Below are 55520 nucleotides of genomic sequence, written 5' to 3'. Positions count from 1 at the left end.
GGTTCCTACGGCGGCCAGCTGGCCTCGTTCGACTGGGTGTTTTCGCCGCGTGGCCAGGACGGCCAGCCCGAGCCGATGTTCGACCGCGACACCGGCGCCGTCGATCCCGCGGTGGTTGCCTATTGGCGTGATCACTACGACATCGCATACCGCCTGCAGCAGCAGTGGCCGCAGCTCAAGGCCGATCTGGATGGCAAGATCCACTTGTATGTAGGCACCGCCGATACGTTCTATCTGGACGGTGCCGCGCACAGGCTGCAGGCCGTGCTGGATGGCCTGCATGCGAAATCCGAGTTCCACTTCCTGCCCGATCGCACGCATTTCGATCTCTACGTGCAGGGCAAGGATCGCCAGGGCATGCTCAAGCAGATCAGCTGGGAGATGTACGCCATTGCGCGACCGGATTCGAAGTTGAAGGCACCAGCGATAGCGGCCCCCTGAGCGCTGGCAGGCGACTGTTTCGCAAATTCATGCGATATCGCCGTCTGACAAATAAACGCTGGATGCCGGTTCTGACTTGTCGTCACAATTTTGCGGCATAGTCTTGGAGCAGGCATCGCCGTTGCGGATGTCTGGGTGTCGTCGCAGGCAGTCGCATCCCGCTTCATGCGGAAGGCAACAGGCATGGGACCGACAAGACGGGAGGGGCGATTCATTACAAGCAGATCGTGATTGCCCGTTCCGTTATGCGAATTCACGTTGGAGGGAGTCCGAAGATGAAATCGTCAGCTTTGTTTGCCGTGGCACTGGCCTGCCTGTTTGCCGGTTCCGCCGTTTATGCCCAGCAGGCTTCCGCGCCCGCTGGTTCCACCGGCCAGTGCAAGGACGGCAGCTATTCCAGTCAGGCCAGCAAGAAAGGTGCGTGCAAGGGTCACAAGGGTGTGAAGGAGTGGTACGCCGCCGCCGGCGCAGCACCAGCCGCCGCTGCGGCTCCGGCCGCCGCAGCCGCCCCGGCTTCGAACACCGCGATGAAGTCGTCCCATGCGATGCCGGCGCCGGCAGCCACGCCTGCCGCGGGTGGTGGTCCGGGCCAGGTGTGGGTCAATACCGGTAGCAAGAGCAAGGCGTATCACTGCCAGGGCAGCAAGTGGTACGGCACCACCAAGGAGGGCAAGTACATGAGCGCCTCGGACGCGGCGGCAGCGGGTTATCACGCAGCCAAAGGTGAGAAGTGCTCGTAACCGAGGGCTTCGATCGCTAGATACCAGCAACGGGCCGGTTCACACCGGCCCGTTTTTTCTTCACGATGCATGCCATGGATCGTAGCTGCCGAAGGACCACAAGTGGCCCTCCGGATCGCGGCAGCTGTAGCCGGCGCCGCCATAATCCTTCTCGGCGTAGTCGTCGACGATCACCGCGCCGGCCTCTTTGGCCTGCAGATAGTGCGACTTGCAGTTGGCGACGACCACATAAGGACATTGCGTTTCGCGGCCACCGATTTCTTCGGGCTGCGCCATGCGCCGACCAAATTCATTGTCGCGCACGTCACCGAGCATGATCATGCCGCTGCCGTAAGAGAGTTGGGCGTGCTCGACGCTGCCCTGGTCGTTCTCGTATACGGCATGCCTTTCGAAACCGAAGGCCTTGCACAGCCAGTCGATCGCGGCGTGGGCGTTGCGGTAGCGCAGGCCGGGGATGATCGTGCTGCCAGTTGTTGCGGATGTGGGCATGACGGTGACTCCGGTGGCGGGAACCGGACATCAGGCTAGCGCCGTGGCAGGTTGCCGTCATGTGAAGCTGTCCGGTCAGTCACCGATCATCAGTCGCTACATCATCAATGCAAACCGCGCTCAATCCTTGTCGTCATTGCTCTCGGCAATCGGTGGCAGGTTGCGCACCACCATGCTCTGCGGGCTTGTCATCGGCAGCTTGGCGTCGCGCAGGCGTTCGAGTGTCTCGAACAGCAGGTCGCTTTTCACGCTGCTGACATCGCGTGGGCTGTTGACGTAGGCCGTACAGCTGAACAGCATCGAGCCCCCGTCAAGGTTGTCCAGCTGCACGCTCGGTGCCGGCATGCCGAGCGTGCCGGGGTGCGCGCGCAACACCTCCAGGATCAGTTCACGCGCCTTGCTGGCGTCGGTATCCAGCGGCATCGGCAACTTGATCTGCACGCGGCCCTGCGCATTGGCCAGGGTCACGTTGCGCACGTTCGAGGTGATGAACTGCGAGTTCGGCACGATCATGGTCGAGCGGTCGCTCATCTGGATCTCGGTGGCACGCACATTGATGCGGCGGATATCGCCCTCGACGCCGCCGATGCTGACCCAGTCACCCACTTTCACCGGGCGCTCGGCCAGCAGGATCAGGCCGGAGATGAAGTTCTGCACAATCGCCTGCAAGCCGAAGCCGATGCCGACCGACAGCGCGCTGGCCATCCACGCGATGCTTTGCAGGTCCACGCCGAGGCCGGCCAGCGCCAGCCCGAACACCAGCACGCCACCCACATAGCCGAGCAGGGTAACCATCGAGTTCTGCATGCCGGGATCGAGCGAGGTCTTCGGCAACAGTTGTTCGCTCAGCCAGCGCTTGATCACGCGCAGCACGATCATGCCGAGCGCGAACAGCAGTACGGCATCGAAGATGTCGCCGGGCACGATCTTGAGCTTGCCCAGCGAAGCACCCGACAGCAGGCTGCCCACGCGGCCGGCCAGTTCCTGCGGGCCGGCGCCGAAGGGTGCCAGCACAAACGCCACGGCCAGGATCAGCAGGATCGCGCGGGTGAGGCCGGACAACAGCGTGCCGGTCTGTTCCAGTGCACTGACGGGCAGCCCGAAACTGCTCTGCATGCGCTTGCCGGTGCGTCCCTTGGGCGCGAATACCGTGTCGAAGATGTCGTCGACCAGGTGCATCAGCAGGTACAGCGAGGTGAGGATCACGCCGACCCACAGCATCTGCCGGGCGATGAAGAACGCGAACGCGATGTAGCCCGTGGCTACGCCGAGCAGGGTGATGCCGACGCCGACAAAGGCTGCCGCCACGACCAGGCCCACCCATAGTGGCCGTCGCTCGGGCAATTCGCCGGAGGCCAATATGGCGCGGCGTGACTGGCCCAGGCGAATCAGCGCGCTGCCAACCAGCAACCCGATCAGTACGGTGAGCAGCCCGCGTGTCGTCACCGTGGTCGCGAGACTGGCGCCGATCGCGTTGTTGATGCTCTCGCTGACGCCAAGCAGGAGTGCCGCAGCACCCAGCAGCCAGGGAAACGAGCGCAATCGGTGCGCTGCTTCATCGGACAGGGCCGGAAGGCGCCAGGACGGGCGCTTGTTGGACAGCATGGCGCGGCCGAGGCCGGCCATGAAGGCAGCGAACGTGACGAGCCGCGCCATCTTGCGCGCCAGGTCGTCCAGATCTTCATCCAGCAGGTCGTTCCAGTTCAGCGCGAGATAGGCGAAGTGCGCAGCCAATCCGATCGCCAGCGTGGAGGCCAGCGTCACCGCCACCGCCAGCGCACTGCGCCGCAGCCGGCCTGCAGGCATGCGGTTCGTCGTCACGTTCACCACTGCACGTTCGATCAGCCAGCGCCCGACGCTGAGCAACAGCACAGCGATGATCAGACACAGCACGAACGGCACGCGGTTGGGCGGTTGCCAGGCCTGTCCAATGACTGCCATGACCTCGTTGCCCAGCCGCGTGACACGCGCTGCGTCATCGGGAAATGCCTTGATCGGGTCGATCCAGAATGCACGGCTGAAGGGTGTGGCCGTGCGTGAGGCAAGCTGGGCCTGGAACTGGTCCGCCCGCAATTCGGCGACGTGTGCGGCCAGCTGGGCGGCTTCGGTACTCAGCGAATTGGCCTGCTTGACCTGGCTGTCCAGATCATTCTTGGCCTTGCCCAATTGTCGGCGTTGCGCGCCGAGTTCGGCCGATTCGGGCGGCGCCCCCTTGGCCGGTGGTGGACCGAGCACGTCCAGTCGGGCCTGCAGACTGGCGGATTGTGGCGACAGGGTGGAGCCCAGTTGGTCTGCCTGCTGTTGCACGGCAAGCGCGCTGGCGCGCAGGTCGCTCAGCGGGACATCATGCTTCGCGGCATCCACCGTGGCCTTGATGCTGTCCAGCTGGGAGCGCAGCTGGGTCAGTGTTTGCGCCGGGGTGGGTGCCGGCGTCGTGGCGCTGGGTGCATCCTGCGCCGGCAGGTTGCTGCTGGACACCGCCAGCAGCAGGATCAGGAGGTAGCGGGACAAGGTAGGCATCCGTGGATGATCAAGGCCTGATCCGGACGGGTCAATCGAAATGACTGCCGAAGCGTTCAGGCTTTCGCATGATGTTCAGGCTGGACGGTGCCTCGCTCCAGGTCAGCGCGAAAGACTCAGCGTGGATGACGGGCCAGCAGGGCTTCACGCCGCGCAAGACTCGCTTCAGGCCAGTACAGGTTGCGGTCGTAGTACTCGTCCACGGCAGGCGTGCCCGGTGGAAGCACCACCCAGGGTTGCCGGGTCGACGTGAAGATGTGGATGTCCGGAGGCAGTTGGTCGTGTTCCCTCAAGGTGCCCACGCGCACGAACGCCACGGCCTTGCCCGCGCCCGCGTAGTGGCTCCACAACGCGACGTGACATTGCGGGCAGCGTGCGATCAGCTGTCCCTTGCCACTTTGGGATGGTGTATCCACCAGCATCGGTTCTCCCTGCAGCAGTTGCAACCGATCCGCTTCGATCATCGCGTTGAGCGCGAAAGAGGCTCCGGATTCACGCTGGCACCAGGTGCAATGGCAGCAATGCACGAACAGCGGTGCGCTGTTCAGGCGGAAGCGGATGGCACCGCAGGTGCAGGCGCCTTCGAACGTTTCGATCGACATGCTTGCATCCTGTCATGCGTGGCGCCATATGGTCACACCGGGCATGGTGCGCTTCAAGCACAATGCCCGTCCACGCCAAGCCGGACTGCCCATGATCTTCCGCTGGTTCGAATCCCTGATCGACCCGTTCAAGGAACCGGTCGACGACATGCCGCCCTCGTCAGTAGGGCGCTTCTACCTGTTTTACCTGCGCCAGGTATGGCCGGTGTTCGCCGCGACGATCGTGGTCGGCTTCGGCGTGGCGGTAGTGGAGGTGTCGCTGTTCGGTTTCATCGGGCGCATCGTCGACATGACGAAAGGCACGCCGGCGGACTTCTTCCAGCAGCATGGCCGCAGCCTGGTCTGGATGGCCGTAGTTGCGCTGGTGGCACGGCCCATCCTCGGCAGCCTGCATGATCTGCTGGTGAACCAGGCGATCATGCCAAGCCTGACCAACCGCATCCGCTGGCAGAACCATCGCTACGTGATTCGGCAGAGCCTGGGCTTTTTCCAGAACGACTACGCCGGGCGGATCGCCAACCGCATCATGCAGACCGGCGGTTCGCTGCGTGAATCGGCAGTGCAGATCGTGGATGCGCTGTGGTACGTGATCATCTACACCGGCAGCGCAGTCACGCTGTTCGCACAGGCTGACGTATGGCTGGCTGTACCGCTGGTTAGCTGGGTATTCGTCTACGTTGGCTTGCTCGCCTTCTTCATTCCACGGGTCAAGGAGCGCTCCTGGAAGGCATCGGAGGCGAAGTCGAAACTGATGGGCCGCATCGTCGATGGCTACAGCAATGTACTCACCCTGAAGCTTTTTGCGCACACGCGTCGCGAGGAAGCCTATGTGGCCGATGCGATGGCCGAGCAGACCGGCAAGCTGCGCCGGATGACGCGTACCACCACCTTGATGGATGCCAGCATCACCACGCTCAACGGCTTCCTGATCGTTGGCACCTCGGCACTGGCGATCTGGTTGTGGAGCCAGGGCAAGGTGACCGTGGGTGCGATTGCGCTGTCGACCGGCCTGGTGATCCGCATCAACAACATGTCGGGCTGGATCATGTGGGTGGTCAACGGCATCTTCGAGAACGTCGGTACCGTGCAGGACGGCATCACCACGATCTCGCAGCCGCGTATGGTGCAGGATCGCGAAGGCGCGATGCCGCTGGAGGTGACCAACGGCGGGGTGCGTTTCGAGGACATCCACTTCCACTATGGCAAACAGGGCGGAGTGATCGCCGGGCTCGACCTGACTGTGCGTTCCGGCGAAAAGATCGGCGTGGTCGGGCCATCAGGCGCCGGCAAGTCCACCCTGGTCAACGTGCTGCTCCGGTTGTACGACCTCGAAGGCGGTCGCATCCTGATCGACGGCCAGGACGTGGCGCAAGTCACGCAGGAAAGCCTGCGCTCGCAGATCGGGGTGGTCACCCAGGACACTTCGCTGCTGCATCGCTCGATCCGCGACAACCTGTTGTATGGGCGCCCGGACGCTGGCGAAGCGCAGATCCTCGACGCCGTGCGCAAGGCGCGCGCGGACGAATTCATCCCGCAACTGGTCGACGGCGAAGGCCGCATCGGTTACGAGGCGCTGGTGGGCGAGCGTGGCGTGAAACTCAGTGGCGGCCAGCGCCAGCGCATAGCCATCGCCCGTGTATTGCTGAAGGACGCACCGATCCTGGTGCTCGACGAAGCCACCTCGGCGCTCGATTCGGAAGCCGAGGCGGCGATCCAGGACAGCCTCGACATCCTGATGCAGGGCAAGACGGTGATCGCGATCGCCCACCGGCTGTCCACCATCGCGCGGATGGATCGGCTGGTGGTGCTGGACAAGGGGCAGGTCGTGGAAACCGGCACTCATGCGGAACTGATCGCGCACGAGGGACTGTATGCGCGGCTGTGGCGGCGGCAGACCGGTGGGTTTGTGGCGGCGGAGGATGCCGTGGCATGAACGTGCTGCATCATGACTCCGCTTGATGTATCGAATTGCTGCTATCCGCCAGCCAGGGGAATCAAGGGTATCCGCGTGAATCAGAAGATCGTGATACGGCCAGTGGAAAAAGGAGATTTTCCGGCCTGGAAGGTGCTCTGGGATGGCTACAACGCCTTTTATGGTCGGAGCGGACCGACCGCATTGCCGACCGAGATCACGCAGACGACGTGGTCGCGCTTCTTCGATGTCTACGAGCCCATGCACGCGCTGGTCGCCGAAAATGCAGGGGTGATGCTTGGCCTGGCGCACTTCCTTTATCACCGCAGCACGATCCAGCTGGGCCCGAGCTGCTACATGCAGGACCTGTTCACCATTGAGGCAGCCAGGGGCAAGGGAGTGGGCCGTGCGCTGATCGAAGATGTCTACCGGCGGGCCGGCGATGCGGGCTGCCAGCGCGTCTACTGGCAAACCCATGAGACGAATGCCGTTGCGATGCGGCTCTACGACCAGGTTGCCGAGAAGTCCGGCTTCATTGTCTACCGCAAGCTGCTGTAGATGGACGTAGAGGCATCACTCGCGTAAATGATAGGCTCGGCGTTTTGAGCGGGCGTGTGAGCATGGCGAAGGAGGCTGGTCGAAAGCACGCCGTACTGGTCGGGGCGGGCATCCTCTGCAGCCGAATCTTCGGCCTGGTACGCCAGCGGGTTTTCTCGCACTACTTCGGCCTGTCCGATGCCGCCGACATCTTCAGCTCGGCACTGCGCGTGCCCAACTTCCTGCAGAACCTGTTCGGCGAAGGCGTGCTCTCGGCATCCTTCATTCCGGTGTACGCCGGCCTGCTTGGCCAGGGCAAGCGCGAGGACGCCGGACGTCTGGCCGGGGCGATTGCTGCCATCCTGGCCCTGGTCATTTCCATCATCGTTGCCATTGGCGTCGTGGCGACGCCCTGGCTGCTGTGGCTGATCGCACCCGGTTACAGCGGCGAGAAGCGCGAGCTGACGATCCTGATCGTGCGGATCCTGTTTCCCGGCACCGGTGTCCTGGTCTGGTCGGCATGGTGCCTGGGCATCCTCAACAGCCACCATAAATTCTTCCTGTCCTACGTCGCGCCGGTGGTGTGGAACCTGTCGATGATCGTGACGTTGCTGGTCTTCAGGAACCTGCCGTCCGACAAGCTGATCGTCTATCTGGCCTGGGGCACGGTGCTGGGCTGTCTGCTGCAGTTTCTGGTTCAGTTGCCGTCGGTGCTGAAGCTGGTGCCCGACATGCGACTGCGCCTCGACCTGCGCAGCATTCATGTGCGGCAGGTCGTCGGCAGCTTCATGTCGGTGGCGGTGGGGCGCGGCGTGGTGCAGATCAGTGCCTTCGTGGATCAGGCGATCTCGACCCTGCTTGGCCGCGGCGCAATGGCGGCGATGACCACGGCGGCCTCGATCAACATGCTGCCGATCAGCCTGTTCGGCATGGCGGTATCGGCGGCGGAGCTGCCCACCCTGTCGCGGATGGCAGGGCAGGAGCTCGACGAAACCACGGCAGCGAGTCTTTCGGCGCGACTGGACAGCGGGCTGGAACGCATCGCGTTCTTCGTCGTGCCCTCGGCCGTGGCGTTCTTCGCCCTGGGCAACGTGATCGTGGCAGCGCTCTACCAGTCCGGCGAATTCACCAGCAAGGATTCCTACTACGTGTGGGCGATCCTTGCCGGTTCCGGCGTGGGCCTGCTCGCCTCGACATTCGGCCGCCTGTATTCGTCGAGCTATTACGCCATGCGGGACACGAAAACGCCGCTACGATTTGCGCTGGTGCGACTGGCCGTCACGGCGGTCCTTGGTCTCGCCAGTGCCTTGCTGCTGCCTTCGATGCTGGGGGTGCCGGCGCAGTGGGGTGCAGTGGGTCTTACCGCCTCGGCCGGCGTGGCCGGCTGGGTCGAGTTCTATTTGTTACGCCGGAAGATGAATATGAAGCTGGGACCAACCGGCGTGCCGGTGCAGATCATGTTCAAGCTCTGGTCCGCGGCGTGCCTGGCAGCTCTCGCGGCATGCGCAGTCGAGTATGTGGTGCCGAGCCATGGCCCGATACTGACGGCGGTTTATGTGCTTGGCATCTATGGTGTGGCTTATTTCGCAGTGACCTATCTGATGCGCATCAAGGAATGTGTGGAGCTGCTGGGCAAATTGCTACGTCGGGTGGGTAGCGGATAGCAGGTTTCGGTATGCGCTTTTCAGCGCAGGGCAGACTTGTCGGCACGAGACTGGATTGACGCCCATGGATGAATTGGCCCGGAGAAAACTCCGATGAGCTGCAAGATGTTTCTCTGGATTGGTCGTGGCGTCTTGCGACTTGTGCTCACTGTTCTGGGATGCGTATTGCTAGCCGCCATGGGTTATTTGATCATCACGGAAGTCATGTTGATGACTCCCTTTCATGCGCTTAATCCACATCCATAGCCGGCGGCTTTCATGCTGCAATGACCTGCAAGACGCTCATAACTTCAAGGGCTGAACCATGAGTACAAAAGCCACGGTCGATGGCGACCTCAACAAGAGCGTCAATTCCGAAGCCGCGACTGCACCGGCTGGTATGCATCGTCCGCCGCATTGCGTGCTGGATACCGAGGAAACAGCCTGTCTCGACGAAGTTCAGCATGAGGCTGCGCTGCGTGACTCAGTGCTGCGCGTACCTCGATAGGCTGTGGGCTGCCGTCTCTGACGGCTGCGCGTCATCCTGATCGCCGCGCGCCGCTAGCAGCGCACTCAGCATGGCTCTTGACTCTGGACCTGGATCATGGGTCTAGACTTGTGGCATGGACACACAAACCAGCTCACTCACCATCGGTGCCGTCGCCAAGCGCGTCGGTGTGGCGATCGACACGATCCGTTATTACGAGCGCGAGGGCCTGTTGCCCGAACCGGTGCGACGTGCCTCGGGCTATCGCAGTTATGGCGAGGGTACGATCGCGCAATTGCGCTTTATCCGCCGCGCCAAGGATCTCGGCTTCACGCTGGAGGAGATCCGCGAACTGCTGGCGCTGTCGGCGGATCGGCAACGTGGCGTGAAGGCGGTGAAGCAGCGGGCGCAGCAGCGGCTGGCTGCGATCGAGTTGCGGATTACCGAGCTGCAGCGCGTGCGCGACGGGCTGGCGCAGCTGGTCGAGTCGTGCCCCGGGCATGGCAAGCCGGAAGAGTGCCCGATCCTGCGCGCGCTGAGCGATGAGGCGGTGTCGTGATGGGCGAGCAAGTTTCCTGCTGCCACAGCGGCGAGCAACCCGTGAAGGTGATGGCAACCGACCCGGTCTGCTGCATGCGGGTGGATTCAGCCGCGTCGAAACATCAAGCCACGCATGAGGGGCAGGTGTTTCATTTCTGCTGCGCTGGCTGCAGGGCGAAGTTCGAAGCCTCGCCAGCGACGTATTCGGGCCTGCCCGACTCGAGGGTGGCAGCGACAAGTTGCTGCACTACGAAGCCTGCGGTGATCGAGGTCCATGATCACTCGCATGCAGATCATGACCAGGCCCAGCACAATGATGCTCATCACGGCCACGCGGACACGGTGAAGGATCCTGTCTGTGGCATGACGGTGGATCCGCACACCGCGAAGCACCACGCTGATCACGACGGCCATACATACCACTTCTGCGCCGCGCGTTGCCGCGAGAAGTTCGTGGCCGAGCCGCTCGCTTATCCGGAAGGCCGCGCAACCCCGCCACCGGCAGTGCCCGGCGCGGTCTACACCTGCCCGATGCATCCGGAAGTGCAGCAGGTAGGCCCTGGCGATTGCCCGAAGTGCGGTATGGCGCTGGAGCCCATGATGCCGAGCCTGGATGAGGACGATGATGGTGAACTGTCGAGGATGACGTGGCGTTTCTGGACACTGGTGGCGTTGACCTTGCCTGTGTTCCTGCTGGCGATGGGGCCGCATTTGTTCGGCTGGCAGTTGCCTGCGTCTTGGGCGCTCAGCACCGGTTGGGCCGAGGGCATGCTTGCCACCATCGTTGTGATCTGGGGCGGTATTCCGTTCTTCGTGCGCGCCTGGCGTTCGCTGCGACCGTGGTCGCCGAACATGTATACCCTGATCGGGCTGGGCACGGGCGTCACCTGGTTGTACAGCGCGGCGGCCTTTATCGCGCCACAGCTCTTCCCGCCCAGTTTCCGCGACATGCACGGCAACGTCGCGGTGTATTTCGAGTCGGCGGCTGTGATCGTCACCCTGGTCACGCTGGGTGATTTCCTGGAGCTGCGTGCACGTCGACGCACGGGCACAGCGCTCAAGGCACTTCTGGGTCTGGTGCCTAAGATCGCGCGGCAAATCGCTGACGACGGCAGCGAAAGCGAGGTGTCGCTGGATGAGGTGCAAGCCGGTGACGTGCTTCGCGTGCGTCCCGGCGAGAAAGTGCCGGTCGATGGCGTGGTGCTGGACGGCGGCAGCCATGTCGACGAATCGATGCTTACCGGTGAACCCATGCCAGTGGCCAAGGCGAAGGGCGATCCGCTCACCGGCGGCACGGTGAATCAGGATGGCGCTCTGACCATGCGCGCACTGAAGGTCGGCGGCGCAACGATGCTGGCGCAGATCGTGGCGCTGGTGACTCAAGCGCAGCGCAGCAAGGCGCCGCTGCAGCGCGTGGCCGATCGGGTGGCGGCGTGGTTCGTGCCGGCAGTAGTGATGGTCGCGCTGGTGGCGTTTGCACTATGGGTACTGCTGGGGCCCCCACCCCAATTCGCGCACGCACTGATCGCCGCCGTATCGGTGTTGATCATCGCCTGTCCGTGCGCGCTGGGCCTGGCCACCCCGATCTCGATCATGGTGGCCAGCGGCCGGGGCGCGCAGAACGGCGTGCTGTTCAAGGACGCCAGCGCGATCGAGGCCATGCGCGAAATCGATACGCTGGTGGTGGACAAGACCGGCACGTTGACCATGGGCAAGCCGGCCTTGACCGAACTGGTGAGCCTCGGTGGCCAACCTCGCGAGCGCCTGCTGGCATGGGCCGCGGCACTGGAGCGACCGAGCGAACATCCGCTGGCGCGGGCGATCGTGGGCGCTGCCCAGGCGGAGGGCGTGATGACGCTGACGGCGACGGACTTCCGTTCGCTGACCGGGCGTGGTGTCAGCGCGAACGTGGATGGCGGCGTCGTGGCACTGGGCAATGCGAAGTTGATGGCGGAGTTGCATATCGCGATTGCCGGCACCGCCAGCGCGCGCGCCGAACAACTGCGTGGGCAGGGCGCCACCGCGATGTTCCTTGCGGTCGATGGTGTACTCGTTGCCCTGCTGGCGGTAGCCGACCGGATCAAGCCGGGCACGCCGGCCGCACTCGAGGCATTGCACGCGGCTGGTCTGCGTATCGTGATGCTGACGGGCGATAACGCCACCACCGCAAAGGCGGTGGCGCGCGAGCTGGGCATCGACCGCGTGCATGCGGATGTCTCGCCAGCAGACAAGGCGGCGGTGGTGAATGCCTTGCGCGCCGAAGGTCGCCGCGTGGCAATGGCCGGTGACGGCATCAACGACGCGCCGGCGCTGGCCACTGCTGATATCGGCATCGCGATGGGCAGCGGCACCGATGTGGCGATGGAGAGCGCGCAGGTGACCTTGGTGAAAGGCGAGCTGGGCGCGATCGTGCGGGCGCGCACGCTGTCGCAGGCGACGGTGCGCAATATCCGGCAGAACCTGTTCTTCGCCTTCATCTACAACGCGGTCGGCGTGCCGCTGGCGGCTGGCGCGTTGTATCCGTGGTTCGGTATCACGCTGTCGCCGATGATCGCCGCACTGGCGATGAGCCTGTCGTCGGTCTCGGTGGTCAGCAATGCGTTGCGGCTGCGGCATGTGCCGTTGTGACGATTGTCACCAGCGACGATTGACGGCTGCCCCTGTGGCCGGTTCTGTCTCCGGACGATCATTCTCCTGCACCATGGGGGTGCGGGAGAGCACACATGAACGTCATCAACGACACCCGCAGCACGCTGGAAAAGCACATGCCGCTGTTGCTCGGCCTGCTGGTGGCCCTGCTGGCAGGCAAGGCGCTGAAGAAAATGTTCTGGACCCTGTTCGGCATGTACATGGCATTGCACTACAGCGGCATCCATCCGTTTGGCTGAGGCGATGCTTTAAACTTTGTGCCTGTTCGTCCGTGGCGGCGCGTTGCCGCTGGATGTCGCTCCAACCACAGCACAAAGCCACTGAATGACTCGCACTCTCGCCGAATGGCTGACGTATCAGGAACGCGTCAACGTGCACAGCATCGAGCTGGGGCTCGATCGCGTGCGCGAGGTTTGGCAGCAGATGGGTGCGCCAGCGCCGGCGCGGCGCGTGATCACGGTGGGCGGCACCAATGGCAAAGGCTCCACCGTGGCCCTGCTGGAGGCCATGTTGCGGGCGGCGGGCCTGCGGGTCGGCAGCTTCACCTCGCCGCATCTGACGGATTACAACGAGCGGATACGCATAAACGGCGCGAATGCGGATGACGCTACGCTGATCGCCTCGTTCGAACGGATCGAGGCGGCACGCGGCGCGGCCCGGGACGATGCCATTGCGTTGACCTATTTCGAATTCGGCACGCTGGCTGCGCTGGATCTGTTCGCCCGTGCCGACCTGGATGTGGCGGTACTGGAGGTGGGTCTGGGCGGTCGGCTGGATGCGGTGAACATCATCGACGCCGATATTGCGATCGTCACCACGGTGGATCTGGATCATATGGACTGGCTGGGGCCGGACCGCGACAGCATCGGCCGCGAGAAGGCCGGCATCGCGCGGGCGGGGCGTCCGGTCATCGTCGGCGAGCTTGCGCCGCCGGCAGGCCTGCTCGATGCACTGGTTGCCTGCGGTGCACGGATCGAGCGCGCGGGAGTCGATTTTCGCGCTGAACGCCACGCCGATGGCTGGCGCTGGCTGCATCGCGATGGCAGCGCCATGGAACTGCCCGAGCCTGCGCTGGCCGCGCCGGTGCAGTTTGCCAATGCAGCCGCGGCGATTGCCGCCCTGCATGCGCTTTGGGCCGATGACGTGGCGTTCGCGCCGAAGGATGTCTTTGCTGCAGTCAGCACCGGCCTGCACGAAGTACGGGTGCAGGCGCGGCTGCAGTCGCTTGGCGGCAATCCGGCCCTGATCGTGGACGTGGGACACAATCCGCAGGCCGCGCGTGCACTCGCCGAATGGCTGGATACGCAGCCGGCTGGACGCGTTCATGCGGTATATGGCGCGCTGGCAGACAAGGACGTGTCCGGGGTGATCGGCGCGCTCGGTTCACGCATCGACCACTGGCATCTGGCCGGTCTGGAGTATCTCAGCCCACGCGGGCTGGCGCCGGGGGCGCTCGCCGGGATACTTCGACAGACCCTGCCGCTGGCCGTATTCGACGTTCATGCCGATGTCGCGAGTGCACTGGCGGCAGCCCGCGCGGCGGCCCAGCCGGACGAGCGCATTCTCGCGTTCGGTTCGTTTTTCGTGGCCAGTGCAGTCATCGCCGAAGCAGCCGGCTGAACGTTCTGATGGCATCGAGCGGGAACCAGCCGTGACGTTCGGCGCGGGCAGGTATAATCACGCCGTTACATGCCATGTTTGCCGCTTTGGAGTGAAGTCTTGAAAACACGTCTGTTGGGAGCTGCTGTCCTGATCGCCTTGGCGGTGTTGTTCCTGCCCATGATCTTCAGCGGCAAGTCGCCGGCACCGAGCGGTGATCAGGCGGTGAGCCTGGCGATTCCACCGGCACCGGATCGCGACCTGCAGACCAAGACCATGAGCCTGAATCCGAGTGCACCTGTGGCCACGCCTGCTGCTGTGGCGACATCACCAGCCGCTTCATCGTCAGCACCGTCGGCTGCGGTCGCGCCGGGTGCGACGGGCCAGCTGGCCACGGTGAATATCGGTTCGAGCCGCCCGCGTGACGTGGAGACCGATCCGGAGGCTGGCAAGGCGCCCACGCCGACTACGGTAACCACCGGTTCGGGTACCTCCCCGAGCCAGCCGGTGATTCCGGCGCAGAACAGGCCGACGGCCAGCGTGCCGATGACCAAGCCACAACCAGCAGTTGCATCGACCCCGGTCCCGACCCAGCCGCAGACGGCGGCTCCCGCCGCGTCCGGGCGTGGCAGCTACACCTTGAACCTCAGCGCCTATGCCAGCGCGGCTGGTGCAACGAGCCTGCAGCATCGCGTGCGTGCGCTGGGCTATCCGGTCAGTGGTCGCAGCATTACGCAGGCTGGCCAGTCGCGCACCCTGGTGCTTGCCGGGCCGTTCGAGACACGTGCGGCTGCCGAGGCGGCACGCCTGAAGATCACCCAGTCGATTCCCGGCGTACCGGCGCGGCTGGAACAGCAGGACGCCAGCCATGACGACGCTGTCACAGCGCCCCCCTCGGGCTCCGTCTCGCACGCCACGGCCCGCGCGGGTGGCTGGGCGGTGCAACTGGCCGCGATGAGCAACCAGGCCGACGCGAATGCGTTGCGCGACAAGCTGCGCACAAACGGTTTTGATGGCTTCGTCGATACCGTGCAGTCGGGTGGCAAGCAACTGTGGCGGGTGCGCGCCGGGCCGCAGACGCAACGCGCCGATGCGCTGCGCCTGCGCGATCAGATCAAGGCCAAACTGGGCACCGACGGCAACGTGGTATCGGTGCCTTGAATGGTGCGCGTGACCATGGCGGTCGGTCCGGGCTGTCAACGAGCAGGCTGCCAACGAGGTTGATGAACGGATGAACTGGACCGATTGCATCATCCTCGGCGTACTGGCCCTGTCGGTCCTGATCGGGCTTTTCCGCGGATTGATTTCCGAAGTGCTGTCGCTGGTGATCTGGATTGTTGCGTTCTGGGCAGCGTGGGCGTTGGGTCCGGTGGTGTCGGCGCATCTGGAACACGCGATCACGATGCCCACCCTGCGTTACAGCGTCGGTTACGGCATCTGCTTTGTCGTCGTGCTGATCGTCGGGGCACTCCTGCGTTTCGCAGTAAGGCGGCTGATCTGGAGTGCCGGCCTGTCGGGCATCGATCGGCTGTTTGGAATGGTATTCGGCTTCGTGCGTGGCGTATTGATCGTGACCCTGCTGGTTTTTCTGGTCGGGCTTACGGCGTTGACGCGTGAACCGTGGTGGCAGCAATCCGTGCTGCTGCCACAGTTCCAGGAAGCAGCTGCGTGGGTGGGGCAGAATGTGCCCCCCGGCGTATCGGCCAGCGTGCGCGAGCACTTTCACCCGTCGAAAGTGCTCGATCAGATTCATTCTTCCGAGGTGCTCGAGCACATGTCCAGCTTGCCTGCCTCCCTGCGCGCCCCAATATCGGGCACGACGCCTGCACCTGCGATACCCCCACCTGCGACATTGGCGCCCCCGGCTTCTCCTGCGACATCAGGCAGCACCACCACCCATCCTCAGAATTTCTGAAGCAGGCAACACACCATGTGCGGAATCATCGGCATTGTCGGTACCACCGAAGTGGCATCGGCGCTTTATGACGGACTGACGGTATTGCAGCACCGTGGCCAGGACGCCGCCGGCATCGCCACGGTAGACGGTTCGCGACTGCGCCTGCACAAGGGCAACGGACTGGTGCGCGACGTGTTCGGCCAGGCTTCGATGAGCGGCCTGCGCGGGCGCATCGGCATCGGCCATTGCCGCTATCCCACGGCTGGCTCGGAAGGCTCGGCCGAGGCGCAGCCGTTCTACGTCAACTCGCCGTACGGCATCGCGTTCGCGCACAACGGGAACCTGGTCAACACCGACGTGTTGCGCCGTGAGATGTTCGAGGACGATCGCCGCCACATCAACACCGAGTCCGATTCCGAAGTGCTGCTCAACGTGCTGGCGCACGAGCTGCAGATCCAGGACCGGATGGAACTGACCCCGGACCACATCTTCAAGGCGGTTGCCGGCGTGCATGCACGCGCCAGTGGCGGTTACGCCTGCGTGGCACTCGTGCTCGGCTACGGCCTGGTCGCGTTCCGCGATCCGCATGGCATCCGTCCGCTGGTGCTGGGCGAACGGGTCACCGCGGAGGGCCGCGAATATGCAGTGGCTTCGGAGTCGGTAGCGTTCGACGTGCTTGGCTTCAAGCGCATCCGCGACATCATGCCGGGCGAGGCGGTGATCATCACCGACCAGGGCCAGCTGCACAGCCGTCGCTGCGCCGAGGGCGCGTCACACACGCCGTGCATCTTCGAATACGTCTATCTGGCGCGGCCCGACTCGATGATGGAGGACGTGTCGGTGTACAAGGCGCGCCTGCGCATGGGCGAGAAGCTGGCCGAGAAGATCCTGCGCGAGCGGCCCGACCATGGCATCGACGCGGTGATCCCGATTCCCGACACTGCGCGTACCGCGGCCAGCGCGCTTGCCGAGGCGCTGGGTGTGCCGTTCCGCGAGGGCTTCGTCAAGAACCGCTACATCGGCCGTACCTTCATCATGCCGGGGCAGGGCGAACGGGTGAAATCGGTGCGCCGCAAGCTCAATCCGGTCGAACTGGAGTTCCGCAAGAAGAACGTGCTGCTGGTCGACGACTCGATCGTGCGCGGCACCACCTCGAAGCAGATCATCCAGATGGCCCGCGATGCCGGCGCGAAGAATGTCTATTTCGCCTCCGCCGCGCCTCCCGTGCGCTACCCGAACGTCTACGGCATCGACATGCCGTCGGCCTCCGAACTGGTTGCCGCCGGCCACACCGAGCAGGAAGTGGAGACGATGCTCGGTGCCGACTGGTTGATCTACCAGGACCTCAAGGACCTTATCTGGGCCGTGCAGGACGGCAACGAGGAGTTGAGGCAGTTCGACACCTCGTGCTTCTCGGGCGAATACGTCACCGGCCTCGACCAGCGTTATCTGGAACAGATCCAGATGCTGCGCTCGGATGATGCCAAGGCTGCGCGACGAGTGGTCTGAGCGTCCCACTTTGCACGTGCAGGAGCGCACTCTGTGTGCTCCTGCGAGAACGCCATGACCGATCTCCACGCCGCTGCCAAACGTTGCCTCGACGCCACCGACCCGGCCGAGAAACTGCAGCTGACCCATGAAACCTGGCAGGCCTTTCTGGCCGGCGCGCTGCGTGCCGACTCCGCCTCGCCACCACCCGAGCCAATCGGCGCGCCAGGTCGCCCGGTGAGGCCGCGACTGGTCAACGCGCGTCAGGTGCCGCAGCGCGAACTCGGCAGTGCGGAAGGTCGCGCTGCGCTGGTGCACGCGGTCGCGCATATCGAATTCAATGCGATCAACCTGGCATGGGATGCGGTCTACCGCTACCGCGACAAGCCGGAGGCGTACTACCGTGACTGGGCCAGTTGCGCCAACGACGAGGCACGTCATTTCGCGATGCTGTCCGCCCGACTGGCCGAACTCGGTCACGCCTACGGCGACTTCGACGCGCACGACGGCCTGTGGGCGATGGCCGAGAAAACCGCTGAGCACGATACCGCGCGCATGGCGCTGGTGCCGCGGGTGCTGGAGGCACGCGGACTGGATGTCACCCCCGGCATGATCGAACGACTACGTCATCTCGGCGACACTGCCACGGCGGCAATCCTCGAAGTGATCCTGCGCGAGGAAGTCGCCCATGTCGCCGCCGGTACCCGGTGGTACCAGCACTGCTGCGAGCGCGACGGGGTCGAGCCGGTCGACACATTCTTCGCATTGCTGCGCGAGTACATGGGTGTCAGCCTGCGCGGGCCGTTTAACCGTCCGGCGCGGCTCGAGGCGGGTTTTGTCGAGGCCGAGCTTGATCGACTCGCCGGACTTGCGCTGGAGAGCTGACTTCGGAAACAAGAAAGCCGGCGCAAGGCCGGCTTCTTCATCGAATTTGGTCGGGGTGACAGGATTCGAACCTGCGACTTCTACGTCCCGAACGCGATTTTCTGACCTTTACGATCAGTGACTTACGATGTAAGTGATTGATTAGTATAGTGGCGAAACTTCGCGATGCGTCGCGATATACTTCGGTTTCCGGTTACGAGTCGGTTACGGAGGTTTTCAGTGCTCGCCAGACGGTTACTCAAGAAGATGTCGCCGCTCATCGTTGAGGCGGCCAAACCGGAGGCTAAACCCTACCGGGTGTGGGACGCCGTCGTTCCGCAACTCTACCTCCGTGTTCAGCCCTCAGGGGTGAAGGCTTGGTACGTACGATGGAAGGCAGACGCCGACAAGTCGCTCGGCAAGTGGCCCGGCGTCACCGTCGAATCGGCTCGCGTGAAGGCAAAGGGACTACTTGTAGAGACGGACTTGCACGGCGCACCGCTGGCCGTGATCGAAGCGCGCAAGCCGCCCGGAGCGAAGCCGACGACTTTCGGGGAGTTCATCAGCGACCACTATGGGCCATGGGCTGTGGCTCATCAAAAGGCGGGGCAGGCGACGGTTGACGCGATTGCTGCCACGTTCGGCGAGCTGTACCAGAAGCCCTTGAACGGCGTCAGTGCGCGCGATGTTGAAGATATCAAGGCAGCGCGGCTGAAGTTAGGGAGGATGCCAGCGACGGTGAACCGGGACTTAGACCGTATACGTGGAGCACTGTCCCGTGCGGTTGATTGGGGGATGGTTGCGGAACATCCGCTGCGCACTGTTAAGCGGGCTAAAGGTGCCGACAACAGTCGAGTTCGCTACTTGACCAAAGCCGAGGAAAAGCGGCTACGTGAAGCGCTACAAAAGCGCGAGGAACAGCGCCGCAAGCGTCGAATGAGCGGCAATGCTTGGTCTGCCGAACGGGGTGGCGACGGACGTCCGATGTGGCCGGCGACCAGCTATACCGATCATCTAATGCCCTTAGTCCTGCTCGCGTTGAACACTGGGCTCCGCCGGGGTGAGTTGTTCAGCCTGGACTGGGGCAGTGTGAACATCCCCGGCAAGATGCTCACGGTCACTGTTGGCAACGCGAAGTCGAGGAAAGCGCGGCACATTCCTTTGAACACAGAGGCGCTGGCAGTTTTGAAGCGCTGGAAGAAGCAGGGCAGCGGCGAAGGGTTGGTGTTTCCGGGGGCGAGCGGCGAGCGCTTGGGCAATATCAACAAGTCTTGGGACGGGCTGGTGACAGCAGCGAAGCTTCCCGATTTTCGCTTTCACGATCTGCGCCACGACTTCGCGAGCAAGCTGGTGATGGCGGGTGTGGACTTGAATACGGTACGCGAATTGCTGGGCCATGCGGACATTGCGATGACGCTGCGCTATGCACACCTTGCGCCTCAGAAGTTGGCGGCTGCGGTGGCGATGCTTGGGGGCGGGAAATGAGCGCTGCGCGGAAATCAAAGAAGGTAGCGCGCACGCCCATCGCGCAGCAGATCACGCGTGTCTATCGCATGAGTGACGGTCAGGATGCGGTGGTGTCCCCGGTTGATGAGCTGATCCAGCTAATCCAGCAGTGGGCAGCCCTGGCGACGGGCAATGACCCGATAGTAAAAGAGTCTGCGCGGCAGCACCTTCGCGAAGTTGCAGAGGCTGCGATTGCTTCGCGTGTTCGCCCGGTTGGGGCTGCGCGTGGTGGCGCGAAGTCGGCGGCAACGAAAGCGAATGAAGCTGCTGACAGGAAGGATTCGCTCACCAAGAAGTTCAAGACCTTGATCGCCACCGGCGACCGCGATGCGAGCGAGGCCATTGACGAGATGGTCAAGAAGAAGCTTGCTAGTCGCGCAACGCTCTATCGTGTGCTTCAGCAAGAGTTGGAACGCTTGGGGCGAACTCGAAAAACAAGTAAAGCCCTAAATGCGAAGAAAATTCGCAAGCCAGCCAAGTAGATAGACGCGCTCCTGTCTCGCGTACAAAGTTCGCGAGAAAGCCGCCGGGACGCTTACCTCACCGCCGCGATTCGTCGCGGCTTTAAGTAGAGGTAAGCGAGATGGTGACGAAGCTGAAAATGTCTCTTGCGGACATCGCAGAGGCGACGGGCGAGGCAATGCCCCTGATCCGTGCTGCGATCAACGCCGGTGACCTCAAAACCTTCATTGTTGGTCGGCGTCGGTTCGCCCGCCCGGCGGACGTGGAAGCATGGGTGGACTTCCTTGAGCATGAGAGCGATGCAGGGCGCCCGGTGAAGTATCAGGCGCGTCCGCAGGTCGAAGCATGAGTCCCAAGGTTAAGGGCAAGCGTGCGTCGTATGAGCGCGTTGCGCAAACACCATCGCAGCCAACCGATGGTGAATCAGTACGCGAGGAAGCGCGTCGACTGCTCCGAGCCGAACAAGAGCAGATCGAGGATGCGGATGCACGCAACCCTGTTCTGCCGTCGCTGCGTACCAATCCGTTTGGCGCGGCAACCATCGTGCTGGTTCGCTACTTCACGATGGATGGGGTTCGGCTGCTGGTCTATTACCGGGAAGACTGGTACCAGTACAAGCGCAAGCGCTGGGTGCTGGTGTCCAAAAAAGATGTCGAAAGCATCTTGTACAAGCGACTGCTGCTTTGCCGGCAGGTCGATGCAGAAGGCGAAGTCCACGACTTTGTGACGTCGCAGCACAACGTCAACACCATCTATTACCAGATCGAGAACAACGAAACGATCCCGTCAGACCTGACGGTGCCTTGTGTGCGTGAACCGGACGGAAGCTGGCGCGAAGTCGATGCGCAGGGACAGATGGTTTGTCTTGGCGAAATCGTGGACATGCTGACAGGGAAGTCGAAGCCGACCTTGCACACGTTTGTGCCGAACGGTGCGGACTGGCGTTACGACAAGAATGCACCGGAACCGAAGCGGTGGATCGCTTTCCTTGAGGAGCTGTTCGGCGACAAGGCCGACGAAATAGCCCTGCTGCAAGAGTGGTTCGGCTATGTGTTGTCCGGTGACCGTTGGGCGCAGAAGGCGTTGATGCTGATCGGCCCGAAGCGCGCCGGCAAGGGCACCATCGGCGAAGTGCTGCGTAGGCTGCTTGGCAAGTCGATGGTGTCCAGCCCGGCGATCAATGCCATTGGCGAGCGGTTCGGGCTTCAAGACTCTATCAACAAGCGGTTGCTCCTTGTGAGCGATGCGCGCCTGTCGAGTAAGAAAGACACGATGGCAGTTGTTGAGAACTTACTTCGCATTGTGGGCAATGATCCGGTCATGGTAGATCGTAAGGGAAAGGAACCGATTACCGATCAGCTTGGCGTCCGGGTCATGATGCTGTCGAACGAGATGCCGCAGCTTGCGGATAGCTCGGATGCTGTCAGTTCGCGTTTCCTGATCCTCAAGTTGAGCAGGTCGTTCTTTGACCATGAAGAACATGATCTGCTCGACAAGCTGATTGATGAGCTACCGGGCATTGCGCTGTGGGCGATGGAAGGCTATCAGCGACTGCGTGGTTGGGGTCGATTCGATGAGCCGGAAAGCTCCAAGCAGGCGCGCCAGGATTGGTATGAGACAGGGACGCCTCTTGCTGAGTTTGTGGCGGACTATTGCGTGCTGGAGCCTGATAAGAAGGTTGCCCCGACCTACTTCACCGAGAAGTACAACGTGTGGCGGCAGCAACGGAAAATGCCCGTCATCACCTCCAACAAGTTGAGCGCTGAACTGTCGGGCATGTACGGTGAAAGTGTTCAACGTGGTTGGGACGGGAAAAAACGGCGCTGGTGTGGGATAGACCTCAATGATGCTGGGAAGGCTTTGGTTGATATTTGATGCCTGCCGTGAGGGGCACCTATCGTCGGTTCTATCGTCGGCATGCCGACGATCATCACCCCTTCGGCCTGCCGGGCGAGCGCAACGGTGTTGCCGGCGGGTAGTTCGATGGGCGCTACCGACGATAGAACCGACGATCAACCGACGATACTGCCGGCGGCTCTAAGCATTGGTATTACTGGGTGCCGACGATACCGACGTTTACTTTCTATTTGTCCGGAAGAAAACAAAGAAAAGGAGGGATAGAGAGATAAGGGGTAAGGAGTATGTCTTTATCGTCGGTATCGTCGGCACCCACGATTTGATACATCGCCCCAGCAACGTTGCGACCGACTCGCCCCGGCAGGCACGAAACCACGTAGGCATGTGCACGCGCACGTCGCGCGGCTCGCCGGTAGCCGAGGCTGCGGAGAAAGCCCGGCACAGCGTAGACACAGAGGAAAGCATGACCATTCACATATGTCCGAATTGCCAATACAAGTTCCGCGATTCCGCCGACCTAGAACAGCGGGTTGCTGAACTAGTCGCAGAGTGGGAGCAGCGTTGCGCACAGCGCGGTCACATGATGCCCAGCGGTCGTGTATCCGAATCGGTCGCGGCTGAGCTCTTGGGTCAACGCAAGCTCTGGATCGCCAACCTGCGCAAAGCGGACAAAGGCCCACGCATCATCTATGCGCCGGCAGGCCGCGGACACTTCAGTTACAACATGCGCGATTTGGCGGAGTGGTGGTTACGTCGAAACAGTGATGAGTGCGAGTCGTAGAACACCGGATGTACATGTTTGATCACCGTTGATCATGTTTGATCAAGACGCTAGCGCAATCTCGACGTGTATCCGATCCATTCATCGAGGCAAAAACGTCATGTCCATTTCCGCTGTTCAAAAAGGCCGCTCCTATATCAGGTTGAAACTTGCTCAGTGGGGCGGCAGTGGTTCGCCTGAACTCACGAACACTTTTGCGGCGGCACGATGGCCTGACGGCTTCGCTATCTCCAAAGCCGCTGTCGCAGCAATCACGACCGGTGACCTCGGCCCGGAAATGGTGGAGTATCTCAACGCAGTGCGCGAAAAATCCGTGCTAGGCGGCTTGGTCACTCGCCCAGCCGCCTTCAACAAGCGGATGTTGGCACGCACGAATGGTGTTATCGGCTGGTGGGTCGCAGAGTCCTCCCCAGCGCCGATGCTCAAAGCTGTACTTGCTGGCAGCACTCTCACTGCTAAAAAGGTCGTGGCGCTGATCGCGGTCACAGATGAAGCATTGCGTGCAGAATCGCCCGCTGTGGAAGCTGGCCTCCAATTCGATTTGGAGACAGGCTGCGCAGGTGCCATTGATCAAGCACTTCTCGATCCAGCCAATGCCGGTTCAGACACCATCCCTGCATCGGTCACGCACGGCGCACCGACAATTGCCGCGACCAGCGACGCGGCTGCCGACTTGAAAGCGTTGGTATCTGCTTTTGCAGGCGACATGTCCACCAGTTACTTGATTACAGATCCCGACACGGCTACCGGACTGGCAATGGTGCGTGGTGCCAACGGCAGCTTCCTTTTTCAAGACGCATCGCCGAGAGGTGGCTCAATCCTTGGTATCCCCCTGCTGGTGAGCCGCTATTCCCCGCACGATACGGCAGGCGGTCAAATTGCTCTCGTGGACTCGAGCGGCATCGCGGTTGCGATGGACGCCATCGAGCTGAGTCAGTCCGACCAAACTTCTCTCGCGATGAGTGATGAACCGGGTTCGCCAGCCACCATGGTGTCGATGTTCCAGACGAACACCGTGGCGCTGAAGGCGGTCATCCGTGCGAACTGGGAGAACCAGCGCATCGGCGGTGTCGCGGTCATCACTGGAGCTGACTACTGATGAACCGCTTCGACAAGATGTATGCCGAGATGACCAACGCTGAACGCAACACGCCAGCAACACGCGGCGACCTTACGCAGTTCATCGCGCTCGTGCTGCGGCATGTCAAGGAACTCAACCAGCGCATCAAGGAACTGGAAAAAGGAGAACACGCATGAACCTGAGCTTCAACGCCGCACAGCGCGACTATCCCCATACATGGAGCGAGATCAAGGCGCAGGTCGCTGAGATCAAACACGCCAGCGATGCCGACATCATTCCACTGGACGTCCACATCATCGAGGTCAATGGCGTCAAGATGCTTGAGGTTGTTTGCCTCACTGACTTGGTGATGGACGACACCGAGCAGCCAGCATCCGGCATGCGCATTCGCGCTCCGATCAACGAAGTGCCCGCGTCGCAGCGGATTCATTGAACGACACCGACCGGGGGGAGTGGCGCATGACCTGCGCTGTTGCGCTGGAAAACGCTCAGTCCATTTTTTAATCATGTAATCAAGGTTGCCTTTCAAAAAATCTATCCATGACCAAAGCCCGAACCGCATCGCAAACCCCGCCGAAAGAGCTGTCGAAGGAAGCGGGATCATGGTGGAAACGTCTGGTGTCCGAATATTCGATTGAGGACGACGCCGGCTTGTTGTTGTTGCAAACCGGGCTTGAAGCGTTCGACCGGATGCGCCTTGCGCAGTCCGCCATCAAGCGCGATGGCGTGACAGTTCTAGACCGCTTCGGTCAGCGCAAGGCGCATCCACTTTTGCCCGCCGAACGCGATGCCCGTTCGCAAATGCTGGCGGCATTGAAGGCGCTGAATCTGGACGTGGAGCCGCTCCATGATCGGCCCGGTCGCCCGGCAGGAAGTTGAACCATGCCTACCAATCGACGCTTCCGCACTCGCGCCCGCCGTGAAGGTATCGACCCGACGCGCTGGGCCATGCTCAACGACATGCTTCCGCCCGACGATGCGAACCGCTTTGTATGGTTGGATCGCGAGCACTACAACGCGTTGCTTCCGTACTGGCAAGAACATCGCAAGACGATCCTTGCAGATTGGATGAAGACCAAGCCTGGCACCCGCCCGTCGATGTGGTGGCGGTATGACGCGCCACGCCTCGCGCCGGAAGACTTGGGGCGCTGGTCGCGCACCGTTATGGCTTCGCGCTTGATCGAACTACGCCGACTGCTATGCGGCGAAGGCCAGCCGCTGCACGAAGTGCTGAACTATGCGCCGGCACACCACTACGGAATCCCAGCTTGGTTCGGCGATCCTGACAACCCGCCCGAGTTCGAAACGCAACGCGCTTACCTCAAACGTCACAAGCTGTTGCTGCCGGCAGAGAAGCGCGTCATTGCCGAGCCAGAACCTCACCCTTTGCGGATTGAGCCTGCCGAAAAGTGGCAGTGGATGCGGAATATGAGCAAGGCTGGATAGCCTTGCACAGCTCATGTCGAGCCATTCCAGCGTCCTATACCTAGTCGAATCGAACTCGTGGGGACGAAATCTACTCCTGACCTGGAACCTTTCGCGGCTTCTGGTCGATCTTCAACGAGCCGTCTTTGACGGTGACCGAGTAGGTTTTGACCTTCACGGGTGAAGAGGTAGTCGAACCCTTAGTTGCCACCGCGCCGCTGCGCTCCGAGGCACGAGGAGAGCGCACAACTCCGCCCGCAAAGGTGGCTTTGCCCGAATTCAGATACTGATTAGAATTCATCTGCATACCCCGTATGTTTGTGCTGGAGCTTGGGTTCGTTCAGCATCTCAAAGCGCTCGCCGCGCTTGAGTACTCCGATGTGCGTACGACCACCGACGACAGGAATGCCACGTGCGAAGCGTTGCATGCCGGATTGAATGTTGACAAGTAGCTCCACGAAGTCTATCGCGTATTGTGTAGACAGGTTCCCATAGTCAACGTCAGCAGTGACTGAATCCCACGGAAGGGTGGGAAGTTGTTCTTCACGAACCTGAACATCTAGCCCGCTCGGCAACACTACACCTGCAGCTGTTATGGCTTCGGAAAGGTCGTTGATTGTACTTTCGCGCTGTTGCTTCATTGCCTTCACAAGCTCTCGATTGACTTTGTACTGCAACAATCCATCTGAACCTCGTAATAGACGCTCCGCGTAATCTGCAGTCCCACCCCAGCAAACTCCGGTGTGGTCGTCTTCAGTAAATTGCTCCACCAAAGAATTGTCTGAGCAATTTATGCGAAAAACTCTCCCATACACATCATCCCGCCCGTAGCCAGCGACAATGAATTGGACTGTACTGAAATACTGAATATCGGGTATCCCAGACTTTTTATAGTCTTCATGCCAGAGCTCATACATGAAGTCCTTGAACTCATTGGCTACGTCTTCAACCTTGTTGAAGGTCCTTTTATCGGCACTCACTTTTCGCCGAAATCGCTTTGCTTGCTCAGCGATTGTGACGCCTCCAACAATGGCTAACCCCGCGGTTACAGCTGCAACTGTCGTGTCCTCATCTTGGTAAAGACAAAACATCTTGCTAACGCCGCCAAACACTGTGGTTGCCATCTGTCTGGTGTCGTTAATGTTGAATTTGAGTAGTAGATTTCCATCCTCATCAGCTACCGGGTTTCCTTCTTTATCCAGTACAAATGAAGTATTCCCATTGCGGTAGGGCAAAAATGCAGTCTCCGTTATGCTTGAAAGGCTGTCGCAGCCAAGCACTATGCCGTCATACGTACAAAGCGCAATGTTAATTGTCATGTTCCCTCCTTGGTTTCTAGATGAAGGTACAAGAGCGAGATTCTTGATTTATTGCCGCGCGCTTGTTTCAGTTGTGAACTTGATCGCTTCTCCCTCAACAACAACATGCCGGTCGTTGTTGCTTCGATCACTGCGAACGATCACCGCGTCAGCGCCGATCTGCGCGCCGGCAGCTTGTAACTGGGGGATCGCGTCGCTGACCGTGGGGTCAGTCCAGCCGGGCTTGTAGCGGTTCGCTGAAACGATGCCGATGGAAGTGTATGTGCGCTGCGGCGGCGAGTAGAGAATCTGAATTTGACTGGCGTTCGTCGGCGCGTAAGGCGTCGGCAGGTTACTGTGCGCTTGGTACGTGCTACATCCGGCGAGCGCACACGCGAGCGCGATGCCGACAAGAACCTTCATGATTGTTCCCCCTGCCATTGCTGGCTCCCTAGTTAAGTATTCACTTATTGTTGTATGAGCGCCACTTCGACCGGCAGGGCCTATCTAACGAGTTGCGCGTATAGCCCCTTCAGGCGTGTGCGGAAGCGTGTCGTGCTGATCGGAGAGTGCCTAACCGCGCTCGGTGGACATTTGCTGAATTGCCTGTCCAGCGGCGCGAAGCCGCTTTGCTGCGTCACCCCGCCAGCTCCTGCTGAGTCGCCTACGGACGAGGATGCCGCACGCAGTTTTCGCGTGGCAGTACGCAAGGTGATGCATCACTGGGTTGTCTAGTGCGCTCGGCTCGACCGTCACGGTCATGCCTGCCCTTGGTTCAAGGCGGTAGGGCAACTGCGTTCGTCGTAGGAAGTCATTCGTAATCACCGTCTTCTGCTTCGCGAAGCGACCGGAGGTGTAACCGACTTCTGTGATCGTCACAGGTATGTACCCGGTGTTTATAACTTCGATGCAAACGGTCACTTGCCCGGTTGAAATGATCATGACGCGACTGAGCACCCGCAAACGCACCACATCCTTGCGGATCATCCAGTAAGCGTTGAAGACACCGAGTGTGGCGCCGACCACGGCAATCCCGAGCGTTACTCCCTGAGTCAAGTCCATGTCACTCCCCCGCTGTTGGCGAGACGAGTGTACGTGCCTGCGGGTAAGGTGTGCAGACGTGTGCAGGAGCGGGTCGCGCGGGTAGGGCAGTACCTACCGTTGCCCCTCGCTGTCGAAACCCTCTAGCCTGCGTGGCGAAACGCGCTGCTCAATGGCCTTCGATTTCCGTGAATTCCGGTTATGAGACGGTTACGGCGAACGGCCAACAAAAAAGCCGCCCTGCTAGGCGGCTGTTTTATCCTTGAAATTCAAGGTCTTACTTGGTCGGGGAGACAGGATTCGAACCTGCGACTTCTACGTCCCGAACGTAGCGCTCTACCAGGCTGAGCTACACCCCGTGGGAAGCCGCGTATCTTAATCGTCGGGCGGGAGCTTGGCAACAGTTTCAATGCATCCTGTTGCCGGCGCGGCTGCGGAAGCCGCATGGCGTTCTGCTAATCTTGACGGCTGCCGTCGCGCGGTCTGCGGTCAGACGGAATGTTCCCCATCGTCAGTAGAGGATTCCATGGCGCTTACCCCGGCCCGCACCATGCCCGGCGTGCTCGAGCTGCTGCCGCTCGACCAGATCGCGTTCCAGCGCATGCTCGACGTGATCCGTCGCAATTACGAGCGCTTCGGTTTCCTGCCGATCGAGACGCCGGTGATCGAATACTCCGACGTGCTGCTGACCAAGACCGGCGGCGAGACCGAGCGGCAGGTGTATTTCGTGCAATCCACCGGCGCATTGAATGCAGCCGCCAAGGACGACGAAGGCATGCCCGAACTGGCGTTGCGCTTCGATCTCACCGTGCCGCTGGCGCGCTATGTCGCCGAACACGAGCGCGACCTGAGCTTCCCGTTCCGCCGTTACCAGATGCAGAAGGTGTACCGCGGCGAGCGCGCCCAGCGCGGTCGCTTCCGCGAGTTCTACCAGTGCGACATCGACGTGATCGGCAAGGATGCGCTGTCGGTGCGTTACGACGCCGAGATTCCGGCGGTGATCTACAGCGTGTTCCGCGAACTGAACATCGGCGCGTTCACCATCCAGCTCAACAACCGCAAGCTGATGCGCGGCTATTTCGAAAGCCTCGGCATCGTCGACGGCGAGCAGCAGATGCTGGTGCTGCGCGAGGTGGATAAGATCGACAAGATCGGTGCGGATGGGGTGAAGGAAAAACTCCGTTTGCAACTGTCACTGGATAGCAGGTTCGAACACGGTAGTCAGGTGTCGGAAGACGCTATCCGTAAGATCCTCGACTTCGTGCAGATCCGTTCGAATTCGCTACAGGATGCTTTCGACAAGCTCGATGCGCTGGGCGTCGGCCCCGAGGCGATGGAGCAGGGCCGCCACGAGTTGAAGGAAGTGCTGGGCCTGATCCACGCGTTCGGCGTGCCTGAAACTCATTACGCGCTGAACCTGTCGATCGCACGCGGCCTCGACTACTACACCGGCACGGTCTACGAGACCACGCTGAACGATCATCCGCAGATCGGCTCGATCTGCTCCGGCGGCCGTTACGAAAACCTGGCCAGCCAGTACACCAAGTCGCAGCTGCCCGGCGTCGGTATCTCGATCGGCCTCACCCGCCTGTACTGGCAGTTGCGTGATGCCGGCCTGATCAACACGGCGACCAGCACGGTCGATGTGCTGGTGACTCAGATGGATGCGGCACAGCTGCCGGCCTATCTCGCGCTGGCCGGCGAATTGCGCGTTGCCGGCATCGCCACTGAGGTGGTGCTGGAGGGCAGCAAGCTCGGCAAGCAGTTCAAGTATGCCGACCGCGCCGGGATCCGCTTCGTGATCGTGCTGGGTGAAGACGAGATCGCCAAGGGCGTGGTGACGGTGAAGGACCTGCGCCGCGAGGATCAGTTCGAGGTCGCGCGCAGCGAATTGATCAAGACCTTGCGGGTGGAGCTGGAGCAGGCCGCCGCGATGGGCTGAATGCCCTCGCGGTCAGGCGATTAGGAAATGGGCGACGTAATTCTTCAGTGAGGCAGCAGTGAGCAAATTCGACACCATCGTTCTCGACGGCAACAGCCTCACCCGCACCCAGCTGGTGTCGGTGGCACGCAATGCAGTCAATGTTTCACTGGATCCGGCAGGACTCAAGCGCGTGCAGCGTGCCGCGGATTTTCTTGCCGAGAAAGTCAGCTGTGGCGAGCCGACCTATGGTGTCACCACCGGTTTCGGCAGCAATGCCGACAAGCTGCTCGGTGCGCATCGTCTGCGCGACGAATTGCCGGGAGGCAATCCGCACAAGCCTGAGGGTACGCTGCTGGAAGAACTGCAGCACAACCTGATCACCACCCATGCGGTGTGCGTGGGCAAGCCGTTTGGCGAAGACGTGGTGCGGGCGATGCTGCTGATCCGCATCAACACGTTGATGCGTGGTCACTCGGGCATTCGCGTGAGCACGCTTGAGGCCCTGACCGCGATGCTCAATGCCGGCGTGGTGCCGGTGGTGCCGGAGAAGGGCTCGGTTGGCGCCAGTGGCGATCTGGCGCCGCTGTCGCATCTGGCGATCGTGCTGCTGGGTGGTGGCGAGGCGTTTTATCAGGGCGAGCGGGTGTCGGGTGCGGAAGCGCTGCAGCGCGCCGGCCTCACGCCGATCCGCCTGTCATTCAAGGAAGGTCTGGCGCTCAACAACGGCACCGCGCAGATGCTGGCGACGGGCGTGCTGGCACTGGATACGCTGGAGCAATTGCTGGATACCGCCGACCTGGCCGCGTCGATGACACTGGACGCGTTCGCCGGCCGCAGCGGCGCCTTGCGCCCCGAAGTACATGCGTTGCGTCCGCATCCGGGGCAGGTCGAAACGGCCGCGCGTGTGCGCGGACTGCTGGCTGGCTCCACCCTGGTCGATATTCCGTATCACCTGGTGCCGCGCTTCAAGTCGTGGAGTGCCGAGGCGTGGAGCGAACCGGACGATCAGGCGCTCAGTTTCGACATCAGCTGGGACTGGGTGCCGGCCAACCAGCGGCACGGCCGCGAGGCGTTCTACAGCCGCTTTCTGCCATTCAAGGGCGGCAAGAAGCATCAGCCGCAGGACGCCTACAGCCTGCGCTGCATGCCGCAGGTGCACGGTGCGGTGCGCGATGCCTGGGCACAGGCGTGCCGGGTGTTCGATATCGAACTGAACTCGGTCACCGACAATCCGCTGATCTTCCCGGACAACGAGGGCGCGCAGTTCATCGAGGAGCAGGTGATCTCGGCCGGTCACTTCCACGGCATGCCGCTGGCGCTGGCGATGAGTTACGTGAAGGCGGCGATCCCGGTGCTGGCCTCGATCTCCGAGCGGCGGCTCAACAAGCTGGTCGATTCGGCCACCAATGATGGTCTGCCGGCGTTCCTCACCGGCAACGAGGACGGTACCGATTCCGGTTTCATGATCGTGCAGTACACCGCCGCGGCGCTGGTCAACGATCTCGCTACCCGCGCACATCCAGCCAGCGTGTATTCGGTGCCAACAAGTGCGAATGCCGAGGATCACGTGTCGATGGGCGCGAACGAAGCGCGCCACGTGCTGGAGATGACCGAGGATCTCAGTCACGTGCTGGCGCTGGAGCTATACACCGCAGCACAGGCGCTGGATTACCGCCAGGCAATGTTGAATGCTGCGCGCCGGCTGGCTAGTCGCGGTGGCTGGCAGGCGCTGGCCGCGAAGATCAGCAACGCACCGCGTGAGGATCAGCCGCACTACGCGCAATTTGTCGCCGAGGTGCAGCAACTCGCCTCTGCGTTGGCCAACGCCGAAGATTTTCATGCCGGCGCCAGCGTGCGCGATGCGCACGCGATCCTGCGCAAGCACATCAGCTTCATGCACCGCGATCGTGCGATGGATGGCGAGGTGCGTACTGTCTGCGCCTTGGTGCAGCAGGGCGCACTTCGTCAGCCCCGTGTGGTCTGAAACCGCATCTCCTTTACTGGAACCAAGTCCATGAGCCTGATCCAAACCCCCGTATCGTTCGGCGAGCTGATCGACAAGATCACCATCCTCGAGATCAAGTCGCAGCGGATCACCGACGATGCCAAGCTGGCCAACGTGCGCAACGAGCTCGATCTGCTCAACGCGACCTGGGCCAACCACATGGCCTCGCAGACCGATATTGGCGACGAGCGTGGGCGCCTGTTGGCAGTGAACGAACTGCTGTGGGATATCGAGGACAAGATCCGTCTGAAGGAACGCGCCCAGGCGTTCGACCAGGAGTTCATCGAACTGGCGCGTGCGGTGTATTTCCGCAACGACGAGCGCGCAGCGTTCAAGCGCGAGATCAACCTCAAGCTCGGCTCGCAGCTTGTCGAGGAAAAGTCGTACCAGGATTACCGCGCGGTTTGATGCTGCCTGTAGGAGCGGCTTCAGCCGCGATGTTCTTCTCTCGTGGCATAGGAGCATCGCGACTGAAGTCGCTCCCACAAGGGCTTCTAGGACAAATTTAGTTCGCGCGCTGCGGCTTCGTAGCGCTCGATCACCTCGTCGACGCCGATCAGGTCCATCACGCCAGGCTTCTCGATCTTGCAGCCCCATGCAATCTCGCTGGCTGGCTTGCCCAGGTATTTGCGCGCGGCCTCGTCGTACTTGTTCACGCACCAGCGGCGGTCGGAGTAGGGGCCGGAACGATCCGGGTTGCTCGCTGCGTGCAGGCCCAGCACCTTGGTGCCGACCGCATTGGCCATGTGCATCGGGCCGGAGTCGGGCGTCAGCAACAATTGCGCGCGACTGAGCATGGCCATCAGCTTTTTCAGCGTGTCCTTGCCGGTAAGATCGAGTGATGTGCGCTGGCACGCGGCAAGCACGGCATCGGCCATCGTGCGCTCAATCGCGGAAGGGCCGCCAATCAGCGCCACGCGCCAGCCGCGTGCGGAGGCATGATCCATCACTGCGGCATAGCGCTCCGGGCGCCAGTTGCGCAATGCATGGCTGGAGGCAGGGCTGACCAGCAGAGTTGGCACGTCTCCGGGTAGTTGTTCGGCGGCCCATGCATGCGCTTCATCGGGAATCGGAATGTCCCAGCGTATCGTTGTCTGCTTCAATCCCAACGGCTCGCAGAAGCTGCCGATCGCATCCAGCACATGTTCGCCACTGCGCGCCGGGATACGTTCGTTAATGACCAGGCCGTGCAGGTCCTTTGCGCGTGCATGGTCGTAGCCAACGCGGCGCTCGGCCTTGATGCCCAGGCTCAGCAGGTTCGAGCGCATGGCGACCTGCATCTGCAGCAGGGCATCGAAACGTTGTCCGCACAGTGCATCACGCACCGCACGCATGCCTGCCCAGCCTGCAGCCTTGTCGAACGTGACGAATTCCACCCCGGGCAGATCCCCGACCAGTTTGCGTTCCAGCTTGCCGACGATCCAGGTCAGCGCGGTATCCGGCCATGCCTGTTGCAGGGTGCGTACGAGCGGCACCACATGGGTGACATCGCCGATGGCGGAGGTGCGCAGCAGGCAGATCGAGGCAGCGGCAGTCATCGGGTTCGGGGTCATGGGGCTTGGGCTAGAATTGCCTGAGAGTGAGCGGTGAGCGGAGTGCAGCGGCACTGATGATGCAGGAACGCACATACAAAGACGCGGTCGGCGCGATTCTGTTCGATGCCGCGGTGTCGCCACAAGTCGGACACGAGTGGTTTGCGTCGGACTACTGGCGCGAGCGCAACGCCTTGCGCACGCAGGCGGGCGGCCGTGGCGGCGTGGCGATCATCGCGACGCCGGCAGGGGAATGCGTATTGCGGCATTATCACCGCGGTGGTCTGGTCGCCGCGCTGATGGGTGATCGCTATCTGTGGGTCGGGGCCGATCACACGCGTCCGTTTGCTGAATTCAGGCTGCTCGGCGAAATTGCCCGGCTCGGCCTGCCCGGGCCGGCGGTGGTAGCCGCCCGCTATGTCCGGCACGGCCTGTTCTACAGCGCCGACCTGATCACCCGTTGCATCGCCCATGCGCAGACACTGGCCGAACGCCTGGCGGAAGGGCGGCTGGATAGCGAGCTGGCTGAAGAAGTCGGTGCGCTGGTGGCACGCTTTCATCGCGCCGGTATCTGGCACGCAGACCTGAATGCGCACAATGTGCTGGTGACGCCGGGCGAGCTTTACCTGATCGACTTCGACCGTGGCTGCATGCGTACGCCGGCCGTCGCCTGGCAGCAGGCCAATCTGCAGCGCCTGCGCCGTTCGCTGCTCAAACTCGGTGCCGCCGGCCAGGACGAGGCGGCCTTCGAAAAAACCATCTGGCAACCGCTACTTTACCGATACGAGCGTACGCTGACCCCATGAACTGGCATCTGCATTTTCTAGGTGTGGGCGCCGCGCATGCGGTGGAACTCGGTTCCTCGGCCGTGGTGCTGGAGCGCGCCGGTGTGCCCCAGTTGCTGATCGACTGCGGCCCCGACACGCTGGATCGCTACGTGGCCGCCTACGATGCGTTGCCGCCGGCGCTGTACATCACGCATACCCATATGGATCACGTGGCCGGACTGGAGCGGTTGTTCTTCCGGTTGTGGTTCGATCCGCACCTGCGCGGTACCACCCGATTGTTTGCCCATGCCGGACTGATTCCCTGGCTGCAGGCACGGGTGGCGGATTATCCCGGCGCACTCGCCGAGGGCGGCGTCAACTTCTGGGAAGCTTTTCGCCTGGTGCCATGCACGCGTGGTTTCTGGCTCGACGGGCTGTGGTTCGACGTGTTCGCCACCCGGCATCACGTGCCGGGCACGTCGTATGGCCTCGCGCTGGACGGCAGCTTCGTCTACACCGGCGATACCCGTCCGATCCCCGAAGCCCTCGCACGCTACGCCGACGGCAATGAAGTGATCGCGCACGATTGCAGCCTGGTCGGCAATCCGTCGCACACGGGCATCGACGATATCGAGCGTGAGTATCCGGGCGACGCGATGCGCTCGCGACTGCTGCTGTACCACTACGGCAGTGTGGCCGATGGCACCGCTCTGGCCGCGCTCGGCTACCGCATCGCGGCCATGGGTGACCGGATAACTGTGGGCGAACCGTCCGCACCACGAGCGGATGCCGGCTGAATCCAGCTGCATCCGCTTGCCTGTATCCGGGCCTGCGGCTATCCTTCCGCTTCTTTGCCGGGCCTTGATAGCCTGACAAAGGCGGTTTCACCCATGCGGAGAGGTGTCCGAGTGGTTGAAGGAGCACGCCTGGAAAGTGTGTATACGGTAAAACGTATCGCGGGTTCGAATCCCGCTCTCTCCGCCAGTGAGTGAAACCGTGCGAGTGCCTTCGAGTTCTCGCTACATGAAGTGCTGCGACAGCTATCCGCGCTGTCGTGGCAGGGCCTAGCAGCCCACGTCTATGGTGGCCCCGTCGGTCCCCCCGCGACGATAGTTCGCAAACTCCGCCAGGTCCGGAAGGAAGCAACGGTAGCGAATGATTCGGGTGCCGGGGTGTGGCTGGCGGGGCTGCCGCCTTTTCGGGGTGACTGATTCCCTGTCCTCGTTTACTGACTTACCCCGCCCGACTTGGCACAATCACTGTTCGCCCCAAGGTAGTCAGGCATGTCTTATCAGGTACTCGCTCGCAAGTGGCGCCCGCGCAAGTTCGCCGAGCTGGTCGGACAGGAGCATGTGGTGCGCGCGCTCACCAATGCGCTCGAGACCGGACGCATGCATCACGCCTACCTGTTTACCGGCACTCGTGGTGTCGGCAAGACCACCATCGCACGTATCTTCGCCAAGTCGCTGAACTGCGAGCGCGGGCAGTCGTCTGATCCATGCGGTGAATGCTCGGTGTGCACCTCGGTGGATGAAGGGCGTTTTGTCGACCTGCTGGAAATCGATGCGGCCAGCAATACCGGCGTGGACGATGTGCGCGAGGTGATCGAGAATGCGCAGTACGCGCCGTCGCGCGGCCGCTTCAAGGTCTATCTGGTCGATGAGGTGCACATGCTGTCGAAGAACGCGTTCAACGCGTTGTTGAAGACGCTGGAAGAACCGCCGCCGCATGTGAAGTTCCTGCTCGCCACCACCGATCCGCAGAAATTGCCGGTAACGGTGCTGTCGCGCTGCCTGAAGTTCAACCTGAAGCGCTTGCTGCCGGAGCAGATATCCGGCCAGATGCGGCACATCCTCGCTGCGGAAAACATTGCCTACGAAGACAGTGCGATCGGCGAGCTTGCGCGTGCTGCCGATGGCTCCCTGCGCGATGGCCTGTCGCTGCTAGACCAGGCGATTGCGTACGGCGGCGGCGCGCTGCATGCCGACGACGTGCGCACCATGCTCGGCAGTGTCGCGCGCGGGCAGGTGTTGGGTGTGCTCGACGCGCTGGCGGCCGGCGATGGCGAACGGCTGCTGGTCGAGTGCACGCAGATCGCATCGTACTCGCCGGACTTCGGCGGCGTGCTGGACGATCTGGCCAGCGTGCTGCACCGCTTGCAGCTGATTCAGCTGATTCCCGGCTACCGGCCGGAAGAAGACAGCGACGATGACGGCGCGCTGGTTGCACTGGCCGAGCGGATGACGCCGGAAGACGTGCAGCTGTATTACCAGATTGCCACCTCCGGCCGGCGTGACCTGATGCTGGCGCCGGATGCACGTACCGGTTTCGAGATGGCGCTGCTGCGCATGCTGGCGTTTCGACCAGGCGATGGTGCGCCGGCAACTCGTACTGAAAGGGCGGCCGCTGCCAGCAACCCGATGCCGTCAGTGACATCGCCACGACCAAGTGCGACAACGCCTGCGCGCCCTGCCGCCGTGGGCGAGCGGAGGCAGGATCCCCTGTCACCGCCACGTGTGGAACCGGCAGCGCTCCCGGTACCAACAGCGGCTGTCGTGACAGCACCAGCGGTGTTGCAGGATGCCAACGGCCTGCCGAACTGGGAGGCCTTGATCGAACAGGCCGGCTTGCGCGGTCCGTTCGGTCTGCTCGCGCAGAACGCGGTGCTGCGTGAACGCGATGGCCAGACCCTGGTGCTCGCGCTGCAGCCGGCCCACATGAATCTGGCGGTAGAACCGATGGTCAGTCAGATGGAAGAGCGCATCGGCCAGGTACTTGGCGAGCGCATCCGTCTGCGCTTTGTCAGCAACAGCCGGGAAGCGGGTACACAGACGCCGGCGGCGCGTGCTGCGCAGGCGCGCGACAACGCTCAGGCGGCCGCCGAACAGGCGATCGAAGCTGATCCGCTGGTGCAGTCGCTGAAGCGCGAATTCGGCGCGCGTGTAGTACCGCAGTCCGTCAAACCCCTTGATAGTTGAATCCTTGAAGTTGAAGCCGGAGCAGTGAGATGAGAGGACAGATCGGTCAGCTGATGCAGCAGGCCCAGCGCATGCAGGAAGACATGAAGCGTGCGCAGGACGAGATCGCCAAGTTGGAAGTCACCGGCAGCGCCGGCGGTGGTCTGGTCAGCGTGGTGATGACCGGTGCGCATGAGGTGCGTCGCGTGCAGATTGATCGGCAGACCTTTGCCGATGATCCGGAGATGGCCGAGGATCTGGTCGCCGCGGCCATCAACGACGCCGTGAACAAGGTCGCTGAGGTCAGCAAGAACAAGCTTGGCGGCGTCACCGCCGGGATGAACCTGCCGGCCGGCTTCAAGATGCCGTTCTGATTGATCGTGAACAACGGGTCCAACCTTCTCGCTGACTTGATCGAAGCGCTGCGCTGTCTGCCCGGTGTGGGCGGCAAGAGTGCGCAGCGGATGGCCTTCCATCTGCTGGAGCGTGAGCGGGAGCGTGGGCTGAAACTGGCGGCCGTGCTGGAGCAGGCGATGCAGCGCATCGGCCATTGCAAGCAGTGCCGCAACTTCAGCGAGGAGCCGCTGTGCTCACTCTGTGCCAGCAGCAGCCGTGACCGGCAGGTGCTGTGTGTGGTGGAGTCGCCGACCGACCTGGCGGCGATCGAGCAGGCCACCGGCTACCGTGGCCAGTACTTCGTGCTGATGGGGCGCCTGTCGCCGCTGGACGGCTTGGGGCCGGAGGAGCTGGGGCTGGCGCAGCTGACCCAGCGGCTGGGCGAAGGCGAGATCGAGGAGCTGATCATCGCCACCAATCCCACCGTGGAAGGCGAGGCCACCGCGCATTACCTGGCGCAGCTGGCGCGCGCTGGTGGCGTGCGGCCGACCCGGCTGGCACACGGCGTGCCGCTGGGTGGCGAACTGGAATACGTCGATCGCAGCACGCTGGCGCATGCGTTCGGCGGTCGGCAGTTGCTGGACTGACTCACACGGAGCAAGCGGGCATGGGCGATACCATCTTCAGCAAGATCATCCGCCACGAGATACCGGCCGACATCGTCTACGAGAACGACGAGGTGCTGGCCTTCCGCGATCTGAATCCGCAGGCCCCGGTGCACGTGCTGTTCATTCCCAAGCGGCCGTTGGCCACCCTCAATGACGCGACTGTCGGTGATGCCGAGCTGTTGGGCAGGCTGTTGCTGGCTTGCGCCGACTATGCAAAGCAGGAAGGCTTTGCGGAAAAAGGTTACCGCACGGTGATCAACTGCAACGAGGACGGCGGCCAAACTGTGTTCCATCTGCATGTGCACCTGCTGGCGGGTCGCCGCATGCTCTGGCCCCCGGGTTGAGTGCAGCCGCAATATGCGTTTGGCAGATACAGGAACGCCGGCATCAAGCCGGCGTTCCTGTATGCGCTTACTTGCCTGCCGGCGGCGGTGGCGGCCGCACCACGATCACCCGTGGACCGCCGTAGTATCCCGGACCGCCCCAGCCCCACGGGCCACCCCAGTACGGACCGAAGCCCGGACCCCAGAACGGGTCGTAGTAACCCGGCGGGTAGGCGGCGTAGCGCGGCTGCTTGGGCCACAGGTAGACCACATCGGCTTCGACGCGTGGATAGGCGTAGTCGTAATCACCCACCTTCTGCGATACCGCGCCGTGCAGCGTGCCCGTCACCGTCAACTCGCGGCCGCGGGTGAATACCTCGGGGTCGTAGAAGCCTGCGCGGCAGGCGACGAAGCGTCCCTGGTTCTCGCCGGCATTGCCACCCTCGGGACGGGCTTCACTGTCCAGTGGGCGTGCGAGCAGGTAGAAACAGGTCTCCTGCTGACCCGGTTCGGTCTTGATGATCTCGCCACCCCAACGTACGCGGGTACCGCCTGCGCCGCCTTGCTGCGCACTGGCAGTCGAGACGTTGGCGTAGTTGCCCTGGAGTGGTTGGGGGATCGTCGCGCATCCGCCCAGCAGGGCGATCGCTGCGGCGAGGGAGAGGGGACGGTACAGGGACATGGCAGCTTCTCCATAGGGGCGGTGGCGTACGCCACCGTGTCGGCTTTCATTTGACCACGCGGACGACCCGAAAATCCCGAACCGCGTGCTGAAAGTCGCGCAATGATTCAGGCGGCGGTTCGTCATGGGCATAGCGCAGTTCCAGATAACACCTCATCAACAGGTCGAGCTCCCCGCGTTGCCCAGGTAGCGCACGGGCAGCACGACTCAGGTAATGCTGTGGGCCTTCGCTGGGCCGGCGCACGATACCCTTGCGTGCCAGCTTGTGCTCCAACTCGCGCAGCGCGGTACGCAAGGGGTCACGTACCTGCCGCCGCAGCAACGCCCACATCATGCCGAGCGCGATGAACAACACACAGCTGATCGCGAGCAGCACGCCCAGCGTCGTCGTATCGGCGTTGCGAATGCCGAACGGGGTCAGCAGGCCGCGCTGGCGCAGTGCATCGAAACCGGTAACGCCTTGACCCCACCAGCGGTTGACGATGTCCCAGCGATTGCGCATCGATTGCAGCCAGCCGTTTTCGTACCACGGCAGCTGGCCACCGGCTGCCGCCGCTGCGCCCAGGCTGACGCGCTGCGGCCGAACCGCACCGGTGGGGTCGATGCGTACCCAGCCGCGTCCGGCCAGCCATACCTCGCTCCAGGCATGGGCATCGGAATAACGTACCAGCAGGTACCTGCCCAGCGTGTTCCAGTAGCCGCCCTGGTAGCCGGTGACGACCCGCGAAGGGATGCCGGCCGCGCGCATCAGGACCGTGAATGCCGACGAGTACTGTTCGCAGAAACCCTCGTGGGTATCGAACAGGAAGTCGTCCATCGCGTCGCGGCCCAGCGGCGCCGGCGACAGCGTGTAGCGGAAGCCGCCATCATGGAAGAGTGAAAGCGCGGCCTGCACGATCGCGACATCGTTGGTTCCATAGCGTTGACGCCACGATTGCCCGAGCGCGAGAGCGCGTGGGTTGAAGCCGTCAGGCAGGTAGAGTCCGCGATTGCGTGCCCGGATGCCGAGCTCCGGTTGCAGACGGTATGTGACGGCCGACCGTCCCGCATAGGTGAGCGGATCGTTGACCGGCCTGTCGGCCATGACCACGCGATCCTGACGAAGCCTGGCGCTGGCAGGAGCGTCGAGCGGCATGTCCAGCATCGGCAGCACGTATTGATGCGTCGGCTCCATGCTGATCTGGTAGTCGAGGGTGCGGGAAGCCTGCAGCTCCACTGGAGCGCGGTTGACGATATCGACGTACTTCCAGCGCGAGCCGTCGTAGTCCCACATCACATAGGCGCGGAAATAGCGCTGCTCCGGTGATGGTGGCGTGCCCTCGAAACTCACCCGCATCGCCGGGCGGTCATCGGTGAGCAGATTTGTAAAGTCGCCAGGCGACATGTTGTCGCTCAGTCCCGTGCGCGCATCCCGCGGAGCGGGTGCGCCCCACAGCGGTGAGCTCAGCCGCGGCACCAGCAGGAATCCGAGCAGAGCCAGTGGCAATGCCGCCGCCAGCAAGCCGAGGCCCGGCAGCAGGGAGCGCTGGAGTGTGACCTGCGCCTGTGCCGGCTCCAGGGCCCGCAGGGTCGCCAGCGCCGGTAGCAGACCGAGCGCCACGGTGATGGTGGCGACGAGTCCCTGCTCGAACAGCAGCGCAGCCATCAGCGCGAAGCAGGCGAAGCTGATACCCACGCGGACATCGCGGGCGGATTCGGCCTCCAGCAATTTCAGGATCAGCAGGCCGATGGCAAGCGCGGTCCCCGGTTCGCGGCCGAATATGTTTCCGTAGTGGACAACGACCGCAAGCGTCAGCAGCACCAGCAAGGGCAGCTTGAGCCAGCGCGGAACCCGTCCGGGGTGCCGACGGCGTTGCCACCAGCGCCAGCCCAGCGTCGATGCCAATGCAATGGTGAGCCACCACGGCAGGTGCGATGCGTGCAGGCCGAGCACGAGGGCCAGGGTCAGGGTCAGCAGGTCAAACGCACGGGTATGGACGGGTGATTCGGTTCGGGCCTTGCGCGATGGCAGTGCGATCATGGCAGTTGCGCCAGGGCGCTCATGCAGTGCGCGTAATGCAGCGGGCCACTGCCGCTGGCGATCTGGTTGCCCGGCAGCCACAGGCTGTAACTGCGTCGCTGGGCTTGCGCCTCGCCGAGCCAGCGAGCCAGCCGGGCAATGCGGGCCTCATGGTCCAGACCCGGTAGCTGACGCCAGTCCAGTTGCCAGTTCGGACGGCTTTGCGGCTGTTCGAAGTCCTTAACCAGCAGGTTGATGTGGCGGGCGCTGGCCTTCCAGGCGATATGCCGCTGCGAGTCACCTGCACGATAGTCGCGCAGCGCAGCCAGTTCGTCACCCAGGTACAGGCGCATGTGGCGGGCGTCGTCCGCGGCGGCGTGCGGCGCTGGCCCTGCGGTTTCCGGGCGCGGCCATACCAGGATCGATTGCTCCGGGTGCAGCCAGCTCCACGCACGAAACAGGCCGAGCGGCCAACTGCTCCACAGGCGCAGTCGGGGTAACGGCAGCCAGCCACGTTGCAGGGTTGGCAACTGCAGTACCACTTGGGCGATGCCGTTCGCATCGATGGCAAAGGCCGTGGAGTCCTGGTCCAGATCGACGCGGATCGCATGGCGGCGGCGATGCGACTCCAGCACCAGCGTGAGTTCGATCGGCTCGCCTGCCACGGCATGACCTGCGCGTACATACGCCAGCCTGAGGCCATCGAGACTGCGAAACGCCACCAGCATGCTGGCCGCACTGGCGGCACCGAGCAGGCAGGTGAGCAGCAGGGCGGCATTGTTGGTGTAGTTCAATGCACCGACCATCATCACCAGCAGCAGCACCGAAAAACCCAGGCCGAAGCTCGTCGGCACGATATAGATGCGTCGTCGGTGCAGCTCGATCGGCAGGCTTTCCGGGCGCCGGTAACGGGTAAGCGCAGGCAACCGGCGTTCGGCCCAGGTCTGCATGCGCTGCAGGACGCTGCGCATCAATCCACCGCCACCTCGGCCAGTAGCTGACGCGCCAGCGTGTCGCCATTGGCACCGCGTGCCGGCAGCAGGCGATGGGCCGCCAATGGTACGAACAGCGCCTGGATGTCTTCCGGCAAGACATGCGTGCGGTTGCTGAGCAGTGCCCATACGCGTGCAGCACTCAACAAGGCGAGTCCCGCACGTGGCGACAGGCCCACGCGGATCTCGGGGTGCCGGCGGCTGGCAGCGAGCAAGGCTTGCAGATAGTCGAGCAAGGCGGGGCTGGCGGTGATGGTCTGTGCTTGCCGATGCAGCGCGAGCAGGGCGGCACCATCGAGTTGCGGCATCAGCCGGGTCAGCAGGTCGCGGCGATCGTTGCCAGTGAGCAGGGCACGTTCGGCGGTGGCGTCCGGGTAATCCAGCGACAGCCGCAGCATGAAGCGATCCAGCTGCGAGTCGGGCAGCGGGAAGGTACCGTTGAGGTCGAGCGGGTTCTGCGTGGCGACGACAAAGAACGGCTGTGCCAGCAAATGGGTCTGGCCGTCCACGGTGACTTGATGTTCGGCCATCGCTTCCAGCAGCGCGCTCTGCGTCTTCGGGCTGGCGCGGTTGATCTCGTCGGCCAGCAGCAGGCCGGTGAAGATCGGGCCGGGATGGAAGCGGAACTGACCGGTTTCGCGCTCGTACACGCTGACACCGATGATGTCCGACGGCAGCAGGTCGCTGGTGAACTGCACGCGCTGGAAGTCGAGCGCAAAGCTGGCAGCCAGCGCATGCGCCAAGGTGGTCTTGCCGACACCTGGCACGTCTTCCAGCAGCAGGTGGCCGCCGGCAATCAGACAGGTAAATGCCAGCTTCACCTGGCGTGGCTTGCCCAGCAGGACCTGGTTGACCTGGGCCATCGCGGCATCCAGGCGCTGCTGCAGAACTTCATCGCGAAGCGAGGTGATGGCAGACATGGGTTCTTCAGCAGGGGTAGGGTGGAGGCGAGAGGCAGTGTAGCGACTGTCCGGCATGGCCGATCCTATGGCAGTTCCATGCCGGCTTCGCGCAGCAACCGCACCAGCGCAATCAGCGGCAACCCGATCAGCGCGGTGGGATCATGGTTGTCGATCGACTCGAACAGGCTGATGCCGAGGCCCTCGCACTTGAAGCTTCCGGCGCAGTCGAGCGGCTGTTCGTGTTCGATGTAGCGCATGATTTCCGCCGCGTTCAATTCACGGAAGCGCACGCGGGTGTGGTCGACATGGGTGTATCGACGGCCATGGCGGGTATCCAGCAGGCATAACGCCGTGTGGAAGTGCACCTCTCGGCCGGAACTGGCGGTGAGCTGAGCATGGGCATGTTCGGCGGTTCCGGGCTTGTCGAGGATCCGGCCATCGAGCTCGGCAACCTGGTCGGAGCCGATCACCAGCGCGTCATGCCGCTCGCTGGCAGCAGCTTCGGCCTTGGCGATTGCCAGTCGCAGTGCGCGTGCGACCGCGGCCTCGCCAGCCAGCGCGGTTTCATCAGTGCCGGGTGCGCACTGTTCGAAATCCACGACCAGCCGGCGCAGCAGTTCGGCGCGGTAGCGCGAAGTGGAGCCCAGTACCAGCCTGGGTGCCATCGGAGCTGTCGGGATCATGTATCGGATTCGCGCCGTATATGCTCGCGCATGGCGCTGTTCAGGTCGCTCTGGGCCTGGGTAAGTGCCTGCAGCAGGGGCTGCAGCCGATCCCGGGTGCCACGCATCGAGGCGGCTGCTTCGTCCAGTTCATGCTGGCTTGCTTGTGCCGAGCGGTCGCGAATCCACAGCCGTTGCTGCAGGAGGGCCCGCAGACCACCGTCGATGGCATGCCGGGCATCTTGTTCGCTGGCGGCGGGCAGGTCGGGATTGAGCGACATCACGGCATGAGCCTGTTGCAGGCCGGATCGACAGGTCTTGAGGTCCGTTTCCAGCCGGTCGGCCAGATCAAGCAGGTTTCGCAAACTATGGCTGCGCTGCGCCTGGCGCCGGCGCATGAACAGTGTCCAGCCAACACCGGCAACCAGCAACAGCAGCAGCACGGCGAAGCCGAGCATCGAGTAGTCATTCACAAATGGCAGCTCAGGCAATGAAGGGATTCAGTCTGCCGCATCCGGGCCGGATCAGGCAAAATAGGCGCATCCGGCAGCTGTTCCATGGCTTGGGAGAGTCGTGCCAGTTGACTTGGGACGGCTTCAAACCTAATATTTCGCGATTATGTCCGTGACACTGCCAGAGTCCGTGGACGCTTGGCGCATGGTCTCGGCGCGGCGTTCGTTCGAGGGAATGCTGCCCATCGCCGCCATGTCACGCCTGTGCGAGGCACTGGCAAGCACCGATGGGACGGCGCAGTTCGAACTGGATTTCGGACGCGACAACCTGGGTACGGACTATCTCGATGTTCGCGCGCAGGCTTCGCTCACGCTGGTCTGTCAACGCACGCTGGAACCGTTTGTACTGCCGCTGGCGGTGAACACCCGGCTCGGGCTGATCAGGCAGGAGCGCGATGAGGCCGGCTTGCCGCCTGATTGCGAACCGCTGCTGGTGGCCGAGGATGGCCGGTTGAAACCAGCGGATGTCATCGAAGATGAATTGTTGTTGGCGCTGCCGCTGATTCCGGTCAACCCGGACAGCAGCCTGCCCGACGAAGTGACGGGCCACGAGCCGGAAGAGGATTCCACCGGTGAAGGGCGCTCCGAAAATCCGTTCGCGGTGTTGCGCGAACTGAAGAAGTAAACGCCGATCCGGTTCAATCGATCCGGATCATGTCGACTCAGAATATCTAGTCTCAATCATCAAGTTTCAGCTGGAGAACTACCATGGCAGTTGCCAAGAGCCGCCGTACCCCGTCCACCCGCGGCATGCGTCGTTCGCACGACGCGCTGAAGACCGTGCAGCTGTCCACCGATCCGACCAGTGGCGAAGTGCATCTGCGCCATCACGTCACCAAGGATGGCTACTACCGCGGCAAGAAAGTGATCGAAACCAAGGGTGCGGTGTCGGTCGAGGATTGATCGGTTCCGCGGAATCCTCCGGATTCCTGCGATACGATCATGCAGGCGGCGCGGCGACGCGCCGTTTTGCGTTCATGCACGCCGGAACGTAACGTGTGGCGGTACATCGCCGACTACGGCGTTCAATCCTCTGTTTCGTTGATGGATAGCTGAATGTCCCAGATCTACTCCCGCATCATCGCCACCGGTAGTGCGCTCCCCGAGCGCGTGGTCACCAACGTCGATCTGGAAAAGATCGTCGACACCAGCGACGAGTGGATCCACACCCGCACTGGCATCCGTCAGCGCCATATTGCCGCGGATGGCGAGACCACTGGCGACCTGGCCTTTCAGGCGGCGCTGAATGCGCTGGAAGCAGCGGGCGTCAAGGCTTCCGAACTTGATCTGATCGTGGTCGGTACCACCACGCCGGACATCATCTTTCCGTCCACCGCCTGTCTGGTACAGCATCGTCTGGGTGCCAATGGCTGTGCGGCGTTCGACGTGAATGCGGCCTGTTCCGGTTTCGTGTATGCGCTGGGCGTTGCCGACAAGTTCATCAAGAGCGGGCAGTCGAGGAAGGTGCTGGTGATCGGTGCCGAGACACTGACCCGGATGGTCGACTGGACCGAGCGTGAAACCTGTGTGCTGTTCGGCGATGGTGCCGGTGCCGTGGTGCTGGAAGCTTCCAGCGAACCGGGCATTTATGCCACCTGCCTGCATGCCGATGGCGGTTTCAAGCATCTGCTGTACAACCCGGTGGGCGTCTCGGTCGGCTTCAAGGACGAGCCCAACCATGGCGTGCGCATCAAGATGTCCGGCCGTGAAGTGTTCAAGGTCGCGGTGAAGACGCTCGACTCGCTGGTCGAGGAAACCCTGCAGGCTGCCGGCATGGTCGAGTCGGACATCGACTGGCTGATCCCGCATCAGGCGAACCTGCGCATCATCGAAGCGACCGCCAAGCGACTGAAGATGTCGATGGAGCGGGTCATTGTCACGGTCGACAAGCACGCCAATACTTCGTCCGGTTCGGTGCCGCTGGCGCTTGATTACGCGGTGCGTTCGGGCAAGGTGCAGCGTGGCCAGAACCTGTTGCTGGAAGCGTTCGGCGGCGGCTTCACCTGGGCCTCAGCGTTGCTGCGCTACTGAGTCGCCTTGGTTCAAGCTTTCTCGACGATGCCGCCTTCAGGCGGCATCGTGCTTTTCCGTCCCGCAAAAATAACGAATACAGCTGCGTATGGGCGGCGATGCTGGCACCATGGCGGTTTTCGTCGACAGGATCTGCGCATCCATGAGTTCAACCTCTGCTTCGCTCGCTTTCGTTTTCCCCGGTCAGGGTTCGCAGTCGCTCGGCATGCTGGCCGAACTGGCTGCCGCACATGCCGAAGTCCAGGCGACGTTTGCTGAGGCCTCGCAGGGCGCTGGACTCGATCTGTGGAACTTGAGCGCGCACGGACCGGAAGACCAGCTCAACCGCACCGAGAACACCCAGCCGGCACTGCTCGCCGCGAGCGTGGCGGTGTGGCGGGTCTGGCAGAAGCTGGGTGGTGTGCAACCGGCGCAGTTGTCCGGTCACAGCCTGGGCGAATACAGCGCGTTGGTCTGTGCTGGTGCACTGTCGTTGCATGACGCGGCGGCGTTGGTGGCTGAACGAGGCCGGCTGATGCAGGCAGCCGTGCCGGCCGGCGTCGGCGCGATGGCGGCGATCCTCGGTGGTGACGACGCGCAGATTGCTGCCGTGTGCGAGGAAGTCGCGCAGGGGCAGGTCGTGTCGCCGGCCAACTTCAATTCGCCCGGTCAGCTGGTGATCGCCGGCAATGCCGAGGCGGTCGATCGCGCGCTGGCACGGCTCGCCGAGCTGGGTGTGAAGAAGGCGATCAAGCTGGCCGTCTCGGTGCCATCGCATTGCGCATTGATGCGCGAGGCGGCCGACCGATTGGGTGAGCGGATGGCATCCATCGACTGGCAGTTGCCGCGCATTCCGGTAGTGCAGAACGCCGAGGCACGCAGCTACGACACGGTCGAGGAGATTCGTGGCGCGTTGCAGCGCCAGCTGTACCTGCCGGTGCGCTGGACCGAGTGCGTGCAGGCGCTGGCTGCGGGTGGGGCTACCCGCATCGCGGAGTGTGGCCCTGGCAAGGTGCTGAGCGGCCTGATCAAGCGCATCGACAAGACGTTCGAGGCGCGCGCGATCGGTGCGCCGACCGAACTGGATGCTGCGCTCGCCGAGTGGGCGTGACCTTCCCGCGACACGCATGATTTCTTCTATTGATTGAATGTCAGGAACCTCTACAGATGAGCAACCCACTGCAAGGTGAAATCGCGCTGGTCACCGGCGCCAGCCGCGGTATCGGTGCGGCGATTGCCGACGAACTGGCGGCGATGGGCGCCACCGTGATCGGCACCGCGACCAGCGAAAGCGGTGCTGCGGCGATCGGTGATCGACTGGCGGCACATGGTGGCCATGGTCGCGTGCTGAATGTCACCGACAGCGCCGCGGTCGACGCGCTGGTCGACAGCATCGCGAAGGAATTCGGCGCGGTGTCGATCCTTGTCAACAATGCCGGCATCACCCGCGACCAGCTGTTGATGCGCATGCGCGAAGAAGACTGGAACGTCATCCTCGACACCAACCTCAGCTCGGTTTACCGCACCTCCAAGGCGGTGATGCGCGGGATGATGAAGGCGCGCAAGGGCCGCATCATCTCGATCGCCTCGGTGATCGGACTCACCGGCAATCCGGGCCAAGCGAATTACGCGGCGGCGAAGGCCGGCATCATCGCGTTCTCCAAGTCGCTGGCGCGCGAAATCGGCACGCGCGGGATCACCGTCAATGTGGTTGCGCCGGGCTTCATCGATACCGACATGACCCGCGCGTTGCCCGAAGAGTCGAAGCAGGCGCTGCTCGGCCAGATCGCCCTGGGCCGGCTCGGTGAGGTAGCGGACATCGCCAAGGCGGTGGGTTTCCTGGCTTCGCCAGCGGCGGCCTACATCACGGGCGAAACCCTGCACGTCAACGGTGGCATGTATATGCCGTAGGGCCTGCGCAGGCAGTTGTCGCCAGCGGGCTCGTTTTAGGCGACAATTGCCCTTTCGCGTCGGTCCCCCAGGGACCGTGCGCTCTGGTATCACCGGTGGATCGTGGCGGCCTCGCGGTTTAGCCACTACAATGCGGCCGGCCTTTTGCAGGCAACTAGCGCCGGCACAGACAAACAATTACACCTTGAGAGGTATGGGCAACATGAGCACCATCGAAGAGCGCGTCAAGAAAATCGTCATCGAGCAGTTGGGCGTGAAGGAAGATGAAGTCACGGCGAACGCTTCGTTCGTGGACGATCTGGGCGCAGATTCGCTGGACACGGTGGAACTGGTGATGGCGCTCGAGGAAGAGTTCGAGACCGAGATTCCCGACGAAGACGCTGAGAAGATCACCACCGTGCAGCAGGCTGTTGATTACATCAAGGCCCACTCCAAGGATTGATCGGTACGCCATTGATCGCTGTGCGCCTGACTGGCCGGCACTCTGCGGGCCAGTCGATCCACACAGCGATAACGAATGCTGCGCCTTTTTGGCGCAGTTTTCGTTTCTGCAATTTGTAACGTCCGACCCCGTATGGTGCGCAGGATGCGCCCTGTCGAGGTGGGTGACGTATCTACGATCCGTGCTGCAAGGCATCTGCCTGCGGCGGGTTTACGGAATCACGAAGGAAGATCAGCATGAGCAAGCGACGTGTGGTAGTGACCGGCATGGGCATCATCTCGCCGGTCGGCAACGAACTCGCCACCGCCTGGGAGCGTGTCCTGAAGGGCATCAGCGGAATCGGCCCGGTCACCCATTTCGACACCTCCGCTTATTCCACGCGCATTGCCGGCCAGGTCAGCGGTTTCGACCCGGCACAGTGGATGCCGGTGAAGGACGTCAAGAAGATGGACCCGTTCATCCACTACGGCGTGGCAGCGGGTACCCAGGCCTTGCGCGACTCCGGACTGGAAGTGACCGAGGCAAACGCACCGCGCATCGGTGTGGCCGTCGGCGCCGGTATCGGCGGTCTGTACACGATCGAAGCCACCACGCTTGAGCTGGCCGCCAAGGGCCCGCGCCGGGTGTCGCCGTTCTACGTGCCCAGCTCGATCATCAACATGGCCTCGGGCCAGCTCTCGATCATGTTCGGCCTGAAAGGTCCGAACATCGCCTGCGTCACCGCATGCACCACGGGCGCGCACAACATTGGTCTGGCCGCGCGAATGATCCAGTACGGCGATGCCGACGCGATGATCGCCGGCGGCGCCGAGTTCGCCACCACAGGTACCGCGATGGCGGGCTTCTGCTCGGCCAAGGCGATGTCCACCCGCAACGACGAGCCGACCAAGGCCAGCCGCCCGTGGGACAAGGATCGCGACGGTTTCGTGCTGTCCGACGGTGCTGGCGTGCTGATGCTGGAAGAATACGAACACGCCAAGGCCCGCGGCGCGCGCATCTACGCCGAGCTGGTCGGTTTCGGCATGAGCGGCGACGCGTTCCACATGACCGCGCCGAGTGAGGGTGGCGAAGGCGCAGCACGCTGCATGCAGACCGCGCTGAACGATGCCGGCCTCAATCCTACCGACGTGCAGTACGTCAACGCACACGGCACCTCCACGCCGCTCGGCGATCTGGGCGAAGTGATGGCGGCGAAGAAGGTGTTCGGTGATCACGCCTACAAGCTGGCGATGAGCTCGACCAAATCGACCACCGGCCATCTGCTCGGTGCAGCCGGTGGCGTCGAGGCCATCTTCAGCATCCTGGCCCTGCGCGACCAGGTACTGCCACCGACGATCAACCTGGACGAGCCAAGCGAAGGCTGCGATCTGGACTTTGTGCCGCATATCGCACGCGAAGCGAAGCTCGACGTGGTGATCTCCAACTCGTTCGGCTTTGGCGGCACCAACGGCACGCTGGCATTCCGTCGCGTTTGACTGATCGATCAGGCGTGACCTGCCATCGGCGTACCTTGGCCGGCCGGCGCGATTTGCTCGCGCCGGCCGCTTCGTTTCCGGAACGTTATCCGTGTCTGCTCGAAAGCGTGGTGCGCGGTACTGCGCAATCGCGTTACGACATCTTGTTCGCGTTTCCGGGTGATCGGCTCACGCTGCACGCGGACGGTCGTTTGTGTGATGGCGCAGGCAATGCACGTGCAGGGCGCTTTCTCGATACGCTGGACGCAGCCTGGCAAGCCGAACGATTGCCGCCAGACAACGATGAGCTGCCGTTCCATGGTGGCTGGGTCTTGCTGTTGGCGTACGAACTGGCTGGCGAGATCGAGCCAAGGCTGAAGCTGCGACCGCCATCGGCGTTGCCGGTGGCACTGGCAGTGCGCTGCCCAGCGGCGGTGATCGTCGATCATGCGCGGGATTGCACGATCCTTCTTGCCGAATCCGGGCATGAGGATCTGCTTGATGCGCTGGAGTCGGATCTTGCTGCCGCACCGCCGATCCCGTCATTGCCGGTGCTGGTCGCCTGGGATGAGGACGCGCCGCAACGCTTCCTCGACGGCGTGAACCGTATCCACGATCACTTGCACGCTGGCGATATTTTCCAGGTGAACCTGTCACGAGCCTGGCGGGCACGTTACGCGCAGATGCCTACGCCGGCCACGTTGTATGACGTGCTGCGCCGGGCCAATCCGGCGCCGTTTGCCGGCCTGTTGCAGCAACCAGGATGGTCGGTGGTGAGTTCCTCGCCGGAACGGCTGGTCGAAGTGCGCCGTGGCGTGGCGCAGACCCGGCCGATCGCCGGTACGCGGCCACGGCTGCCGGGTGATGATGAGCTGGCACGCATCCGTGAATTGAGCGCGCATCCCAAGGAGCGCGCCGAACATGTGATGCTGATCGACCTGGAGCGCAACGACCTCGGTCGCGTCTGCGTGCCGGGTACGGTCGAGGTCGACGAATTGATGGCGGTGGAGAGTTATGCCCACGTTCACCACATTGTCTCCAATGTACGAGGCCGACTGCGTGCCGAAGTGACGCCCGGTGAAGTCATTGCCGCCACCTTTCCCGGCGGTACCATCACCGGTTGTCCCAAGGTGCGCTGCATGGAAATCATTGCCGCACTGGAAGATGCGCCGCGTGGCGCCTATACCGGCGCGCTGGGCTACCTCGATCGCAACGGTGACCTCGACTTGAACATCCTGATCCGCACCCTGACCCTGATCGGCAATGAAGTCAGCCTGCGTGCGGGTGCTGGCATCGTCGCTGATTCGCTGGCCGCGCTGGAACTGGATGAAACCCGCGCCAAGGCCCGTGGGCTATTGCATGCGCTGGGAGTACCGGACTGATGGCCGCGCGCATGCTGATCGACGGCGCGCCGGCCGATCAGGTTCCGGCACTGGATCGCGGCCTGGCCTATGGCGATGGCCTGTTCGAGAGCATCCGTTTCGTCGGTGCCGTGGCACCCCTGTGGCCGCGCCATATGCGGCGACTTGACGAAAGCTGCGCACGCCTGCGGATACCGGTGCCCGATACGGTGCAGTTGTGGCGCGAAGCCTTGGTCGCCATCCACGACATGCCGCAGTCGGTGCTGCGCATCACGGTCACTCGTGGTGTCGGCGAGCGCGGTTATGCGTTGCCGGCATTGCCGCGACCGATGCGTGTGGTGGCGGCCTTCGCACCGCCGCAGGTCGTGGATTCGGCGTATGTGCACGGCGTGCGCATGCGTGTCTGCGATCTCCGTTTGGCCGAACAGCCGCTGTTGGCAGGTATGAAACATCTGAACCGGCTTGAACAGGTGCTGGCGCGTGCCGAATGGAACGATCCGGCGATCGCCGAGGGTGTGCTCTGCGATAGTCACGACCGGGTGATTTCGGCGACCATGGCCAACCTGTTTGCGGTGGTCGATGGTGTACTCCTGACGCCGGCACTCGATCGCTGCGGTGTGGCTGGCGTGGCCCGTGCCGAAGTGCTGGCGACCTATCCGCAGGCACAGGTGGGCGAACTGACACTGGATGCGTTGCTGGGCGCGAGCGAGGTCTTTCTTAGCTCGAGCGTGCGCGGCATCGTGCCGGTACATTCACTGGGTGAGCAGTCGTATGCGCCAGGCGCACTCACGCGCCAGCTGCAACTGCACTGGCACAATCTCGGTTTTTCGATGGAGCAGGACGGATGAGTCACCGATCGATACGCGGACGCGCATGGCCATGGGTGCTGCTTGTGCTGTTGGCGATCGCCGGTGCGCTTTTGTATGGCTGGAATGACTTCAACCGTTTCAGCAATGCGCCGCTGCAGGTGACTGCGCAGGGGGAGAGCATCGATATCGGTCGCGGCACCAGCTTCAGGAACATCGTCGGTGAGCTGAGCCAGCGCAAGCTGAGCACGGTCAATCCGCTGTACTGGCGACTGCTGGCCGAGCAGATGCGCGTGGCCGGCAAGCTGCATGCCGGTGAGTACGCACTGGCCGTCGGCATCACGCCGCGCCAGCTGCTCGCCAACATGGCGGCCGGCAAGGTGCTGCAGCGCAATTTTACCATCGTCGACGGCTGGACCTTCGCGGATCTGCGCCAGGCGCTGGCCAAGGCCGACAAGCTTGATCACAACAGTGCCAGTCTGGACGATGCAACGATCATGCAGAAGATCGGTGCTCCCGGTGAAGCGCCGGAAGGGCGCTTCCTGCCGGAGACCTATGCCTATGTGAAAGGCGACAGCGATCTGGACATCCTCAAGCGCGCGCACGCCGACATGCTCAGGACGCTCGATGCGCTATGGCCTGCCCGTGACAAGGATTTGCCTTTGGCCACGCCGTACGATGCACTGATCCTGGCCTCGATCGTGGAAAAGGAAACTGGTCGCGCCGATGAGCGTGCACGGATCGCCGGCGTGTTCGTGCGGCGCCTGGAAAATCACATGTTGCTGCAGACCGACCCCAGCGTGATCTACGGTATGGGTGCGAGCTACACCGGCAATATCCACAAGACCGATCTCACCACCGACACGCCTTACAACACCTATACCCGACCGGGTCTGCCGCCGACGCCGATCGCGCTGCCGGGCAAGCCGGCGCTGCTGGCGGCCCTGCACCCGGCGCCCGGCACCGACCTCTATTTTGTTGCCCGTGGTGACGGCGCCCATGCGTTTTCCAGCACGCTGGAGGAACACAATCGTAACGTCGACTGTTACCAGCGGAAACATTGTCCATGAGCGCGGTACGCGGAAAATTCATCAGCCTCGAAGGTGGCGAGGGTGCCGGCAAGAGCACCCTGCTGGCCGGGCTGCGGGAATGCATCGAACAGCATGGCATCGCCCTGGTGCAGACACGCGAACCCGGCGGTACCCGGGTCGGTGAAGCCGTGCGCGCCATCGTGCTTGATCCGGAACGGCGCGAGTTGGCTGCCGAGACTGAATTGCTGCTGATGTTTGCTTCGCGCGCGCAATTGGTGCGCGAAGTGATCGAGCCAGCCCTGCATGCGGGCCAGTGGGTGCTGTGCGACCGTTTTGCCGACGCCAGCTACGCCTATCAGGGCGGCGGCCGCGGCCAGCCGGAATCGCGCATCGCCGAGCTGGAACAGTGGGCCTGTGCCGGCGTCAAGCCGGATCTGACCCTGTTGCTCGATCTGTCGGTGGCGACCGGGCGTGCCCGGGCGGCTGGCCGTGGCGATGCCGACCGCATCGAGGTGGAGGCCGACAGTTTCTTCGAGCGCGTGCGCACGACGTACCGTGAGCGCGCTGCTGCCGAGCCGGCTCGTTTCCGCATGATCGATGCCAGCCAGTCGCCAGCGGCTGTGCTGAAGGCGGCGCTGGCCGCGTTGGCTCATCTGTTCGAGGCAACCGCATGAGCGCGATGCCCTGGCATGCGGAGCACTGGCAACGCTTGCAGGCACGGCGCCAGCGCGACGCGCTGCCGCATGCGTTGTTGCTGTGCGGGCCAGCCGGTCTCGGCAAGCGTGCATTCGCCCAGCGCTTCGTCCGCGGGTTGTTGTGCGAGCGACCGATCGACGGTGATGCTTGTGGCAATTGCCGCAGCTGCCTGCTGGCGATGGCCGGTACGCATCCGGATGTGATCGCGTCGAGCCTGGGCCTGCGCAAGGACGGCGTGCAGCGCAGCGAGATCGTGGTCGAGCAGATCCGTGAATTGTCGGCGCGGCTGGCCATGCGCAGCCAGTTCGGTGGCTGGCAGGTAGCCACGATCGATCCAGCCGACGCGATGAATACCGCGGCCGCCAACGCCTTGCTGAAGACGCTGGAGGAGCCATCGGAGCAGACCATGCTGCTGCTGCTCGCCGATGCGCCATGGCGGATGCCGCAGACCATCCGCAGTCGTTGCCAGCGGATCGAGTTTCAGTTGCCGGCAACCGCCGAAGCATTGGCATGGTTGCAGGCTGAAGGTGTCCACGAGGCTTCAGTTGCACTGACTGCTGCGAGCGGCAATCCCGGCCAGGCACGCGCCTGGGCCCAGGAGGGCGCACTCGATCGGCGGCTGGAAGTACGCAAGGATCTCGCTGCGCTGGCCGCTGGTCGCGGCCAGCCGACCGAGGTGGTCAAGCGCTGGCTGGACAGCGAGCCGGCACAGCGGTTGTGGTTTGCGGCCCAGGCCACCGCGGATGAAATCAAGGCGCGAGCTACCGCAAGTACCGGGCCGTTGGCCAGTGCACTGGACGTCGAGGCACTGGGTCATTGGTACAACGCGGCCAATCGCACCCGCGAAGGGCTGCGCGGTCCGCTGCGCGGCGATCTGTTGTTGCTGGAACTGCTGGCGCAATGGCGCTGACCGAAGCTGCCATGCGCGCACTGCGGGGGGCGGCAATACCCGGGTTGCCACCATTTTCCGAAAAGACCCGCTTGCTGGTGGTGGCGCCGCATCCGGATGACGAAACCATCGCCACCGGCCTGCTGATCCAGCAGGTACGTGCAGCCGGCGGTGACGTCCGGATCCTGCTGCTGACCCGCGGTGACAACAATCCGTGGCCACAACGCTGGCTGGAACGGCGTTTGCGAATTGGTGATGCCGATCGGCGACGCTGGGGGCAGCGTCGCCATGCGGAGATGCTGCAGGCGCTGCAGCGGCTCGGGTTGCCGGCGTCGGCGCTGGAAAGCATGGGCTGGCCCGACATGGGTCTTGCCGACTGTCTGCTGCAGCCAGATGCTGTGGCTGTGTCTTTGCTGGCTGCGGCGATAAGCCGATTCCGCCCCGATCTGATCGCGTTGCCCTCGATCGACGATCGTCATCCCGATCATGGTGCCGCGCATGTGCTGGTTCGATTGGCCCTGGCGCGACAGTCCGATGCGCCGCGATTGCTGACCTACCTGGTGCATGGTCAGGCCCGTGACGCCGGATTCATCGAACTTGGCAGTCCACCTGGGCAAGTGGCGACCAAGCAGATGGCACTCACGGCGCACGGCAGCCAGATGGCCTTGAGCGGTCGTCGCATGCGCCTGCTGGCTGCGCGGCCCGAGCGTTATGCTGCGCCGGCGTCATCATCGCCGGTGCTGCCGTGGCGGCCACCCTTCTGGTTGCTGCCGTGGTTGCGCCTGAGCCTGGTCAGCACG

59 protein-coding genes, 2 tRNA genes and 1 other RNA gene (2 of these 62 running past the window's edge) are annotated in these 55520 nt (G+C 63.0%); 48 read left to right on the top strand and 14 right to left on the bottom strand.

From position 1 onward, the window contains the following. A protein-coding gene (locus B0E50_RS13975; RefSeq protein ID WP_077441896.1) for an alpha/beta hydrolase-fold protein crosses the window boundary here: on the top strand, positions 1–441 show its 3' end. The gene continues 1215 nt to the left of window position 1, outside the view; 441 of the gene's 1656 nt are visible here — the last part of the coding sequence; its start codon lies off the left edge, out of view; it ends in the stop codon at positions 439–441. 275 nt (positions 442–716) lie between these two features. After that, positions 717–1181: a DUF3761 domain-containing protein gene (locus B0E50_RS13970; RefSeq protein ID WP_077441895.1), complete on the top strand. Its 465-nt coding sequence runs from the start codon at positions 717–719 to the stop codon at positions 1179–1181. A 60-nt stretch (positions 1182–1241) separates the two neighbouring features. Here the strand turns inward: B0E50_RS13970 and B0E50_RS13965 are convergent, their stop codons facing one another. From B0E50_RS13965 to B0E50_RS13955, 3 genes are all read right to left on the bottom strand, one after another. Beyond that, positions 1242–1670, bottom strand: coding sequence for a VOC family protein (locus tag B0E50_RS13965; RefSeq protein ID WP_077441894.1), 429 nt, complete (start codon positions 1668–1670; stop codon positions 1242–1244). A gap of 120 nt (positions 1671–1790) precedes the next feature. Then, positions 1791–4190: a DUF3772 domain-containing protein gene (locus B0E50_RS13960; RefSeq protein WP_077441893.1), complete on the bottom strand. Its 2400-nt coding sequence runs from the start codon at positions 4188–4190 to the stop codon at positions 1791–1793. Between the two features lie 116 nt (positions 4191–4306). Then, complete coding sequence (locus B0E50_RS13955; RefSeq protein WP_077441892.1) at positions 4307–4792, bottom strand: GFA family protein; 486 nt, start codon at positions 4790–4792, stop codon at positions 4307–4309. Positions 4793–4886: 94 nt separating this feature from the next. Here B0E50_RS13955 and B0E50_RS13950 point away from each other — a divergent pair, with 94 nt between their 5' ends. From B0E50_RS13950 to B0E50_RS13855, 22 genes are all read left to right on the top strand, one after another. After that, positions 4887–6725: an ABC transporter ATP-binding protein gene (locus B0E50_RS13950; RefSeq protein WP_168170890.1), complete on the top strand. Its 1839-nt coding sequence runs from the start codon at positions 4887–4889 to the stop codon at positions 6723–6725. A gap of 75 nt (positions 6726–6800) precedes the next feature. After that, positions 6801–7262 (top strand): GNAT family N-acetyltransferase, encoded by a 462-nt coding sequence (locus B0E50_RS13945; RefSeq protein ID WP_139350876.1) that lies wholly within the window; start codon positions 6801–6803, stop codon positions 7260–7262. A gap of 62 nt (positions 7263–7324) precedes the next feature. Beyond that, entirely contained in the window at positions 7325–8905 is a 1581-nt protein-coding gene (murJ, locus tag B0E50_RS13940) for a murein biosynthesis integral membrane protein MurJ (RefSeq protein ID WP_168170884.1), read from the top strand. A 304-nt stretch (positions 8906–9209) separates the two neighbouring features. After that, positions 9210–9392: a hypothetical protein gene (locus B0E50_RS13935; RefSeq protein ID WP_077441890.1), complete on the top strand. Its 183-nt coding sequence runs from the start codon at positions 9210–9212 to the stop codon at positions 9390–9392. A gap of 115 nt (positions 9393–9507) precedes the next feature. Then, positions 9508–9930, top strand: coding sequence for a MerR family transcriptional regulator (locus tag B0E50_RS13930; RefSeq protein WP_077441889.1), 423 nt, complete (start codon positions 9508–9510; stop codon positions 9928–9930). Further along, positions 9930–12539, top strand: a complete 2610-nt coding sequence (locus B0E50_RS13925; RefSeq protein ID WP_077441888.1) for a heavy metal translocating P-type ATPase — start codon at positions 9930–9932, stop codon at positions 12537–12539. Before B0E50_RS13930 ends, B0E50_RS13925 begins: the two co-directional genes overlap by 1 nt. Before the next feature lie 95 nt (positions 12540–12634). After that, the gene (locus B0E50_RS18210) at positions 12635–12799 is read left to right on the top strand and encodes a hypothetical protein (RefSeq protein ID WP_168170883.1); all 165 of its coding nucleotides are present in this window, start codon (positions 12635–12637) and stop codon (positions 12797–12799) included. An 85-nt stretch (positions 12800–12884) separates the two neighbouring features. Further along, complete coding sequence (gene folC, locus B0E50_RS13920) at positions 12885–14180, top strand: bifunctional tetrahydrofolate synthase/dihydrofolate synthase (RefSeq protein WP_077441887.1); 1296 nt, start codon at positions 12885–12887, stop codon at positions 14178–14180. A 99-nt stretch (positions 14181–14279) separates the two neighbouring features. Beyond that, positions 14280–15320 carry an SPOR domain-containing protein gene (locus B0E50_RS13915; protein ID WP_077441886.1) on the top strand — a complete coding sequence of 347 codons (1041 nt, stop codon included), beginning with the start codon at positions 14280–14282 and terminating at the stop codon, positions 15318–15320. A 70-nt stretch (positions 15321–15390) separates the two neighbouring features. Then, a complete protein-coding gene (locus B0E50_RS13910; protein WP_077441885.1) occupies positions 15391–16074 on the top strand; it encodes a CvpA family protein in 684 nt (227 codons plus the stop codon). Positions 16075–16089: 15 nt separating this feature from the next. Continuing rightward, positions 16090–17565 carry an amidophosphoribosyltransferase gene (gene purF, locus B0E50_RS13905; RefSeq protein WP_077441884.1) on the top strand — a complete coding sequence of 492 codons (1476 nt, stop codon included), beginning with the start codon at positions 16090–16092 and terminating at the stop codon, positions 17563–17565. 54 nt (positions 17566–17619) lie between these two features. Next, positions 17620–18429 carry a ferritin-like domain-containing protein gene (locus B0E50_RS13900; RefSeq protein ID WP_077441883.1) on the top strand — a complete coding sequence of 270 codons (810 nt, stop codon included), beginning with the start codon at positions 17620–17622 and terminating at the stop codon, positions 18427–18429. Between the two features lie 246 nt (positions 18430–18675). Beyond that, a complete protein-coding gene (locus tag B0E50_RS13895; RefSeq protein ID WP_168170882.1) occupies positions 18676–19893 on the top strand; it encodes a site-specific integrase in 1218 nt (405 codons plus the stop codon). Further along, positions 19890–20396, top strand: a complete 507-nt coding sequence (locus B0E50_RS13890) for a hypothetical protein (protein WP_077441881.1) — start codon at positions 19890–19892, stop codon at positions 20394–20396. The genes B0E50_RS13895 and B0E50_RS13890 overlap by 4 nt, the downstream gene beginning before the upstream one ends. Before the next feature lie 101 nt (positions 20397–20497). Further along, the gene (locus B0E50_RS13885; protein WP_077441880.1) at positions 20498–20725 is read left to right on the top strand and encodes a hypothetical protein; all 228 of its coding nucleotides are present in this window, start codon (positions 20498–20500) and stop codon (positions 20723–20725) included. Then, positions 20722–22251 (top strand): phage/plasmid primase, P4 family, encoded by a 1530-nt coding sequence (locus B0E50_RS13880; protein WP_077441879.1) that lies wholly within the window; start codon positions 20722–20724, stop codon positions 22249–22251. Before B0E50_RS13885 ends, B0E50_RS13880 begins: the two co-directional genes overlap by 4 nt. A gap of 169 nt (positions 22252–22420) precedes the next feature. Beyond that, positions 22421–23014 (top strand): hypothetical protein, encoded by a 594-nt coding sequence (locus B0E50_RS13875; protein ID WP_077441878.1) that lies wholly within the window; start codon positions 22421–22423, stop codon positions 23012–23014. A gap of 100 nt (positions 23015–23114) precedes the next feature. After that, on the top strand, positions 23115–24113 hold the full coding sequence (locus B0E50_RS13870) for a phage major capsid protein (protein WP_168170881.1): 999 nt from the start codon (positions 23115–23117) through the stop codon (positions 24111–24113). Beyond that, positions 24113–24271, top strand: a complete 159-nt coding sequence (locus B0E50_RS18205) for a hypothetical protein (RefSeq protein WP_168170880.1) — start codon at positions 24113–24115, stop codon at positions 24269–24271. The genes B0E50_RS13870 and B0E50_RS18205 overlap by 1 nt, the downstream gene beginning before the upstream one ends. Next, positions 24268–24528, top strand: a complete 261-nt coding sequence (locus B0E50_RS13865) for a hypothetical protein (RefSeq protein WP_077441876.1) — start codon at positions 24268–24270, stop codon at positions 24526–24528. Before B0E50_RS18205 ends, B0E50_RS13865 begins: the two co-directional genes overlap by 4 nt. 107 nt (positions 24529–24635) lie before the next feature. Further along, positions 24636–24974, top strand: coding sequence for a P27 family phage terminase small subunit (locus B0E50_RS13860; protein WP_077441875.1), 339 nt, complete (start codon positions 24636–24638; stop codon positions 24972–24974). Positions 24975–24977: 3 nt separating this feature from the next. Further along, entirely contained in the window at positions 24978–25541 is a 564-nt protein-coding gene (locus tag B0E50_RS13855; RefSeq protein WP_077441874.1) for a hypothetical protein, read from the top strand. A gap of 269 nt (positions 25542–25810) precedes the next feature. Here B0E50_RS13855 and B0E50_RS13850 read toward each other — a convergent pair whose 3' ends face one another. The 4 genes from B0E50_RS13850 to B0E50_RS13835 all read right to left on the bottom strand — a co-directional run bounded on the left by B0E50_RS13850 (position 25811) and on the right by B0E50_RS13835 (position 28218). Then, on the bottom strand, positions 25811–26839 hold the full coding sequence (locus B0E50_RS13850; RefSeq protein WP_139350875.1) for a hypothetical protein: 1029 nt from the start codon (positions 26837–26839) through the stop codon (positions 25811–25813). 48 nt (positions 26840–26887) lie between these two features. Continuing rightward, positions 26888–27241 (bottom strand): hypothetical protein, encoded by a 354-nt coding sequence (locus B0E50_RS13845; RefSeq protein ID WP_139350874.1) that lies wholly within the window; start codon positions 27239–27241, stop codon positions 26888–26890. A gap of 150 nt (positions 27242–27391) precedes the next feature. Next, positions 27392–27880, bottom strand: a complete 489-nt coding sequence (locus tag B0E50_RS13840; protein ID WP_077441871.1) for a hypothetical protein — start codon at positions 27878–27880, stop codon at positions 27392–27394. 261 nt (positions 27881–28141) lie between these two features. Further along, positions 28142–28218, bottom strand: a tRNA-Pro gene (locus B0E50_RS13835). A 167-nt stretch (positions 28219–28385) separates the two neighbouring features. On the opposite strand from B0E50_RS13835, the gene hisS reads away from it, so the two are divergent. From hisS to B0E50_RS13820, 3 genes are read left to right on the top strand one after another with little or no spacing between them, the layout of a single operon-like run. Further along, the gene (gene hisS / locus B0E50_RS13830; protein WP_077441870.1) at positions 28386–29801 is read left to right on the top strand and encodes a histidine--tRNA ligase; all 1416 of its coding nucleotides are present in this window, start codon (positions 28386–28388) and stop codon (positions 29799–29801) included. 58 nt (positions 29802–29859) lie between these two features. Further along, a complete protein-coding gene (locus B0E50_RS13825) occupies positions 29860–31767 on the top strand; it encodes an aromatic amino acid ammonia-lyase (RefSeq protein ID WP_077441869.1) in 1908 nt (635 codons plus the stop codon). A gap of 30 nt (positions 31768–31797) precedes the next feature. After that, positions 31798–32196, top strand: coding sequence for a DUF6165 family protein (locus B0E50_RS13820; RefSeq protein ID WP_077441868.1), 399 nt, complete (start codon positions 31798–31800; stop codon positions 32194–32196). Between the two features lie 86 nt (positions 32197–32282). On the opposite strand, the gene B0E50_RS13815 is transcribed toward B0E50_RS13820, so the two are convergent. Next, positions 32283–33326 carry a glycosyltransferase family 9 protein gene (locus B0E50_RS13815; RefSeq protein WP_077441867.1) on the bottom strand — a complete coding sequence of 348 codons (1044 nt, stop codon included), beginning with the start codon at positions 33324–33326 and terminating at the stop codon, positions 32283–32285. Between the two features lie 68 nt (positions 33327–33394). Between B0E50_RS13815 and B0E50_RS13810 the strand changes: the two genes are divergently transcribed. From B0E50_RS13810 to B0E50_RS13775, 8 genes are all read left to right on the top strand, one after another. Next, positions 33395–34126, top strand: coding sequence for a 3-deoxy-D-manno-octulosonic acid kinase (locus B0E50_RS13810; protein ID WP_077442018.1), 732 nt, complete (start codon positions 33395–33397; stop codon positions 34124–34126). Then, positions 34123–34884 carry an MBL fold metallo-hydrolase gene (locus B0E50_RS13805; protein WP_077441866.1) on the top strand — a complete coding sequence of 254 codons (762 nt, stop codon included), beginning with the start codon at positions 34123–34125 and terminating at the stop codon, positions 34882–34884. Before B0E50_RS13810 ends, B0E50_RS13805 begins: the two co-directional genes overlap by 4 nt. Before the next feature lie 97 nt (positions 34885–34981). Beyond that, positions 34982–35071 (top strand) — tRNA-Ser (locus B0E50_RS13800). A 106-nt stretch (positions 35072–35177) separates the two neighbouring features. Then, positions 35178–35274, top strand: an RNA gene (gene ffs, locus B0E50_RS13795) — signal recognition particle sRNA small type. A gap of 96 nt (positions 35275–35370) precedes the next feature. Beyond that, the gene (gene dnaX / locus B0E50_RS13790) at positions 35371–37065 is read left to right on the top strand and encodes a DNA polymerase III subunit gamma/tau (protein ID WP_077441865.1); all 1695 of its coding nucleotides are present in this window, start codon (positions 35371–35373) and stop codon (positions 37063–37065) included. A gap of 29 nt (positions 37066–37094) precedes the next feature. Further along, positions 37095–37418, top strand: a complete 324-nt coding sequence (locus tag B0E50_RS13785; protein ID WP_077441864.1) for a YbaB/EbfC family nucleoid-associated protein — start codon at positions 37095–37097, stop codon at positions 37416–37418. Between the two features lie 6 nt (positions 37419–37424). Next, complete coding sequence (gene recR, locus B0E50_RS13780) at positions 37425–38027, top strand: recombination mediator RecR (RefSeq protein ID WP_077442017.1); 603 nt, start codon at positions 37425–37427, stop codon at positions 38025–38027. Positions 38028–38047: 20 nt separating this feature from the next. After that, positions 38048–38392 carry a histidine triad nucleotide-binding protein gene (locus B0E50_RS13775; RefSeq protein WP_077441863.1) on the top strand — a complete coding sequence of 115 codons (345 nt, stop codon included), beginning with the start codon at positions 38048–38050 and terminating at the stop codon, positions 38390–38392. Between the two features lie 67 nt (positions 38393–38459). Here the strand turns inward: B0E50_RS13775 and B0E50_RS13770 are convergent, their stop codons facing one another. From B0E50_RS13770 to B0E50_RS13745, 6 genes are all read right to left on the bottom strand, one after another. Then, positions 38460–39053, bottom strand: coding sequence for a Slp family lipoprotein (locus tag B0E50_RS13770; protein WP_077441862.1), 594 nt, complete (start codon positions 39051–39053; stop codon positions 38460–38462). A gap of 46 nt (positions 39054–39099) precedes the next feature. After that, positions 39100–41073 (bottom strand): DUF3488 and transglutaminase-like domain-containing protein, encoded by a 1974-nt coding sequence (locus tag B0E50_RS13765; protein ID WP_077441861.1) that lies wholly within the window; start codon positions 41071–41073, stop codon positions 39100–39102. Next, positions 41070–42023 (bottom strand): DUF58 domain-containing protein, encoded by a 954-nt coding sequence (locus tag B0E50_RS13760; RefSeq protein ID WP_077441860.1) that lies wholly within the window; start codon positions 42021–42023, stop codon positions 41070–41072. The genes B0E50_RS13765 and B0E50_RS13760 overlap by 4 nt, the downstream gene beginning before the upstream one ends. Continuing rightward, entirely contained in the window at positions 42023–42964 is a 942-nt protein-coding gene (locus B0E50_RS13755) for a MoxR family ATPase (RefSeq protein WP_077441859.1), read from the bottom strand. The genes B0E50_RS13760 and B0E50_RS13755 overlap by 1 nt, the downstream gene beginning before the upstream one ends. Before the next feature lie 65 nt (positions 42965–43029). Next, on the bottom strand, positions 43030–43629 hold the full coding sequence (locus tag B0E50_RS13750) for a Maf family nucleotide pyrophosphatase (protein WP_077441858.1): 600 nt from the start codon (positions 43627–43629) through the stop codon (positions 43030–43032). Beyond that, the gene (locus B0E50_RS13745) at positions 43626–44081 is read right to left on the bottom strand and encodes a hypothetical protein (protein WP_077441857.1); all 456 of its coding nucleotides are present in this window, start codon (positions 44079–44081) and stop codon (positions 43626–43628) included. The genes B0E50_RS13750 and B0E50_RS13745 overlap by 4 nt, the downstream gene beginning before the upstream one ends. A gap of 184 nt (positions 44082–44265) precedes the next feature. Between B0E50_RS13745 and B0E50_RS13740 the strand changes: the two genes are divergently transcribed. The 13 genes from B0E50_RS13740 to B0E50_RS13680 all read left to right on the top strand — a co-directional run. Further along, positions 44266–44745, top strand: a complete 480-nt coding sequence (locus B0E50_RS13740; RefSeq protein ID WP_077442016.1) for a YceD family protein — start codon at positions 44266–44268, stop codon at positions 44743–44745. 83 nt (positions 44746–44828) lie between these two features. Then, on the top strand, positions 44829–45023 hold the full coding sequence (gene rpmF / locus B0E50_RS13735) for a 50S ribosomal protein L32 (RefSeq protein ID WP_077441856.1): 195 nt from the start codon (positions 44829–44831) through the stop codon (positions 45021–45023). A 153-nt stretch (positions 45024–45176) separates the two neighbouring features. Beyond that, positions 45177–46151 carry a beta-ketoacyl-ACP synthase III gene (locus B0E50_RS13730; RefSeq protein ID WP_077441855.1) on the top strand — a complete coding sequence of 325 codons (975 nt, stop codon included), beginning with the start codon at positions 45177–45179 and terminating at the stop codon, positions 46149–46151. A gap of 142 nt (positions 46152–46293) precedes the next feature. Beyond that, entirely contained in the window at positions 46294–47241 is a 948-nt protein-coding gene (gene fabD, locus B0E50_RS13725) for an ACP S-malonyltransferase (protein WP_077442015.1), read from the top strand. Between the two features lie 56 nt (positions 47242–47297). Further along, the gene (fabG, locus tag B0E50_RS13720) at positions 47298–48041 is read left to right on the top strand and encodes a 3-oxoacyl-ACP reductase FabG (RefSeq protein WP_077441854.1); all 744 of its coding nucleotides are present in this window, start codon (positions 47298–47300) and stop codon (positions 48039–48041) included. A gap of 202 nt (positions 48042–48243) precedes the next feature. Continuing rightward, a complete protein-coding gene (gene acpP / locus B0E50_RS13715; RefSeq protein ID WP_007805185.1) occupies positions 48244–48483 on the top strand; it encodes an acyl carrier protein in 240 nt (79 codons plus the stop codon). A gap of 236 nt (positions 48484–48719) precedes the next feature. Further along, positions 48720–49958 carry a beta-ketoacyl-ACP synthase II gene (gene fabF, locus B0E50_RS13710; protein WP_077441853.1) on the top strand — a complete coding sequence of 413 codons (1239 nt, stop codon included), beginning with the start codon at positions 48720–48722 and terminating at the stop codon, positions 49956–49958. Positions 49959–49972: 14 nt separating this feature from the next. Continuing rightward, the gene (locus tag B0E50_RS13705; RefSeq protein ID WP_077441852.1) at positions 49973–51319 is read left to right on the top strand and encodes an aminodeoxychorismate synthase component I; all 1347 of its coding nucleotides are present in this window, start codon (positions 49973–49975) and stop codon (positions 51317–51319) included. Then, the gene (gene pabC, locus B0E50_RS13700; RefSeq protein ID WP_077441851.1) at positions 51319–52146 is read left to right on the top strand and encodes an aminodeoxychorismate lyase; all 828 of its coding nucleotides are present in this window, start codon (positions 51319–51321) and stop codon (positions 52144–52146) included. The genes B0E50_RS13705 and pabC overlap by 1 nt, the downstream gene beginning before the upstream one ends. After that, positions 52143–53174, top strand: coding sequence for an endolytic transglycosylase MltG (gene mltG / locus B0E50_RS13695; RefSeq protein WP_077441850.1), 1032 nt, complete (start codon positions 52143–52145; stop codon positions 53172–53174). The genes pabC and mltG overlap by 4 nt, the downstream gene beginning before the upstream one ends. After that, positions 53171–53809 carry a dTMP kinase gene (gene tmk / locus B0E50_RS13690; RefSeq protein WP_077441849.1) on the top strand — a complete coding sequence of 213 codons (639 nt, stop codon included), beginning with the start codon at positions 53171–53173 and terminating at the stop codon, positions 53807–53809. Before mltG ends, tmk begins: the two co-directional genes overlap by 4 nt. Beyond that, positions 53806–54741, top strand: a complete 936-nt coding sequence (holB, locus tag B0E50_RS13685) for a DNA polymerase III subunit delta' (RefSeq protein ID WP_077441848.1) — start codon at positions 53806–53808, stop codon at positions 54739–54741. The genes tmk and holB overlap by 4 nt, the downstream gene beginning before the upstream one ends. A gap of 11 nt (positions 54742–54752) precedes the next feature. Continuing rightward, positions 54753–55520, top strand: the 5' portion of a protein-coding gene (locus B0E50_RS13680; RefSeq protein WP_139350873.1) for a PIG-L family deacetylase. 192 nt of this gene lie beyond the right edge of the window; 768 of the gene's 960 nt are visible here — the first part of the coding sequence; the start codon lies at positions 54753–54755; the stop codon falls past the right edge of the window.

The sequence above is a fragment of the Rhodanobacter sp. C01 genome (assembly GCF_002001045.1).
GTDB lineage: Bacteria > Pseudomonadota > Gammaproteobacteria > Xanthomonadales > Rhodanobacteraceae > Rhodanobacter.
Note: the sequence above shows the minus strand (reverse complement) of the source record. Positions and strands in the feature narration are given on the sequence as shown.

Excerpts from the sequence above, each read along its gene's own strand:
- B0E50_RS13970 (WP_077441895.1), top strand. The coding sequence starts at position 717 with ATGAAATCGTCAGCTTTGTTTGCCGTGGCACTGGCCTGCCTGTTTGCC.
- B0E50_RS13965 (WP_077441894.1), bottom strand. The coding sequence starts at position 1,670 with ATGCCCACATCCGCAACAACTGGCAGCACGATCATCCCCGGCCTGCGC.
- B0E50_RS13960 (WP_077441893.1), bottom strand. The coding sequence starts at position 4,190 with ATGCCTACCTTGTCCCGCTACCTCCTGATCCTGCTGCTGGCGGTGTCC.
- B0E50_RS13955 (WP_077441892.1), bottom strand. The coding sequence starts at position 4,792 with ATGTCGATCGAAACGTTCGAAGGCGCCTGCACCTGCGGTGCCATCCGC.
- murJ (WP_168170884.1), top strand. The coding sequence starts at position 7,325 with ATGGCGAAGGAGGCTGGTCGAAAGCACGCCGTACTGGTCGGGGCGGGC.
- B0E50_RS13935 (WP_077441890.1), top strand. The coding sequence starts at position 9,210 with ATGAGTACAAAAGCCACGGTCGATGGCGACCTCAACAAGAGCGTCAAT.
- B0E50_RS13930 (WP_077441889.1), top strand. The coding sequence starts at position 9,508 with ATGGACACACAAACCAGCTCACTCACCATCGGTGCCGTCGCCAAGCGC.
- B0E50_RS13925 (WP_077441888.1), top strand. The coding sequence starts at position 9,930 with ATGGGCGAGCAAGTTTCCTGCTGCCACAGCGGCGAGCAACCCGTGAAG.
- B0E50_RS18210 (WP_168170883.1), top strand. The coding sequence starts at position 12,635 with ATGAACGTCATCAACGACACCCGCAGCACGCTGGAAAAGCACATGCCG.
- folC (WP_077441887.1), top strand. The coding sequence starts at position 12,885 with ATGACTCGCACTCTCGCCGAATGGCTGACGTATCAGGAACGCGTCAAC.
- B0E50_RS13910 (WP_077441885.1), top strand. The coding sequence starts at position 15,391 with ATGAACTGGACCGATTGCATCATCCTCGGCGTACTGGCCCTGTCGGTC.
- purF (WP_077441884.1), top strand. The coding sequence starts at position 16,090 with ATGTGCGGAATCATCGGCATTGTCGGTACCACCGAAGTGGCATCGGCG.
- B0E50_RS13900 (WP_077441883.1), top strand. The coding sequence starts at position 17,620 with ATGACCGATCTCCACGCCGCTGCCAAACGTTGCCTCGACGCCACCGAC.
- B0E50_RS13895 (WP_168170882.1), top strand. The coding sequence starts at position 18,676 with ATGTCGCCGCTCATCGTTGAGGCGGCCAAACCGGAGGCTAAACCCTAC.
- B0E50_RS13890 (WP_077441881.1), top strand. The coding sequence starts at position 19,890 with ATGAGCGCTGCGCGGAAATCAAAGAAGGTAGCGCGCACGCCCATCGCG.
- B0E50_RS13885 (WP_077441880.1), top strand. The coding sequence starts at position 20,498 with ATGGTGACGAAGCTGAAAATGTCTCTTGCGGACATCGCAGAGGCGACG.
- B0E50_RS13880 (WP_077441879.1), top strand. The coding sequence starts at position 20,722 with ATGAGTCCCAAGGTTAAGGGCAAGCGTGCGTCGTATGAGCGCGTTGCG.
- B0E50_RS13870 (WP_168170881.1), top strand. The coding sequence starts at position 23,115 with ATGTCCATTTCCGCTGTTCAAAAAGGCCGCTCCTATATCAGGTTGAAA.
- B0E50_RS18205 (WP_168170880.1), top strand. The coding sequence starts at position 24,113 with ATGAACCGCTTCGACAAGATGTATGCCGAGATGACCAACGCTGAACGC.
- B0E50_RS13865 (WP_077441876.1), top strand. The coding sequence starts at position 24,268 with ATGAACCTGAGCTTCAACGCCGCACAGCGCGACTATCCCCATACATGG.
- B0E50_RS13860 (WP_077441875.1), top strand. The coding sequence starts at position 24,636 with ATGACCAAAGCCCGAACCGCATCGCAAACCCCGCCGAAAGAGCTGTCG.
- B0E50_RS13855 (WP_077441874.1), top strand. The coding sequence starts at position 24,978 with ATGCCTACCAATCGACGCTTCCGCACTCGCGCCCGCCGTGAAGGTATC.
- B0E50_RS13850 (WP_139350875.1), bottom strand. The coding sequence starts at position 26,839 with ATGACAATTAACATTGCGCTTTGTACGTATGACGGCATAGTGCTTGGC.
- B0E50_RS13845 (WP_139350874.1), bottom strand. The coding sequence starts at position 27,241 with ATGAAGGTTCTTGTCGGCATCGCGCTCGCGTGTGCGCTCGCCGGATGT.
- B0E50_RS13840 (WP_077441871.1), bottom strand. The coding sequence starts at position 27,880 with ATGGACTTGACTCAGGGAGTAACGCTCGGGATTGCCGTGGTCGGCGCC.
- hisS (WP_077441870.1), top strand. The coding sequence starts at position 28,386 with ATGGCGCTTACCCCGGCCCGCACCATGCCCGGCGTGCTCGAGCTGCTG.
- B0E50_RS13820 (WP_077441868.1), top strand. The coding sequence starts at position 31,798 with ATGAGCCTGATCCAAACCCCCGTATCGTTCGGCGAGCTGATCGACAAG.
- B0E50_RS13815 (WP_077441867.1), bottom strand. The coding sequence starts at position 33,326 with ATGACTGCCGCTGCCTCGATCTGCCTGCTGCGCACCTCCGCCATCGGC.
- B0E50_RS13805 (WP_077441866.1), top strand. The coding sequence starts at position 34,123 with ATGAACTGGCATCTGCATTTTCTAGGTGTGGGCGCCGCGCATGCGGTG.
- dnaX (WP_077441865.1), top strand. The coding sequence starts at position 35,371 with ATGTCTTATCAGGTACTCGCTCGCAAGTGGCGCCCGCGCAAGTTCGCC.
- B0E50_RS13785 (WP_077441864.1), top strand. The coding sequence starts at position 37,095 with ATGAGAGGACAGATCGGTCAGCTGATGCAGCAGGCCCAGCGCATGCAG.
- B0E50_RS13775 (WP_077441863.1), top strand. The coding sequence starts at position 38,048 with ATGGGCGATACCATCTTCAGCAAGATCATCCGCCACGAGATACCGGCC.
- B0E50_RS13770 (WP_077441862.1), bottom strand. The coding sequence starts at position 39,053 with ATGTCCCTGTACCGTCCCCTCTCCCTCGCCGCAGCGATCGCCCTGCTG.
- B0E50_RS13765 (WP_077441861.1), bottom strand. The coding sequence starts at position 41,073 with ATGATCGCACTGCCATCGCGCAAGGCCCGAACCGAATCACCCGTCCAT.
- B0E50_RS13760 (WP_077441860.1), bottom strand. The coding sequence starts at position 42,023 with ATGCGCAGCGTCCTGCAGCGCATGCAGACCTGGGCCGAACGCCGGTTG.
- B0E50_RS13755 (WP_077441859.1), bottom strand. The coding sequence starts at position 42,964 with ATGTCTGCCATCACCTCGCTTCGCGATGAAGTTCTGCAGCAGCGCCTG.
- B0E50_RS13750 (WP_077441858.1), bottom strand. The coding sequence starts at position 43,629 with ATGATCCCGACAGCTCCGATGGCACCCAGGCTGGTACTGGGCTCCACT.
- B0E50_RS13740 (WP_077442016.1), top strand. The coding sequence starts at position 44,266 with ATGGTCTCGGCGCGGCGTTCGTTCGAGGGAATGCTGCCCATCGCCGCC.
- rpmF (WP_077441856.1), top strand. The coding sequence starts at position 44,829 with ATGGCAGTTGCCAAGAGCCGCCGTACCCCGTCCACCCGCGGCATGCGT.
- B0E50_RS13730 (WP_077441855.1), top strand. The coding sequence starts at position 45,177 with ATGTCCCAGATCTACTCCCGCATCATCGCCACCGGTAGTGCGCTCCCC.
- fabD (WP_077442015.1), top strand. The coding sequence starts at position 46,294 with ATGAGTTCAACCTCTGCTTCGCTCGCTTTCGTTTTCCCCGGTCAGGGT.
- fabG (WP_077441854.1), top strand. The coding sequence starts at position 47,298 with ATGAGCAACCCACTGCAAGGTGAAATCGCGCTGGTCACCGGCGCCAGC.
- acpP (WP_007805185.1), top strand. The coding sequence starts at position 48,244 with ATGAGCACCATCGAAGAGCGCGTCAAGAAAATCGTCATCGAGCAGTTG.
- fabF (WP_077441853.1), top strand. The coding sequence starts at position 48,720 with ATGAGCAAGCGACGTGTGGTAGTGACCGGCATGGGCATCATCTCGCCG.
- pabC (WP_077441851.1), top strand. The coding sequence starts at position 51,319 with ATGGCCGCGCGCATGCTGATCGACGGCGCGCCGGCCGATCAGGTTCCG.
- mltG (WP_077441850.1), top strand. The coding sequence starts at position 52,143 with ATGAGTCACCGATCGATACGCGGACGCGCATGGCCATGGGTGCTGCTT.
- tmk (WP_077441849.1), top strand. The coding sequence starts at position 53,171 with ATGAGCGCGGTACGCGGAAAATTCATCAGCCTCGAAGGTGGCGAGGGT.
- holB (WP_077441848.1), top strand. The coding sequence starts at position 53,806 with ATGAGCGCGATGCCCTGGCATGCGGAGCACTGGCAACGCTTGCAGGCA.